General features: G+C 44.9%; 39 protein-coding genes and 1 pseudogene. 19 read left to right on the plus strand and 21 right to left on the minus strand.

Translation table 11 applies throughout. The annotated features are described in order from the left end of the window. Positions 1 to 579: 579 nt before the first annotated feature. Positions 580 to 2,067, minus strand: coding sequence for a GUN4 domain-containing protein (locus tag ACE1CM_RS19875; RefSeq protein WP_374879622.1), 1,488 nt, complete (start codon positions 2,065 to 2,067; stop codon positions 580 to 582). 15 nt (positions 2,068 to 2,082) lie between these two features. Between ACE1CM_RS19875 and ACE1CM_RS19880 the strand changes: the two genes are divergently transcribed. Further along, positions 2,083 to 2,229 carry a hypothetical protein gene (locus tag ACE1CM_RS19880; RefSeq protein WP_374879624.1) on the plus strand — a complete coding sequence of 49 codons (147 nt, stop codon included), beginning with the start codon at positions 2,083 to 2,085 and terminating at the stop codon, positions 2,227 to 2,229. A gap of 184 nt (positions 2,230 to 2,413) precedes the next feature. Beyond that, positions 2,414 to 3,821 (plus strand): annotated as a pseudogene (locus tag ACE1CM_RS19885) (DUF697 domain-containing protein). A 75-nt stretch (positions 3,822 to 3,896) separates the two neighbouring features. Here the strand turns inward: ACE1CM_RS19885 and ACE1CM_RS19890 are convergent. The 3 genes from ACE1CM_RS19890 to ACE1CM_RS19900 are packed head-to-tail and all read right to left on the minus strand — an operon-like array spanning position 3,897 to position 6,420. Then, on the minus strand, positions 3,897 to 4,781 hold the full coding sequence (locus ACE1CM_RS19890; protein WP_374879625.1) for a polysaccharide deacetylase family protein: 885 nt from the start codon (positions 4,779 to 4,781) through the stop codon (positions 3,897 to 3,899). A 24-nt stretch (positions 4,782 to 4,805) separates the two neighbouring features. After that, positions 4,806 to 5,585: a hypothetical protein gene (locus ACE1CM_RS19895; RefSeq protein ID WP_374879627.1), complete on the minus strand. Its 780-nt coding sequence runs from the start codon at positions 5,583 to 5,585 to the stop codon at positions 4,806 to 4,808. A gap of 22 nt (positions 5,586 to 5,607) precedes the next feature. Further along, on the minus strand, positions 5,608 to 6,420 hold the full coding sequence (locus ACE1CM_RS19900) for a TlyA family RNA methyltransferase (RefSeq protein WP_374879629.1): 813 nt from the start codon (positions 6,418 to 6,420) through the stop codon (positions 5,608 to 5,610). Between the two features lie 138 nt (positions 6,421 to 6,558). Here ACE1CM_RS19900 and ACE1CM_RS19905 point away from each other — a divergent pair, with 138 nt between their 5' ends. Then, a complete protein-coding gene (locus ACE1CM_RS19905) occupies positions 6,559 to 7,017 on the plus strand; it encodes a hypothetical protein (protein WP_374879631.1) in 459 nt (152 codons plus the stop codon). Between the two features lie 27 nt (positions 7,018 to 7,044). On the opposite strand, the gene ACE1CM_RS19910 is transcribed toward ACE1CM_RS19905, so the two are convergent. After that, entirely contained in the window at positions 7,045 to 7,479 is a 435-nt protein-coding gene (locus tag ACE1CM_RS19910) for a DUF29 family protein (RefSeq protein WP_374879633.1), read from the minus strand. A 161-nt stretch (positions 7,480 to 7,640) separates the two neighbouring features. Between ACE1CM_RS19910 and ACE1CM_RS19915 the strand changes: the two genes are divergently transcribed. Then, on the plus strand, positions 7,641 to 8,180 hold the full coding sequence (locus tag ACE1CM_RS19915; protein WP_374879635.1) for a Uma2 family endonuclease: 540 nt from the start codon (positions 7,641 to 7,643) through the stop codon (positions 8,178 to 8,180). 46 nt (positions 8,181 to 8,226) lie between these two features. Here the strand turns inward: ACE1CM_RS19915 and ACE1CM_RS19920 are convergent, their stop codons facing one another. The 5 genes from ACE1CM_RS19920 to ACE1CM_RS19940 all read right to left on the minus strand — a co-directional run bounded on the left by ACE1CM_RS19920 (position 8,227) and on the right by ACE1CM_RS19940 (position 18,388). Continuing rightward, positions 8,227 to 8,898, minus strand: coding sequence for a dual specificity protein phosphatase family protein (locus ACE1CM_RS19920; RefSeq protein ID WP_374879637.1), 672 nt, complete (start codon positions 8,896 to 8,898; stop codon positions 8,227 to 8,229). A 5-nt stretch (positions 8,899 to 8,903) separates the two neighbouring features. Further along, a complete protein-coding gene (locus ACE1CM_RS19925) occupies positions 8,904 to 9,329 on the minus strand; it encodes a DUF29 family protein (protein ID WP_374879687.1) in 426 nt (141 codons plus the stop codon). A 325-nt stretch (positions 9,330 to 9,654) separates the two neighbouring features. After that, the gene (locus ACE1CM_RS19930; protein WP_374879639.1) at positions 9,655 to 10,590 is read right to left on the minus strand and encodes a hypothetical protein; all 936 of its coding nucleotides are present in this window, start codon (positions 10,588 to 10,590) and stop codon (positions 9,655 to 9,657) included. A 148-nt stretch (positions 10,591 to 10,738) separates the two neighbouring features. After that, positions 10,739 to 11,593 (minus strand): CAP domain-containing protein, encoded by an 855-nt coding sequence (locus ACE1CM_RS19935; RefSeq protein WP_374879641.1) that lies wholly within the window; start codon positions 11,591 to 11,593, stop codon positions 10,739 to 10,741. Between the two features lie 285 nt (positions 11,594 to 11,878). Further along, positions 11,879 to 18,388 (minus strand): VWD domain-containing protein, encoded by a 6,510-nt coding sequence (locus ACE1CM_RS19940; RefSeq protein ID WP_374879643.1) that lies wholly within the window; start codon positions 18,386 to 18,388, stop codon positions 11,879 to 11,881. Positions 18,389 to 18,595: 207 nt separating this feature from the next. Between ACE1CM_RS19940 and ACE1CM_RS19945 the strand changes: the two genes are divergently transcribed. Further along, entirely contained in the window at positions 18,596 to 20,254 is a 1,659-nt protein-coding gene (locus tag ACE1CM_RS19945; RefSeq protein ID WP_374879645.1) for an NB-ARC domain-containing protein, read from the plus strand. A gap of 243 nt (positions 20,255 to 20,497) precedes the next feature. Beyond that, the gene (locus tag ACE1CM_RS19950) at positions 20,498 to 21,844 is read left to right on the plus strand and encodes a WD40 repeat domain-containing protein (RefSeq protein ID WP_374879646.1); all 1,347 of its coding nucleotides are present in this window, start codon (positions 20,498 to 20,500) and stop codon (positions 21,842 to 21,844) included. A 176-nt stretch (positions 21,845 to 22,020) separates the two neighbouring features. Here ACE1CM_RS19950 and ACE1CM_RS19955 read toward each other — a convergent pair whose 3' ends face one another. The 3 genes from ACE1CM_RS19955 to ACE1CM_RS19965 all read right to left on the minus strand — a co-directional run bounded on the left by ACE1CM_RS19955 (position 22,021) and on the right by ACE1CM_RS19965 (position 23,432). Beyond that, positions 22,021 to 22,254 carry a type II toxin-antitoxin system HicB family antitoxin gene (locus ACE1CM_RS19955; RefSeq protein WP_374879648.1) on the minus strand — a complete coding sequence of 78 codons (234 nt, stop codon included), beginning with the start codon at positions 22,252 to 22,254 and terminating at the stop codon, positions 22,021 to 22,023. Positions 22,255 to 22,389: 135 nt separating this feature from the next. Continuing rightward, entirely contained in the window at positions 22,390 to 22,899 is a 510-nt protein-coding gene (gene apcB, locus ACE1CM_RS19960; protein WP_374879649.1) for an allophycocyanin subunit beta, read from the minus strand. 239 nt (positions 22,900 to 23,138) lie between these two features. After that, the gene (locus tag ACE1CM_RS19965; protein ID WP_374879651.1) at positions 23,139 to 23,432 is read right to left on the minus strand and encodes a hypothetical protein; all 294 of its coding nucleotides are present in this window, start codon (positions 23,430 to 23,432) and stop codon (positions 23,139 to 23,141) included. Positions 23,433 to 23,903: 471 nt separating this feature from the next. Between ACE1CM_RS19965 and glnA the strand changes: the two genes are divergently transcribed. Beyond that, positions 23,904 to 25,322 (plus strand): type I glutamate--ammonia ligase, encoded by a 1,419-nt coding sequence (gene glnA, locus ACE1CM_RS19970; protein WP_374879653.1) that lies wholly within the window; start codon positions 23,904 to 23,906, stop codon positions 25,320 to 25,322. A 194-nt stretch (positions 25,323 to 25,516) separates the two neighbouring features. Further along, on the plus strand, positions 25,517 to 26,425 hold the full coding sequence (locus tag ACE1CM_RS19975) for a ferritin-like domain-containing protein (protein WP_374879654.1): 909 nt from the start codon (positions 25,517 to 25,519) through the stop codon (positions 26,423 to 26,425). A gap of 262 nt (positions 26,426 to 26,687) precedes the next feature. Here ACE1CM_RS19975 and ACE1CM_RS19980 read toward each other — a convergent pair whose 3' ends face one another. Continuing rightward, on the minus strand, positions 26,688 to 26,882 hold the full coding sequence (locus tag ACE1CM_RS19980; protein ID WP_374879656.1) for a hypothetical protein: 195 nt from the start codon (positions 26,880 to 26,882) through the stop codon (positions 26,688 to 26,690). Positions 26,883 to 26,911: 29 nt separating this feature from the next. On the opposite strand from ACE1CM_RS19980, the gene ACE1CM_RS19985 reads away from it, so the two are divergent. Both ACE1CM_RS19985 and ACE1CM_RS19990 read left to right on the plus strand, forming a co-directional pair. Beyond that, positions 26,912 to 27,409 carry a YbjN domain-containing protein gene (locus tag ACE1CM_RS19985; protein ID WP_374879658.1) on the plus strand — a complete coding sequence of 166 codons (498 nt, stop codon included), beginning with the start codon at positions 26,912 to 26,914 and terminating at the stop codon, positions 27,407 to 27,409. Between the two features lie 302 nt (positions 27,410 to 27,711). Further along, complete coding sequence (locus ACE1CM_RS19990) at positions 27,712 to 28,482, plus strand: biotin/lipoate A/B protein ligase family protein (protein WP_374879659.1); 771 nt, start codon at positions 27,712 to 27,714, stop codon at positions 28,480 to 28,482. Here the strand turns inward: ACE1CM_RS19990 and ACE1CM_RS19995 are convergent. From ACE1CM_RS19995 to psaK (ACE1CM_RS20010), 4 genes are all read right to left on the minus strand, one after another. After that, complete coding sequence (locus ACE1CM_RS19995) at positions 28,450 to 28,815, minus strand: hypothetical protein (RefSeq protein WP_374879661.1); 366 nt, start codon at positions 28,813 to 28,815, stop codon at positions 28,450 to 28,452. The two genes, ACE1CM_RS19990 and ACE1CM_RS19995, sit on opposite strands and share 33 nt — an antisense overlap. Before the next feature lie 353 nt (positions 28,816 to 29,168). Further along, positions 29,169 to 30,416, minus strand: a complete 1,248-nt coding sequence (locus ACE1CM_RS20000) for a site-2 protease family protein (protein ID WP_374879663.1) — start codon at positions 30,414 to 30,416, stop codon at positions 29,169 to 29,171. Positions 30,417 to 30,555: 139 nt separating this feature from the next. Beyond that, positions 30,556 to 30,813, minus strand: a complete 258-nt coding sequence (gene psaK / locus ACE1CM_RS20005) for a photosystem I reaction center subunit PsaK (RefSeq protein ID WP_226587707.1) — start codon at positions 30,811 to 30,813, stop codon at positions 30,556 to 30,558. An 89-nt stretch (positions 30,814 to 30,902) separates the two neighbouring features. Then, the gene (gene psaK, locus ACE1CM_RS20010; protein WP_374879665.1) at positions 30,903 to 31,181 is read right to left on the minus strand and encodes a photosystem I reaction center subunit PsaK; all 279 of its coding nucleotides are present in this window, start codon (positions 31,179 to 31,181) and stop codon (positions 30,903 to 30,905) included. Between the two features lie 143 nt (positions 31,182 to 31,324). Here psaK (ACE1CM_RS20010) and ACE1CM_RS20015 point away from each other — a divergent pair, with 143 nt between their 5' ends. After that, positions 31,325 to 31,960 carry a phosphoribosylanthranilate isomerase gene (locus ACE1CM_RS20015; protein WP_374879666.1) on the plus strand — a complete coding sequence of 212 codons (636 nt, stop codon included), beginning with the start codon at positions 31,325 to 31,327 and terminating at the stop codon, positions 31,958 to 31,960. A gap of 122 nt (positions 31,961 to 32,082) precedes the next feature. On the opposite strand, the gene folE is transcribed toward ACE1CM_RS20015, so the two are convergent. The 3 genes from folE to accA all read right to left on the minus strand — a co-directional run bounded on the left by folE (position 32,083) and on the right by accA (position 34,900). After that, positions 32,083 to 32,805: a GTP cyclohydrolase I FolE gene (gene folE, locus ACE1CM_RS20020; RefSeq protein WP_374879689.1), complete on the minus strand. Its 723-nt coding sequence runs from the start codon at positions 32,803 to 32,805 to the stop codon at positions 32,083 to 32,085. 55 nt (positions 32,806 to 32,860) lie between these two features. Continuing rightward, positions 32,861 to 33,586, minus strand: a complete 726-nt coding sequence (locus ACE1CM_RS20025; RefSeq protein ID WP_374879668.1) for an SDR family oxidoreductase — start codon at positions 33,584 to 33,586, stop codon at positions 32,861 to 32,863. Positions 33,587 to 33,919: 333 nt separating this feature from the next. Then, complete coding sequence (gene accA / locus ACE1CM_RS20030) at positions 33,920 to 34,900, minus strand: acetyl-CoA carboxylase carboxyl transferase subunit alpha (RefSeq protein ID WP_374879670.1); 981 nt, start codon at positions 34,898 to 34,900, stop codon at positions 33,920 to 33,922. A gap of 685 nt (positions 34,901 to 35,585) precedes the next feature. Here accA and ACE1CM_RS20035 point away from each other — a divergent pair. The 8 genes from ACE1CM_RS20035 (at position 35,586) to ACE1CM_RS20070 (ending at position 42,045) form a co-directional block, all read left to right on the plus strand. After that, the gene (locus ACE1CM_RS20035) at positions 35,586 to 36,191 is read left to right on the plus strand and encodes a PEP-CTERM sorting domain-containing protein (RefSeq protein ID WP_374879672.1); all 606 of its coding nucleotides are present in this window, start codon (positions 35,586 to 35,588) and stop codon (positions 36,189 to 36,191) included. A gap of 132 nt (positions 36,192 to 36,323) precedes the next feature. Continuing rightward, entirely contained in the window at positions 36,324 to 36,911 is a 588-nt protein-coding gene (locus ACE1CM_RS20040; RefSeq protein WP_374879673.1) for a PEP-CTERM sorting domain-containing protein, read from the plus strand. A gap of 121 nt (positions 36,912 to 37,032) precedes the next feature. Then, positions 37,033 to 37,515, plus strand: a complete 483-nt coding sequence (locus ACE1CM_RS20045) for a hypothetical protein (RefSeq protein WP_374879675.1) — start codon at positions 37,033 to 37,035, stop codon at positions 37,513 to 37,515. A 303-nt stretch (positions 37,516 to 37,818) separates the two neighbouring features. Next, positions 37,819 to 38,472: a PEP-CTERM sorting domain-containing protein gene (locus ACE1CM_RS20050; RefSeq protein WP_374879677.1), complete on the plus strand. Its 654-nt coding sequence runs from the start codon at positions 37,819 to 37,821 to the stop codon at positions 38,470 to 38,472. A 255-nt stretch (positions 38,473 to 38,727) separates the two neighbouring features. Continuing rightward, positions 38,728 to 39,282, plus strand: a complete 555-nt coding sequence (locus ACE1CM_RS20055; protein WP_374879679.1) for a PEP-CTERM sorting domain-containing protein — start codon at positions 38,728 to 38,730, stop codon at positions 39,280 to 39,282. Positions 39,283 to 39,490: 208 nt separating this feature from the next. Next, complete coding sequence (locus ACE1CM_RS20060; RefSeq protein WP_374879681.1) at positions 39,491 to 40,672, plus strand: nucleoside hydrolase; 1,182 nt, start codon at positions 39,491 to 39,493, stop codon at positions 40,670 to 40,672. A gap of 564 nt (positions 40,673 to 41,236) precedes the next feature. Then, a complete protein-coding gene (locus tag ACE1CM_RS20065) occupies positions 41,237 to 41,371 on the plus strand; it encodes a hypothetical protein (RefSeq protein WP_374879683.1) in 135 nt (44 codons plus the stop codon). A 20-nt stretch (positions 41,372 to 41,391) separates the two neighbouring features. Then, complete coding sequence (locus ACE1CM_RS20070; protein WP_374879685.1) at positions 41,392 to 42,045, plus strand: choice-of-anchor tandem repeat NxxGxxAF-containing protein; 654 nt, start codon at positions 41,392 to 41,394, stop codon at positions 42,043 to 42,045. Positions 42,046 to 42,053: the final 8 nt, after the last annotated feature.

Raw genomic sequence — 42,053 nt, forward strand, 5'->3', positions numbered from 1 at the left:
ATTACTTACTACTAACGTGACCGGAGTCTGGGACTCTTTTTACGTGGGGATAGTGAGACAGAATTCACGCTTGAAAGACGGCTTTCCTCTCACTTTGTTGGTTGTTATACCTCCATTCCACTCAACTTTCTACATCGCACAATTCTTGGCTTACCCCGCAGCACGTCGGGGGTGCTGACGATATATTCTCTCCAATTGACTGGCATAGGTTGCGCTCCTTGCTGCGCGCTCGTACATTTATTGTAGAGTGGTCAGATGCGATCGCACCCCCCGTTCGTAGATCGCACCCCCCGTTCGTAGTAGGCACTTCAGTGCCGCAGATTCGTAATATACAGCGTTGCGATATTGTAGAAAATCTGAGATTACAACTTATTTGTTCTGGCTAACTCCTATAACCCGGAAGTCGCTTGTCAAAAGTTTTCTCGCCAGTGCCAGGTATCGGAAAGCTAGAATGTAGATTTTGCGTGGGGAAGTCTTCTGTTTGCAAATCTTTACTAAAAGCTGTGACGCTTATATGTTACAGTTTACAAGTCTCTCGAGAAGAGTCCTCCCCACATCTCCCCCTGAACTTCCCCACCCTCACTGCTTCCAGTTCCAAACTCTCGCTACGGGGAGATGTCCCGCAGGGGCATTAGGGGAGAAGTTTACTTGAGAGTAATCCTCGTTTAGCCATTTGTTATTCACACGCCAACCCACGCACTCGCAGAATTTTTTCCAGACTTTTGCGTCGTAATGACGCGGCTTGCCACCAACTTCCAGCCAAATGCGCTTCTGCACGCTAAAGCCGAAGCGCCCATTGCTGTATTTTACCCAGAGTTGGTCAATCGTGCGTAAATCCTCGCAGGGAACCTTTTCGATGTGTTTGGTATGAAACCAGCGTTCTTTTTCTCGCCCCACCACTTTTAGCATCACATTTGCCGTTTCTTGATCTGCCTCTTTCCATTTTCCTGCTGCTAATAAATCCCGCAATCTTTCATAATCCATTCCCACCGCTGAACGCAAATTATCCGGCTGAGGTGCGGGTGGAGAAACCGGGGAAGGACGAGGTGTGGGTGGAGGAACGGGTGAAGGACGAAGTGGGAGTAATTTCAACCAATCTTGCACCGACTCCGGGCGATTTTCTGGAAAAAATTCCAGCCCTTTAACAATGGCTTCATGCACTCTGTCGCTAATATTGGGATTAATTTGAAAAGGCGGTTTCAAAGGTACATTAAGCGATCTATCAGATGCAACCGTTGGCACAGTACGAGTGAGCAAATAATACAGCGTTGCAGCCAGGGCATAAACATCAGTATATTCTCCCCGCTTTGCCTTTGAAGCATACTGTTCCATCGGTGCAAACCCAGGCGTACAATATTGAGTATGGCTGATAATAAGGTCTTGTGTAAACTCCCGCGCAATACCAAAATCAATCAACACCGCTTGGGAATTACTAGCGCGTAAAATGATGTTGCTAGGTTTCACATCTCGATGCAGCAACCCTTCCCGGTGCATTGCCGTTAAAGCATCCCCAACTTGCTGAATATAGCCCAATGCTTCTGCTTCTGATAAAACACCCCGCTTTTGAACATACTTCTCTAAATTTGTCCCCTCAATATATTCCATCAAAAGGCAGCAAAGTAAATTATTCCTCTGAACTCTTTCTTGCAGCAACTGATAAACTTTAACGATATGAGGATGATTTTTAAACTGCACTAGCCGCAGCGCCTCGTTCATAAAATCTTGCTGCAACTTATCAAAATACTGGCTAGCTTGTGCCTCTTCGTTCAGGGTTTTAATAACGTATTGTCGCCCCTCTAAATCTCGCACCCGATAGGTAATGCCAAAACCGCCTTTTCCTAATACTTCCCGGATGGTGTACTTGCCACCCTGTAAAATATCGCCTCTTTGCCACTGCATTGCACGTAAGTTGGCAACTCTTTGTGTTAATTTTGGCACAGGTAGGAGATTTTGACCCCAAGGAATTTGTCCAACAACCCGTCGCGCAATTTGTTCATCTGGATCGGCGCAGGCATTTGCCTGCATATAGGTGAGAATGCGAGGCGAGAAGTCATGGCGTAGGGGCACGGCAACTGCTATATCTTGGACAAATATATAAACGTTAACGATGTTCCCTACTGGTGCGGCGATATCCGCGCCAAGAAGTCGCGCCGGAAGCGATTATACCCTTCTGGGGGAAGGGATGCGATCGCTCGCTTGTCTTCATCCATCACCATCCCGACTGGGTAATCTGAGATATTAGCTGTGGAGATAAACGAAAATAAAGATGTAACAATTCCTTCCCTATCTAACCTTGAGCAATCCTCAATCTACCCAAACTAATCCAGAAACTGGGCGTCAAACAAAGCAAGAATCCCATTTTAACCGCGCCCGTTCTTCTATTCGCCGCATTCTGTCCGGATATACGCCTAGAATGCGGGCATCTTTGCGTCCGGAAATCGATGTTTTAACCGGAAGTCTGCAAAAATTAGACCAAGGTGTAATTTGTATCGCGGCTTTTGGTTTGGTTAGTCGCGGTAAGTCGGCGGTTTTAAACGCTTTAATCGGACAAAAAATCCTGCAAACTGGTCCCCTCCACGGCGTGACTAAATGGCCTCGTTCTGTTCGCTTTCCGATCCCCCCCCAACCCCCCCCGGCCAAGGGGGGGCTGTCCGATCACCCCCAAACCCCCCAAGCCAAGGGGGGGGGTTCCGCAACCCCCCCCACCCCCCTGTGCCAAGGGGGGGATTCCCTAGCCCCCCATGGCCATGGGGGGGCAGGGGGGGATCGCCTCCATCCAAATAGAATTAATCGATACGCCCGGATTAGATGAAATTGAAGGAGAAGCAAGGGCGCAGATGGCGCGGGATGTGGCGCGTCAAGCAGATTTAATCTTATTTATTGTCGCTGGTGATATCACGCGGACGGAATATCAAGCGTTGTGCGAATTGCGACAAGCACAAAAACCGATTATTTTAGTTTTCAACAAAATTGACTTATATCCAGACCAAGACAGACAAGCAATTTACCGAAATCTGCAACAATTGGGGGCGGGTAGCAGTACCAGCAGGCGTCTGCAAGAGTTATTATCGCCAAATGAAATAGTCATGGTTGCTGCCGAACCTGCACCGATCGAAGTCCGGGTAGAATGGGCTGATGGGAGTGTAACCCACGAGTGGGAGTCGCCACCGCCCCAGATTGATGAGTTAAAGGAAAAGATTGTTAGCATTCTAAACCGGGAAGGGCGATCGCTTCTCGCCCTCAACGCCCTAGTCCAAGCTAGAGACGCGGAAGAAAATATCGCCCGCAAAACTCTAGAATTACGCGACAAGGAAGCGGAAGATTTAATCTGGAAGTTTACGAAATACAAAGCTTTAGCCGTTGCGCTCAATCCTATCGCAGTTTTAGATGTTTTGGGATCAACTGTGGCGGATTTAGCCTTAATTCGCGAGTTGGCGCGGTTGTATAATTTGCCCATGACCAGTTACCAAGCTGGGAAGCTTTTACAGAAGATTTTATTTAGTAGTGGCGGTTTGCTGTTGGGCGAATTGGGCAGTAGTATTCTGTTTGGACTGGGTAAAAGTGCTGCTGCCGTCGCATCTGGGGAGAATCCGATTAATTTTACTGCATATGGGGGGGCTGCGATCGCGCAAGCTGGTATCGCGGGTTATGGTATCTATGCCGTAGGAAAGGCAGCCAAAGTCTACTTAGAACGAGGTTGCACTTGGGGCGAATTAGGGCCAAATACAGTCATCCAAGAAATTCTCAACCAAGTAGAACGCAATACAATTTTATATCGCCTGCGGCAAGAATTAGACCCCCAAACGGATAAATCTAGTTAATTGCAGATTTAAGATTGCAGATTTGAGATTTTAAAACTACATTTAAATCTCAAATCTGCCATCTTAAATCTAAAATTATTTTACCGTTACTTTCAACGCCCGTTCAGCCATTTTAATCAATCTTTCGGACGTTTTTTGTCGATTTACACTCAAACGTGGGATTTGATACGGACTTTTCAACCAACCTAATTTGAAGATTCGACTATTGTATAAATAGCCAGATAAATAGTACTTAGCCGCAGCAGCTTCCACCTGTTTATTCATATTCCCATAGGGGTAAGCTAGATGAATCCCTACTGTTTTATTATCTAAGCCTTCCGTACACTGTCTTAACTGCTTTTGGGCTTCAGAAAGTTCAAAATCTAACTCCTGGGGATTTATCTTGGTTAAATCCTTGTGAGTTAGTCCGTGGGATTGAAGATCGAAAAACCCTTTTCTGAGTCCCTCTCTTAAATCTCCACAGTTGAGATGAGTTGTACTTTTTGTCTGATCCTTAGCCAAAGACCCAGGGTTAAGAAATAAAACAACTTTTACTTTCTTATTGTAAGTTTGTTCTAAAAGTTCTAAAGTCGGAAGTAAATTTGTATAATAGGTTTTATAAGAATCATCAAAAGAAATCATTATTGGCCTTTGGCCTATCCGTTGAGCGGGCAAAGGCTGAGATTTAGCTATAAAATAATCGTAAAGATCTTGAGTTGACAGAAACCAAAAATCCTGGCGGACTAAGTAATCTAAAAATTGCTGCAAATCTTGCTTCGTGTAATCGCTGTCTAACGGTTGTTGCGTCTCCCCATTATTATTAGGTGGTGGACTATCAATTATGCTGTGAAACCCCAGAATAGGAATTCTGGGTGCTGTGAGATTTAAGATCAACCAATTCGTCGCTAAGACAACTATAAATGTCAGACAAAAGCCAAAGATAAAACTCTTAGATTTTTTAAACTTGATAAACTTCTTCATGCGGCACACCTCTTAACGCAGTTTTCAATGGCTCTTAAGCTTACGCCGCGAACCTGTTTGTGGCATTGGTTTATCAATACTATATTTGTAACGAGGCGGTACTGGAGGAAAATTAGGAGCAGTAGGTTTAGTGTTTTTGATAAGTTCCTGACAACCTGCTTTAAAATGATTAATCGTTGTAAACGCTGCTAATGAAAAGTAGAAGGTGCGGATTAGCCACTTGCTGCCCGCTAAAATTACAGTAATAATCTCTGGTTTCATGCCGATTATTTTATTGAGACTCATGAAGTTTGCTTTAACTTTCTCTTCTAACTTTTCTGCTTTCTTAATTTCAGCTTTGTTGGTTGGTAAAACTGGAAATTGGGCTGTATAAACATAAAATCCTAAAAATCCATCCACCCCAACTCTTCTACTTAAAAATGAGTCGGTTAAGCTTTCTGCTTCAGCGTAGGATGTCTTCTCTTGCTCGGCAACATCTTCAATCCAGAGATTGTATCTGACCATAGCACTGGTGCTAAAAATTAGCGGGACTAGAATAATGAGTAAGAGAGCGCTTGTCTTCTGACGATAAATTTTTGGTAAAAACGCGGTTGCCAATCCAAAGCCCATCCCTAAAATGGCAAAGACTAGGACATTGACGAATTCAACCACTTCTAAAGTGGAGAATACATCCCCGATGATGATAATTTTATATAAAAATTGTTCCGCAATCAAACTCGCTCCAACTTTCATCCCGGCTGTTGTCAGGATCAGGAAAACAGCAATAAGAAGATATATCACGGTGCGCGATAGTAGTTTTCGCATTGATTTAAAGTAAAGTGAGAGATTATGGAGTGAGAGCCGCTTTTGCAGATTGAGCGATCGCGAAGATTGTGCTTAAATCGGATGAAACCGTTTGACTATCCATTACGACCCATAAAAGATACTCGATATTACCAGCTGGGCCGGTGACTGGGGACCAGGTTAAGCCGCGATACTGCCATCCCAGTTGTTGAGCAGCTTGCAATACAGACGCGATCGCTCGAACATGGTCGTCAGTATCTCGCACCACGCCCCTTTTGCCAACCCGTTCTCTCCCTACTTCAAACTGCGGTTTGACGAGCAAAACTGCCTCGCGCGGAGGTTGAAGCAGATTCCAGAATGCTGGCAGGATTTTTGCCAGAGAAATGAACGAAACATCCACAACTCCCAAATCTGCTGCTGCGGCATCGCCATACAACTGTGCAGGAGTAAGATAGCGCAGATTGGTACGCTCTTTTAACATCACTCTGGGGTCATTCCGCAGACGCCAGTCCACTTGTCCGTAACCCACATCCACGCCATAAACCAGCTTTGCACCCGCTTGCAGCAGGCAGTCGGTGAAACCGCCCGTAGAAATGCCCCCATCCAAGCATATCCGCCCTTGTACCCGAATTTCAAACAATTCTAAGGCTTTAGCCAGTTTTTCCCCGCCTCTGGAAACGTAGGGCGATCGCTGTTTAATCTGTATCTGTGCTGAAGTGTCCACCTCCGTCCCCGGTTTGTCAATCACCTGCTGGTTCACCATTACTTCCCCAGCGCGAATCAAACGCTGTGCTTGCTGGCGCGAGTCGCACAAGTCGAGTTCTACCAACAATGTATCGAGTCGTTGTTTTGTCATGAGTTCAATAAATTGTAGAGATTTATGCAGTTAATGCACATAAGCCAGACTAAAACTGTCAAATATGTAACAATTATCATAGAGCCAGCAGTATTTTAGGTGCGACTACCGCCGCCTTTCCTTGTGGGAGAGCCAGCTATGCTAGAAACTAAACTGACAACCTGTGCAAGTCTACTGTACCAATGGATTCTGCCGCGAGTGACCGAGGTGGAAAAGCTCAAAGTTGATTTGCAAGACTTTCAAGCATGGACGGGGGAGTATTGCGACAAATCCTATAGCGAGCGCGAGATTTTAGACGCTCTGACGCAGTTAAAGCAACTTCAGCTAGTCAACGTTAGCAAAACCGAAGTCACCCTGGAAGTCAATCAAACATCCCATCCCAACCTATACGCCCAAGTAGCGGAAAATATGGTATCGTCAGAAAGCGATCGCCCCAATCGATACCTGCTGCTAGTGGAGATTCTTGCCAGTTCTATATTTTTAGCATTGACCTCAGTTGGTGTTGGTTTAGTCTTAGCCAAATTACAACCCCAGACTTTAACAACACCCCATCCTTGGAGTGTTTTAGCAGGCGAAAAAATTCACCCAGGTAGGTAAGCAAAGAAAAAGCAAGACCCACTACTGCTAGCGAATTTCCTCTAGCGTTGAAATTAATTGAAAAGCGCGATTCAAAATTTCCTCTTTATTAATTAGTTGTTCTAATTCTACTGGATAGTAACGCCCTTCTTCTACTTCTAGGGAAGCCACGTCAAGGGCGTTGAGGTAAGCTGCTTCTAAAGTCGCAAATAATTCTTCTGGGTTTAGATAATAGCCTCCTGTACGGCGTTTATTTTTTCTTTCGATTTCGCGCACTGAATTGCGGATATAAACTTCCCAGGAACGAGTGGTACGATTTTCAGCTTGCTGTTTAATCAGATGTAGCAACAAAAGCGCAGCCAAGCTGCGAATGCTATCAATAATATTGCTTTTTCCCATTTGTTCGAGTTCTTCAATAATGGCTAATGAACCTTTGATATCGCCGTTTAGCAGCAATTTTTTTAGTTCGAGCAATTCTTCCATAATATTATCTGACAATCGGTTATTTTTATTATGACTGAAGTTGGATGCGATATGCCGCAGCAACGCTAGCGCGAACGCAGTTTTTTCTCTGCTACCCAAAGTCCTAAGCGCTTCGCCGCCTGAGCTAAGATAAAACAATATGCAAAGTAAAGTAAACGGCTATGCTTACCGCTACTGCAATCGAGGAGGTCTTCACCCCAGAAGATTATCTGAAAAATCCCCCCGAACACATGGAATGGGTGGATGGACAACTGGTTGAGAAAAATGGCATGACATTACCCCACGGTGAAATTCAGCTAAATCTTGGATCTTACTGGAGAAGTTACGCAATTTCTAGCGGACAAGGGGGGAAAGTTTATACAGATACACCTTGTCGCACTATTAAGCAGGGACGACGCCCCGATGTAGCTTATCTTACACCTGAATTAGCAGTACAGTATGGTAAAGCTGCTGCGTTACCGATGTGTTTCCCCTTGGTAGCGGAAATCGCTTCACCAACCGATCGTGTGGAAGAGTTTTTTGCTAAGGGTAAAGAGTATTTAGATTCCGGTTGTCAAGACGTTTGGTTAGTATTACCTGAAAGTAAATGGATATTTGTAATTACTCAAACTCAAAGGTTATGGTTTGTCTCTGGAAATGTCGCTATTACGCAGGTAATGTTACCGGGGTTTAGCGTAGCGGTGGATGAATTGTTGGATTGAAAACCCGATTCCAAGACAATCCTTATTATTGTCTTGATCGCAAAGCTTACTGCAAACTAAGTTGAAATTTTTTTAGCATATTTTTTTGGGCTGGACTGAATTTAATTTGAGGACGCGCTGTCAAAAGAAGTTTCTCTGCTTGGTTTAAGTTATCCACTAATCCTTTAGCAAGCAGAACGCCAGCAGCAACGGTAGCAGAACGTCCGTATCCTAAAGCGCAGTGAATATAAACATTTCCATTCCACGAGCAAATTGTATGAATTAGTTTTTGAAATACCCGATCTGGGGGTACAGATGTATCCAGGGTGGGAAGACAAATATAAGTTTTGCCTGAAATTACGTTTGGTGGTTCTGAAAACTCAGCCGTTAGATCGATAATTAAGCTGATATTATTAGGCAATTCATTTACAAATGCTCTTCTTCCCAACCAGATACCAGGAGCTATTTCATTGCAACAATCTTCTTTGCTGATCGAGCGTTGAATATGCCAAATTATCCTGGTTAATAACAAATAAGGCAGCAATAAAAATAAACACCATTTATTTAAAGTACCATTTGATTTTTTTCCAAATACTTTAGATCCAATACCCCCATAGGCCGATCCTACGATAATAAAACTGACACCCGTCCATAAAAATAACCATCTAAAAATTACTAAATTCCAACCAAAGATGATAGAAAGAATACCAAATATTAAAAATGTCAAAGCATACTTCATTATTACTATACTATTGAAATTAGTGACATGGCTTGGTTAAGGATTTCTTCAGGGTTAAGCATTTGTGCTAACTCTTCTGGTTCATACCGCCCTGCTTCTACCTCTAGAGAAGCTTCATCAACGGCATTTAAGTAAGCTTCTTGTAGAGTTTCAAATAATTCTTCACGAGTGAGGTAATAACCCCCTGCTTTCCGACGCTTATTTTCCCTCTGAATTTCCCGAACCGAGTTGCGGATAGAAACTTCCCAAGACTTGGTTGTGCGATTTTCTGCTTGTTGTTTAATCAAATGTAATAGCAGAATTACTGCATAGCTGCGAATTGTCTTGATTATCTCTTTTCGACCGATTTCTTCTAGTTCTTCAACAATGGATAGTGACGCTTTAATATCGCCTTTAAGCAGCAGTTCTTTAAGTTCAAGTATTTCTTCCATAGCGGTATCTTGCTTATAAGGGATATTTTTATTATCACCCAAACCGAAAAGCGATCGCGCCTTTCTCGTGCGGTCGGCATATCGCACTCTCTTCCTTCCTCCTCTGCGTCGGGGCGCGGGGCGTTTCAATACAACAAGCGATCGCATTGTCAGAAGATGCGATTCGCGCCCAAGGGTAGCGATCGCTTCACGCGCTTGGGAAAGCAGGAGCGATATGCCTTGGGCTAGCTACGCGATATGCCTTGGGCACAAGAAAGGCGCGATCGCTCCTATTTGGATAAAAGTAGTAGTTAAGGCAAGTTTCTAGCTGAGATTGCCCAAAACTTTACCTGCTAAACCTAGCCAACAGTTCATCTCTAGATAATTGCAGCAACAATCCGGTAAACTCTTCGGGCGGCAATTCTAGCAATGGTTCGATAATTGACCTCAATTCCTCATCTAAAACCCCAAACCGAACTCTCAGCATATTTTCCACAACAAGGCGTTCCCCTTGCTGAATTCCCCGTTGAATTCCTTGCTGAATTCCTTGTTGAATTCCTTGTTGCAGCCCTTCCTGTAAAGCCGCATCTAACCGTTCTAAATAAAGTGGCGATAATTCCATAATTAACTCCCTCTCTTCTGGGTCTAAATTTTGATTTGCTTCTAAGGTAACGCGCAGGCTATATAGTAACTCTAGCGCATTCGTCCGGAATGGGCTGTCTTCTGGAAGTGCTGCTAGTTCTTTAATCGCTTGTTTTTGCACGCTCCCTTTTCCTAAAATTCTCAGCCAAAGAGTTTCGCTTGTGCGGGGTAATTGGTGGATTGCTACGATTGCTGTTTTGAAACCCTCTGCGATAAAATATATTCCCGGTAGCCAGTTTTCGGCATCTGGGATACCTCTAAAAGTTTCTATTAAAAGGGGTGATGCGGTGGGGGTAAGAATCCATAACTTAGGTAAGTCTGCTTCATTGATGCGCCTGTTTTCCCGTCTCGCTTGACGTTCTATATCAGCATGAATGTCAAATAATTTGCTGATACAACTGCGAATTTCGCTGGATGTTACCGGATTGCGAAATGGTTCAAACACGGCGGGTGTAGTAGCAAATTGAGCTAGGATTCCTAACGCTTGTGGGTTGCTGGTTGTTGTTGGTGCGGGAGTAAACCATACGTCGATTTCTCTGACTTCAGAGGCAACGTTGCGACTGGTTTCTACTTGTCCCAGTGGGGTTAATAATTCTTTCAGGTAGTCTTTGGCAAATTGGTCGTGGGGGAAGCGAGTCATTATTTATATTAATAGTTTGTGTTTTGATTATATTATTATGTTGTGTATTATTAATTTTATAGAGCGCTACTCTTGTTAAAGCAAGATGCGATCGCGTAATCCAGGCAGACAAGGGAGATGCGATCGCAGTTGGTAATTAATTAGTACACTATCGGTTACAAGAGACTGAAGTTAAATGCCAACGACACCAATTACAATATCTAGGGTTATTTGGATTCCCACGATTAAATCTAAATGTACCGCGTTCTATAGTAATTCTTTCGTTTTTTCCAACATCCCAAGAAGTTGCATAGCTATAACCTTGAGATTGACAAAATAAGTTAGCACCTTCTTGGACTGCCGCTTGTTCGCTTTGGGGGATTGTATCGCTTTCCCAAACAGTCGCATCAAAGGGAACTCCTCTGATTGTTGGAAGATTCCAAGTTCTGGCAGAATTTGACGAACTAAAATTTGGCGGAGGTGAAGTAAAACTATTTGGATTACTGGCGCTACGAGGTGTAGCAAAAACTTGTACCATACGATGAAATCTACCATCGTATGAATATCCAAAACCAATTTCGGTAAAGTTAGAGTTGAGGATATTACGGCGATGACCAGGGCTTCTCATCCACCATCCAACCGCATTAGCAGCACTAATATTAGGAGATTCTGCATAAATATTTTCACCAACCAAACTGAATTGATAACCGACGCGGTTAATACGAGTACCGACGTTAGAGCCATCGGAACCTGTATGCAAGTTAAAATTGTTTCTCGCCATATCTTCAGCATGAAGCTGTGCGGAACGTCCCAACTCAGGAGAATATCGTAATGGTGCTAAACCTGCGCGACGGCGTTGAGCGTTTGTGAGTTCTAACAATTCGCCATCGTAGTTACTTTGTGCTAAAAGCAAGCGCGTGTCAGGCGGTAGAGTCTTGTTTTTTGGTTGAAACGGTAAGGAAAATTGTTCTATAGGAATGAAAGCGGTAGTTAGAGCGATCGCCCACAATTTAATTTGACGCATATTTGGCCTCTGAAAATGAAAATTTTTGCAAGTGATTCTCCTGCAACAGATGCGGCGCGATCGCGTTGCAAATAGAAGTGTAATTATCAGAAACCCAGTTTATTGAATAATACCTTCGCCAATTTTCTTTACCGCCCACACGCTAAAGCATGTGGCTACACAAACCAAGCAAGGCGTAGCAGGCTAAAATTCTTACAGCCCGCCTTCGCGGGCTTTGTTTGTATAGCGACACCCTTAAGGGTGTCGGATTTGGAGAAGGTATTGTTGAAGAAACCGGGTTTCTCATCACCCTGCAAGCAAATTCTTATCCGCCGCACTCGGTTTGCGTCCTTCAATTTGTCCCCACTCAATAAAGTGTGCAAACCCGGTGCGGAATTTGCGCTTTTCTACCGCTTTTTTCACATCGGGATTTTCTTGGAGATAATAATCTTCATCGAATTGCAAGCGTTTCGGGCTAGGAGCGATTGCATTGGGTTTGCGTGATTCAAATTGTCCATGTTCGATGAAGTGTCTCAGTCCATTGCGGAACTTTCTTTTTTCCACTGCTGCTTTCACATCAGGATTTTGGGCTAAATAATAGCTTTCATCAAACAACCAAACTCGGAAATCGCGATTTTCTTTTTCTCCATGTCTGACGAAGTGAGAAAAACCATTTTTGAATTTGCGCTTTTCTACTGCTGCTTTAACGTCTGCATGTTGATCGAGATAATAAGCTTCGTCAAAGACTAAACTTAAGCCACCGCCTCCAGCAACGCTATAAATAACTGAGTCTTGATCGTCTTCGTTGGGGTTATTATTATTGGGGATAGAATCGGGGTCAGTTTCTCGCGCTGCTGTCACGGCGGCTGTGTTTGTATTGGGTGCGATCGCATCAACTTTAGCAACTATATTCAAAGTGCGACTAATCGCATCTCTCATATTACCAACATCCCAGATTCCGGTGATACTATCATAAGTCCCTTGTTCGGATGAAACGGATACTAAACTCATTCCTGGCGGCAACAAATCGCTGACTTTAATTTGGCGACTAATTCCCGCGCCATTATTGCTGACAACCAGGCTAAAAGTAACCAAATCTCCTATGTAAGGAGTGGTGCTACTGCTAGTCTTAATTAACTGTAGATCGGCGGGGGTGGAAGTGGGTCGATAAATTGCACCAAAAGCTGTATTGCCAAATACAACAAAACTCTTTCCAGGTGCGTTATTAAATAAGCTGCCAGGACTGCCAATAATGACATCATCGAGTCCATCGCCGTTAATATCGCCTGCACCGCTTACAGAAGTTCCAGATAAGTCATCGGCAGCGACACCGTTGAGGAAAAAGCCGTTGTTTCCATTCAAGTCAGCATAGTTGATATTGGCGGCGAAACCTTGATTTGTGCCAAATAAAATATAGGTTCTGCCTGCGGCGTTGTTACTACCAACCGATGCACCAGAAGCACCAATTGTCAAGTCATCAAAGCCATCGCCGTTGATATCTCCCACAGCGCTAACGGAGATGCCAGAACGTTCGTCTGGTTCGATGCCATTGAGGATAAATCCGTTGTTTCCATTAATTTGGGAAAGGTTGAAAACGGCTGGGAATTGCGTTTTGCTGCCGAAGATAATATAAGTCTTGCCAGCGGCAATATTATTGTTAGCATTGGCTTGGGAAATGCCAACAATTAAGTCATCTGCACCGTCGCCGTTGATATCGCCTGCACCGCTGACGACGGTACTGGTATTAATCTCGATGCCTTCGATGACAAAGCCATTTTTGCCGTTAAGTTCGGCGCGGTTTAATACTGGAGAAAAGCCAGTTCTGGAACCGAAAACGACGTAACTCTTACCAGGTATATTGCTATCGGGATTTGCGCCATCTGTACCGACTATTAAGTCAGCCATGCCATCGCCGTTGATATCGCCGACGCCGCTAACGGAACTGCCAGAATTGCCGTCAGTTTCGTTGATGACAAAGCCGTTTGTGCCGTTAATATCTGAGGCGTTGAGGCTGGCGGGGAAACCGCCTTTGCGACCGTAAATGATATAATTCTTGCCAGCAGAACTATTCAAGGGGCCGGGAGCATTTACTAGCAAGTCATCTAAACTATCGCCGTTGATATCGCCGAGTTTGCTGACGGCTAAGCCTAAGTAATCAAATTCGTTGACGCCGTTGAGGACAAATCCATTGTTGCCGTTTAAGTCGGATAAATTGAAGCGGACGGGGAAGGGAGTTTTACTGCCAAATAGGATGTAAGTTTTGCCTGCATTATTTTTACCGTTTGCAGTTGCGCCGAATGCGCCGATTGCGATGTCATCGAGTCCATCGCCGTTGAGATCTCCGGCACTACTAACGGCACCGCCGCTGAAGCCATTGGCATCAATTCCATTGATAATAAAGCCGTTGTTTCCGTTGAGATTGGCTGGGGTAATGTTGGCGGGGAAACCTGCTTTACTGCCATATAAAACGTAGCTTTCTCCGGCGGCGTTGATGTTGTTGGGATCGGCTCCAAATGCGCCGATAATTAAGTCGTCTAAGCCATCGCCGTTGAAGTCGCCGATGCTGCTGGTGGAGACTCCGGAAAAGTTTCCGGCATTATTGCCATTGATGACAAATCCGTTGTTTCCGTTGAGGTTATTTAAGTTGAAAACGGGGACGGAGATGGTGACTTTGGAAGTGCTGGTTTCTTTGCCGTCGGTGAGGGTGTAATTGAAGCTGTCAATGCCTGTAAAATTGGCGGCTGGGGTGTAAATTAATTGGTCGTCGCTCTGGTTGTCGGGTGTGGCGTTATCATCGAGTTTGATTGTGCCGCCTTTGGTTGTGGTTTGATCGAAGTTGGCGATCGCCAGCGGTACTCCGATTGTCCCTTCATCGTTACCCAGCACGTCAATTTTAACGGGGGTGTTGGCGGATGTGCTGGCAAAGTCTTCAAATGCTCTGGGTGGGATGGCGATAATGAGTACGCTGTCGGGGGTGAGAGAGGCGATCGCTGCTTCCAGAATACTGGGGTCAAAATTAGTCAGTACGAGGTCAATAATGGCAGCTTCGCGGATGGCAGGATTTGTAATAGAATTGCCAATTAGTTCCTCTGCTTTTTGAATATCTGCGGCGCTTAAATCTTTGAGAGTAACTTTCTGACGCGGGAAGTTTTTATTGGTAAAAGTATTGGTGTCTTCACCAGATTTGTAGTCAAACAAAGACTCTCCTTGAGAGATGCGCCAGCTATCAGCATATTCGCCATAAAGTTGTCTGAAAGGAATCGGCGTACTCAGAACAGTGCCATCGCGTTTAGCAAGGTCATCTTTAGGATCTCCGTTGAAATTGCCGAAGAGTCCTTTAATTTGTCCTTGTCGTTCTTTAGTCAGGAAAACGTTGATATTAACGCGACTACCGACTGATGCTACTAATTGATCGCCTGTGCGATAGACAACTGTATAAGTGCTGCCTTCACGGTAGATGCGACCATCTCCGATAATCAGAGAATCATTATTAGCAATATTAGTGGGAACGCCATCGATTAAAAGTCCTCGATCTCTGTAAATAGCGATGCGTTTTCCACCCAGAACAGTAGCGATCGCTGAGTTATCGGACACATTACTAAGTGGGTTATTACCAAGAGCCTGTTGTCGCACCTGAATTTTTAAGTCACCGCTGGTTGATTCAACTAATGTGAATTCCCCGGCTGCTTGGAAGTCGTGATATTGTTTGTCGAGGGTGATAATGCGGGGGTCGTTGTAAGTTTGGCCTTTATCTTTGGGAGATTCAGGTGTCTGATCGTCGTCAATGATTGTGCCTGTTGCATCAATTTCATTCACTCCCTCTACGAGAGGAGTACCATCTTGTTTTGTCAGGACAACGGTGAATTGTTCAGTTTCTTCTTTTTGAGTATCTCCTACTATTGGTACTAAAATAACACCACTGCCTCCAGCAGGAACACTTAAATTACCACTGGTTGAAATGTAGTCACTACCTGCTGTAGCTGTACCATCAGCAGTGTTGAATTTGATTTTAGCTGGTGCATTAGGAGTGCCACTTTGAGTAACATCAAAAACAGCATAACCTTTGGTATCAACTTCTTGTACTTGCTTAGGAACCTGAATTACTTGAGTATTAGCAAAAATTAAGTCAGGATTAGGGATGTTATTTTGAAAAGCAATGAAGTTATAGGCATTAGGAGATGCATTACCAAGTCGGCTAAGGGCAATTTGTGACAGTGTATCACCTGATTGCACTGTGTAAGTTTCCCATTCATAGTATTTACCATCAAATTGAAAGTAGGCTTTGCCAGCACCTGGTGGTGGGTTATTCCCTTCAGTTGCCTGTGTGTCTGCAATTGAAAATGCTAGGTTGTAAGGAATTTTATATTCTTTCTCGATAATCAGGTTCTTTTTAGCATCAGCTTGGGGATTGCGATCGTCCTGTTCAATTCCAGGGATTTCCGAGGTTTTAATTGTCTTGATTTTACGAGAATCAACTGTTGGATCGCTGGATAAAAAAGGTATAGGATCGGGGTCGCTACCTACTAAAGTAAATGGCGGACTTGCAAGACCGTCTTTGGGCAGTTTTACTGATAAAGCAGGCCCAAATGAATTTTCAAAAAATTTTGTTCCTGCCACAGTAATACTGCCACCTATTTGAAGTGCTTTACCATCTATTGAACCCTGAAGTACAAGACCTATATCATTTTTAACTTCACCGACTAGCTCATACTTAACCTTTACTTTCATCACTCCAGATCCCTCAGATGGTGCTGCGATCGCAAAGGAATCTCCTAAAGATTTTACTTGACTCTGTTTCCCTCCATCTACTAATCCTTCGTCCACGGATACTGTCACATTGACTTTTTCAGGTATAAATGAGAAGTCTTGTTGTAGAGCAAATCCTGCATTGGCTTGAATGTCTAAAATATCGCCACTTATAGCAATATTATTTCTATCACTATTAGCGGCTTTTTTCGCCTCTTCAAATTGTTTTTGTGCCTCTTCTGCTTCCTTCCTATCTTGTTCCGCTATTTGTCTTATCCTTTCAGTTTCTTGTAAGGCTAATTGTTGACCTTCTGGAGGTATAGTCTTCAGGAGATCCAACTGTTTTTGGAGATTTTCTTGTGATTTATCAGCTTTATCTTTAGCTGTTTGCGCTTTTCCTTCTTCTTCTCCTGTATTAGGATACTGGATTGAAAAACCAAGACCTTCTAGCTTAATCCCCGTAGGTAGAAGCGCTTTTTGTAATCCCAAATAGACTGGAAACCTAGAAAGAAGAATCTTATCTAAATCTAATCCAAAATTCAATACATTTTCCGATCTGCCTGTAGCAGCAATAGCTGGCAGTTGACCAGAAGTTTCTGGTATTTTTCCAGGGCTTAGAGATTTTATCTCAGGAGGTTTAGCACTAATTTTACCACCTAAAAGATCAAAATTAATTTGACCAGCTAAAAAACTAGCGATGTCCAAATTTAATTCTGTTTTACTTAAAGTACTGCCTACATCTATTCCATTTAATTTGATTGGTTCATCGAAAGGTGTTTTAATTTCAATGTTTTTGAATTTGACATCATCTAAAGTTAGGGCAAACTTAAACCCGGCATTCGGTATTTCAAATCCTGTTGAACCATCATTAATATCGTTAAATAAAGCTCCGTTTACTTGTGGATTGCCTACTTTAAAGGTAGAAGTTTTGTTGTTGCCGAGTTCGTTTGGTAATTCTACGTTGATATTGACTGGATCAGAAAATTTAGCTTCTCCAAAGTTGCCAGGAGTAGCAAATAATTCGCTTTTCAGGCTGGATTGTACGCCAAATTCATATTTCACAAAACCATTGTCAAAGTTTTGTTGAATTGGCTGTTCTGGAATTTTTTCGTCAATTAATGTAATTTTATACTCCTTACCAGGATTATCAGTCCAATTTTTAATACCACCAGCAAAAAAGTTGAGATTATCTGATTGATTTTTTTGCTCGATCGCTACCACTCTCCCATCCAAGAAGAGGACAACAGAATCGTCCTCAGTCTTTAATGTAGATAGTTCTGGCAAAATCAATTGGTTCCCTTGAAGCAGATCGGAAAAAATTTCTCCTTCATCTCCAGCAGCATCAGTAGTATTAATCTGCGAGTCAATATAATGCCCATATTCTTCCAGGAAAACAGATGCAATTGCACCCGCATCCTTCTGACTCACCAACTCTTGGGACAGATAAATAGTGTTCGTCGCAGCAGCAAATGCACCATTAGCGCCATTAATCTCACTTGAATAACGAATCGCGATCGCCGGAAAGCTGCTAAAATCTCCCACAGACCAAGCTTGAGCTAAAGTACTAGCAATATTAGCGTCGAAGCTATTACCAAATGCCACCCCCATCTTTGTACTAAAATCTGGGGAAGTTGCAAAGTTTTTCAGCATATCTTGAGCAGTTTGTACAGCCGCTTGTGCAGTCAGGATATCGCCTGCTACCATTCCGGTGAGGGAGTCGCGATCGCGCAGCGTGCCGTTAGGCGTATCGCCTATTTGAATATCCTCAACATTATTACTTTCGCTCGACAAGCTACCTTGTTGTTGCCCCTGTAGCAACCAATTTTCAGGGGAAGTAGAGACGTTACATGTAACGTCTCTACTTGTCGTAACGTCTCTACTTGCAGATGCGATCGCATCCCCACAACAACCTTGACCTAAATCTTTATAGACTTCAATATTACTTAAACTACCTCCCCGTTCTCTTAACATCAGCGGATTCGGCAACAATCCATAGACATCACTTATGCGATCGTTGTTCTCACTCAGAGTTGAAGAGGCGGTTGTCAGAGGATTTTGATCTTCAAACATGTTCGTAATTAACCAACGCTAATGTTAAGAAAAATGAATAATTTAGCGCGATCGCTCGCAACAGCCCTGAAATTTATTTCAAGGCATTTGTAAGGCCACTTGCGATTATCCGTTCTACAGTAATAAATTTTCTTGCTAAAGTCGCGATCGCTTCAGATCAATGGTAAACTGATCCCAAAAGAGGTTGACAAATAACGAATATAGTGCATGATAGGGTTGAAAGCATCCAAGCAAGGACAAGTAAAAATCAAACAAGCTAGGGAAACAAGAGGATGGACGGTGAGATATGAAGACACCACACCTCTCAAAGAAGCCAGCAAAGTTTTAATTGAACAACATCGGATGGGAAATAACTGGAATCCTAACGATTCAAGATGGCTGCGAGATTGGGAAAAGCTGTTTCGAGTCGAGCAAAATCGAGATATCAATGCCATTAAACTAAAAGTTTTACAATCTCAACAAGGTTCAATCTTAGAACGGATTGAAAACCTGATCGATGCAGGCGAAATTCTTGCTAAAGATATTTCTTATGGAACTTGGAGTCGATTTGCTTGCTTAACTACAAGACACGCGATTAAAGCCAGATCGTTTAAAGCTTACTGTCAGATTTTAGAACTGGATTGGCAAGAAATTGTTGAACAAACAAACCTCTCCCCAACCCCTCTCCTGCAAGGAGAGGGGCTTTCATTACACCCCCCTCGCCTCGCAGGAGAGGGGGGCAGGGGGGGTGAGGTCGATTCGCATCAAGATTGGGCTTCATCACACCCCCCTCGCCTCGCAGGAGAGGGGGGCAGGGGGGGTGAGGTTCCACATCAAGATTGGGCAGATGCGCCGGATGTCCCTACTTTCTTTGGACGAGATGCAGAATTAGTCACACTCAAGCAATGGATACTTGAAGATCGCTGTCGTCTAGTCGCGATTTTGGGCATCCGTGGGATTGGCAAAACAGCGGTGTCGGTAAAATTAGGGAAAGGCGGAATTGGGAAAACCGATCTGTCGCTGAAATTGGCGCGATCGCTTCAAGATGAGTTTGAATATGTCATTTGGCGATCGCTTCTCAACGCCCCACCCGTGACGGAAATTATCGCCGACTTGATTCAGTTTCTTTCCCAGCAACTTTCAACCGATCTACCAGACAGAATAGACAAGCAAATATCGCTCTTACTCCAATATTTAAAACACCATCGCTGTCTGTTAATTTTGGATAATGTAGAAACAATCCTAGAAGCAGGTAATTCCGCCGGAAAATGCAAACCAGGATATGAAGATTACGGGCAACTGTTGGAAAAAATAGGAGAAGTACCCCATCAAAGCTGCTTAATCTTAACCATCCGCGAAAAGATCGATAAAATTGAGCGATTAGAAGGAAAGCATAAACCAGTTCGTTTCTTACAATTAAAAGGTTTGGAGGCTTCTGAAGGACGGCATATCTTTAACGAAATCGGTGATTTTTCTGGTTCAGATGACGAATGGAAACAATTGATTGAATTTTACAATGGCAATCCATTAGCTTTAGAATTTGCCGCCCATCATATCCGAGATGAATTTGCAGGCGATATTTCCGAATTCTTGCGACAAGGTAAACCTATTTTCGCCCATCTGCGGGAATTATTAGATTGGCACTTTGCGCGATTGTCCGATTGCGAAAAAGAAATACTGTACTGGCTAGCCATACATCGGGAGCCAATTTCTGTTGCAAATTTGAAGGACGATATTGTTTCAAGTATCGCCAAAGAAAGAGTGGCGGAGAGTTTGCGATCGCTCCACAACAAACTCCCCCTGGAAAAAAGCGAAAACCGTTTCACCCTTCAACCCGTATTAATCGAGTACATCACCGAGAAACTGATTGAAAAAGTATGCCAATAATTAGAAACAGGCGAACTTGAACTATTTAACAGCCACGCTTTAATTCTCGCTTCTAGCAAAGATTATATCAGAGAAAGTCAAACCAGAAACATTCTCGATCCAGTTAAACAAAGACTCATTGATAGTTTTCACAGTCAAGTCAACCTAGAAAATCATTTTAATTGTATCCTCGCAAAATTACGCGAAGCTTCTCCCCTTAAACCAGGATACACAGGCGGAAACATTCTGAATCTGTTATGTCATTTGAAGGCTAATTTAAAACATTACAATTTTTCCCATCTTACCATCTGGCAAGCTTATCTTCAAGGGATAAACTTACAAGAAGTTAACCTTTCCTACTCTGACCTCAGCAAATCAGTTTTTACGCAATCTTTTGGCGGAATTCATGCCTTAGCATTCAGTCGAGATGGAGACTATTTTGCCGCCGGGGATTCTAACGGTCAAATTCATCTATTGAGAATTGAAGATGAACAACCCATTGCCACATTTCAAAAACACGGATGGTGGACGGTATCAATTGCTTTTAGTCCAGATGGTAAAAAATTGGTCAGTAGCAGTATCGATGGAACTCTCAAACTTTGGGATTTTAAGACAAGGCAATGCCTTCACGATTTAGCAGGACATACTAATTGGATTTGGACGGTTGCGTTTAGTCCGATCCCCCCTAACCCCCCTTACCAAGGGGGGCATGGGGGGATCATAGCCAGTGGTAGTAACGACAACACCATCAAACTTTGGGATGCTGACGCGGGTGAATGTATTAAAACTTTAGACGGGCATAATGGTTGGGTTTTGGCAGTTGCTTTTAGTCCTGACGGTAAAACAATTGCTAGTGGAAGCTATGACAGAACAATCAAGCTGTGGGATGTCGAAACAGGGAAATGTCTTAACACATTTCAAGGGCATGAAGATGCAATTTGGTCTGTTGCTTTTAGTCCGATCCCCCCTAACCCCCCTTACCAAGGGGGGCAGCATGAGGGGATTTTAAACCCCCCTTACCAAGGGGGGCATGGAGGGATCTTAGCCAGTGGCAGCGATGATCGCACGATAAAAATTTGGGATGTTACAACTGGAGAATGCCTCCAGACTTTACAGGGACACAGTAATAACGTCAGATCGCTTGCTTTTAGTCCTGATGGAAATTACTTAGTTAGCGCTAGTGAAGATAGTACTTTAAAGCTTTGGAACATTATTACCGGCGAATGTCTTAAAACTCTTCAAGGACATACAAGTTCAGTTTGGTCTGTAGGATTCAGCTTCAACGGTAAATTTATAGTCAGCGGCAGTCACGATTGTACTTTAAAACTCTGGGATGCCAGCACGGGAGAATGTCTGAATACTTTACAAGGACACGCCGATCAAATCAGAGCAGTTGCTTTGAGTTCCGATAACCAAACTATTATTAGTAGTAGCTCAGATGCGACAATTAAGCTTTGGCACGTCAATTCAGATAAATGTTTGAAAACCCTCAGAGTACCTAGACCTTACGAAGGTACAAACATCGCAGGAATTAAAGGTTTAACCGATGGTCAGAAACAGACACTTCTGACTTTAGGTGCAGTCGAAAATGTGGCAGAATTATATGTTTAATAAAAACTCTTCCTTTCTCTTCTCTCTGCGTCCTCTGCGCCTCTGCGGTTCATAAAATAATAATCTTTTGTACGGTGTGTTAACGCAGCGCAGGGTATCAAAAACTTTGTAGATGGTGCGTTACGCTATCGCTAACGCACCCTACTAAATCTTCAGCACCCGATAATCTCTTGATTCTAGGCATATTCTGGCTGTAATTCAAAAGTTAATATTATTGTCGGCTTTGCCACTAATCCAAATTCTGCCGGATCTTCATCTTCCAAATGGAGAGTAACTGCCTCAACGAGATTATTTGCCACTTCATCTAAAGTCTCTCCCTGGGTCACTAGGGAGATTTCTAAGCACTCGGCTACATAACCTTTTTGTTCGCCCGGACGGATAAACGCATTAATATTCTGTCGTAATTTCATAGTTTATCTTTGGTTGGCTCAAGGTGTTCAATACAACAAGCGATCGCACCCCCTCCCCTCATCAGGAAAAACGCGCGATCGCTCCAATTTCAGAATTCAGATTCAATCTAAAATCCAAAATCCCAAATCTGAAATTTACGTATTTTGTTCGCTAAATTCCCGCGTCATGTGGTCAAAAGGTTGATCTACAAACGAGGTATTGGCAATTCCCGCCTCTGCCGCCAACTCTTTCACGATATCCTTCATAATTTGGATACCGCGAACCGTTGGTCCAATCGGTACGCCCAAGGAATTATAAGTTTCCCGCAATCCTTGCAGCACCCGTTCGTCCAGGACGTTGGTATCGCCTGCTACCAGCGCATAGCTAGCATAGCGCAGGTAATAATCCATATCCCGCAGACAGGCGGCATAACGGCGAGTGGTATAAGCGTTTCCACCAGGACGAATTAATTCTGGCAGTTCATCAAACAATTTCAAGCCTGCTTGCTTGACAATTGTCGCGGCATTGCTATTAATTACAGCAGCGGCGGCAACCCTTGCCGTACCCGTGGCAAAATAATCTTTTAACTTATCCAGGCCATCACGGTCTAAATACCGACCTGTAATGTCGTAATTTCTAATCAGCGTTGTGACTGCATCGCGCATGAAATTGATCTCCGATGTTCTATTGGGGGTTTTGCTATGGCTGAATTACTTTGCTTGCCTGGGAAGGTTTGTTACTATCAGACAGGCTCAAGCTTCCGACAATTGAAGAATCGATACGATCCAGGAACAGCCAGGAAGCACAATTATATTGGCGTTTGATTGCTAGCCGATTGTAGTTTACAACAAAACAGACCCCCAACTTTGAAGCGCCATCGCTTTTGGGCGTGCTTGTTACAAAACTAAAAGATAGCCTTTTCTCTGACGCGACTGCTACTATAACGACTATTTCGGCTTTGAAGCTTGCTTTGCCCAACCTCACCGAACCAGTGGGTAGGCACCTTCGGCATTACGTTTAACTCTTCTGGATATCTCGGCTGCGGGTCATTCACCAACTGGATCGGCGGTACCATCATCGGGTCGTATTCGGCGATCGTATCGACCACACCGGGGCGCTGCTTCAGTTCCACCCGCTGTCCTGGTCTGTACTGGTATGCCTCTTGCCTTTCCCAATCCGCCTGCGTGTTAAATGCCATTGTTATGCCCGCGATAAACTGTAGTTATTGTTACCATATTAATCTTTAATATAGGCCATCCTGCCACATTCTGTTAATTTAGCTACAATTTTTAACCTTTGTGACCCCATTTCACCCCGGAAAACCGAATTTTTGTAACAAAAGCTACATAATTTTGAAAGATCTATCTCTAGCATGATGCAGGTATACTAGATAATCGGCGCGTGAAACACGGGCAATAGACCAAGGACAGATGGCATTTTGTAGTTGGGCAACAGCCCGGTCGAGGGCTTTCTACCTGCCCCACAAATGCCAGACATTGCCATCTACTGTGTAGATTTAGCTGAAAACAGCTAAACTCTTTCGATTGAATCTGACGCAAGTAAGGTAACCAGAAAAATTTCAGGTTTTATTCATTTCGATTTGCCCCTTCATCAGCGACCATATATCAGTATCGAGATTGTAGCCAGCTCAACAACCACGGAGTAATTCATGTTCCAGACCCCGCAAGAGTTATTAAATTACGTCAAAGAAAATAACATCCAAATCATTGACCTCAAGTTCGTTGATATGCCGGGAATCTGGCAGCACCTCTCGCTATACCACGACCAAATCGACGAAAGTAGTTTCGATGCGGGCGTACCTTTCGACGGTTCCAGCATTCGGGGTTGGAAAGCGATCAACGAATCGGACATGACGATGGTGTTAGATCCAAAAACTGCTTGGATCGACCCGTTCATGGCAGAACCAACCCTGAGCGTGATTTGTAGCATCAAAGAACCTCGCACGGGCGAACCTTATAGCCGCTGTCCCCGCAATATTGCCCAAAAAGCGGTAGATTACCTAATTTCCACCGGAATTGGCGATACAGCTTTCATCGGACCAGAAGCAGAATTTTTCATTTTTGATGATGTCCGTTTCGACCAAAGTGAAAACAAAGGTTTCTACTACGTAGACTCGGTGGAAGGTCGTTGGAATTCGGGTAAAGAAGAAGGACCAAACCTGGGCTACAAACCCCGCTATAAAGAAGGTTATTTCCCAGTATCGCCAACCGATACTCAGCAAGATATCCGGACGGAAATGCTGCTGACGATGGCAAAATGCGGCGTTCCGATTGAAAAACACCACCACGAAGTTGCTACCGGCGGTCAAAACGAACTCGGTTTCCGCTTCGCCAAGTTGGTGGAAGCCGCAGATTATCTGATGACTTACAAGTACGTCATCAAGAACGTTGCCAAGAAATACGGCAAAACCGTTACTTTCATGCCCAAACCGCTATTCAACGATAACGGTTCTGGGATGCACACCCACCAGTCGATCTGGAAAGATGGACAACCCCTGTTTGCGGGCGACGGGTACGCTGGTTTGAGCAAAATGGCACTGAATTATATCGGCGGTATCCTCAAACACGCCCCCGCACTGTTAGGGTTGACCAACCCCAGCACTAACTCTTACAAGCGTCTGGTACCTGGATTTGAAGCACCCGTGAACTTGGCATACTCCCAAGGTAACCGTTCCGCTTCCGTCCGCATTCCCCTGTCTGGAACCAATCCCAAAGCCAAGCGGTTAGAATTCCGCTGTCCCGATGCCACTTGTAACCCCTATCTAGCCTTTGCTGCAATGCTTTGCGCTGGAATTGATGGCATCAAGAACGAAATTGAACCGGGCGAACCCCTGGATGTGGATATCTACGAACTCAGCCCTGAAGAGTTGAGCAAAGTTCCTTCTACTCCCGGTTCCCTGGAAGGCGCCCTGGAAGCATTGGAGAACGACCATAGTTTCTTGACCGACACCGGCGTGTTTACCGAAGACTTCATCCAAACTTGGATCGCTTACAAACTCGATAAGGAAGTCAACCCGATGCGGCTGCGTCCCCATCCCTACGAGTTTGCCCTCTACTACGATGTCTAAAAGGCAATTGTTTTTTAAGTAGGACTTACGCGCAACGATCCTAGAAACCCGGTTTCTTTTCAGAGAAACCCGGTTTCTTTGCCTAAGTCCTGTTAAGTAAAAAAAACCACCCTCTCTGGGTGGTTTTTTTCTACCGGGGAAGCTGCGTTAGGATTAAATCTGTCGTTGACAAAACGCAATAAATAGTATTCATCATGACGGTTGCATATCCTCGTAAACTACAAAACAGTCTGGGTGCGCGCGAGATCATGGCGCAAGTGGTACGCGATCGCGAAATCCATTTAATCACCCTCAATCGCTACCGCTACAACGAACAACGCAGCTGCAAAGACCTCACCGACTTGATCGAGAAGCTCAACGGTAAGCCAAAAGAACTGCTAAAAGACTTATCCCATCACATCTCGGACGAAGCCCGTCATGCCATGTGGTTGACCGATTTGTTGGTAGACTTGGGTGCAGATATCGGCACGCCACCCGGTACTTCCTATATCGATGAATTTGAACGGCTGATCGACTGGGAATCCTATGTCACAGAACACCATCGTGAAGATGCAATAATTTCTTCCTTAGCCGCTATCAACGTTACCGAAAAACGGGGTTGCGAATATTTCGCCGCCCACATTCACGCCCTCAAAGAGGCTCCCCAAACCGAAGAAAATATTAAGATTCGGGAAACCATCGAAAAGATTTTCCCCGAAGAAGCCGGACACGTCCGTTGGGGTAACCGAAAGCTGGCAGAAATTGCCAAAAAGAGTCCTGAACATCGCCAAAAGGTTGAAGAAGCTAAGCGGAAATACGTCGCTATCGAACAAGCTGCCTATGAAGCTGGGATGGATATCACCTTCGGTGCCGAATTGCGCCGCTTGGATCACCTATTGGAAATCGCCAATACCATGCCAGTATGGCAACGTCCTCAATACTTAATGGAACGCCTGCCGGAAACGCTTCTGGCACCTCAGTTGCAGTCCACTCGTCTGAATGTGGCGCAGCGGGCTTGGAATCGCGATCCGCAGGCGTTTGTGGAAAAATTCGTGCCGATGTTCCTTAACGGGATAAATAGCGCGATTCCTCAGCAAAAGAAAGCAGCAGAAACTAAGAATTAGGAACCTGCGAACTGGGGAATGATAAATTGCAGATTTTAGATTTCAGATTTAATCGAATCTGCTATTTGCCATTCCCGCTTTCGATGAAAAATCGTGGTTTGGCACACTCCCAGGGGCACGGCAATCATCAAATCTTCCCTTGGAAAGAAGATTTCCGCTGCTGTGCTACTACTGTGAAACCGCGAATAAGGTTTGGCACACTCCCAGGGGCACGGCAATCATCAAATCTTCCCTTGGAAAGAAGATTTCCGCTGCTGTGCTACTACTGTGAAACCGCGAATAAGTTGCGATCAAAAATCCTGGTTTGGCACACTCCCAGGGGCACGGCAATCATCAAATCTTCCCTTGGAAAGAAGATTTCCGCTGCTGTGCTACTACTGTGAAACCGGGAATAAGCCTCGTCGTGGGTAAGTCCTGCCCCATCTTTTCTAGCAGAAGCGTCCCAAAGGCGATACATTGGGTTTGGCATCCTGACGGTAAATTTCTATGACAACCTTCCAACCCGATCCGGAAACCGTTTCCACTCCAACTCTATCTCCCGACGAGCTAGTCAACGAGATATTAGAGGAAGAGATGGAAATCAATTATGTAGAGGTGATTGAAACCGTTATCTCCAGTCTCGACCAGGATAACACCGCAATGGTTAGCCAAACCGATGCGGGTCATCTCTGGAAGTTTAGGTATGGTAGCGTTGAAGTGTTCGTGCAACTGACTGGTTCGACCGATGAAGACACTTTAACCGTTTGGTCTTCAGTATTAAACCTACCTGCCAAAAACGAACCGCAATTAATGCGTAAATTATTAGAAATGAACGGGGCTGAAACTTTTGAAGCGCGTTTCGCCATTATTAACGACCAAGTAGTAGTCCTATCCTCTCGTACCGTTGCCGAGCTTTCACCAGGGGAAATTTCTCGCGCTATTACAATTGTGGCAGCGATCGCAGATAACAATGATGAGGCTTTGCAAGCCGAATTTTCTCAGTAGTTATTGGCTAATTGCTAATTGCTAATTGCTAATTGTTCAGTGGCGATTAGCTATTAGCTATTAGCAAAAAAAACTAATAAATAATGATATCATGTCCGGTTGTATCGGTTGTATATAGTCGATTGTGCGAAAAGCTGTTTTTTTCCCTCCCACCTGCTCACCCTAAGCCTAACGCTACCGCAGCAAGCGGACATGATATGATATGATGTCCGGCAAATAGCGCTTAATTAAAACTCTCCGCGTCCCCGTGTCCCCGTGTCCCCGCGGAGCGTCCGAACTATGGGTATTCAAGCGGACATGATATGACTCATTGGCGTCTCATTCCTTTACTGGAAGCACCTGGTGCGGTGCAAATGGCAATCGATCGTTGGTTGCTAGAACAGCACAGATTGGGTTTGCATCCGCCTACTTTACGCTTTTATACTTGGTCGCCCGTTGCTATTTCTTTAGGCTATCACCAACATAAATGGCCTGAGTTTTGGCAGGATCTAACTTGGCAAGGAAAGCCAATTGAGTTGGTGCGGCGTCCTACGGGTGGACGTGCGGTGCTGCATCAGGGAGATTTGACTTATGCCATTGTCACGTCGGGTCTTTCTGGCAGTCGGATGCAGGTGTATCGCAGATTATGCCAGTTTTTGATTTTGGGGTGGCGATCGCTTGGCGTTGAATTACACTACGGTAACGCTGGACGCGGTTACATTCGCAATCCCAACTGTTTTGGCACTGCTACGGGTGCGGATTTAGTGTTGGCAAATAATGCTAAGTTGATTGGCAGCGCCCAACTTTGTCGGGGTAATACCGTTCTGCAACATGGTTCAATGCGCTTGTATCCAAATCTAGATCTGTTTGAACGGGTATTCGGTGAGGCGGAAATCTCAAAAATAGATATACCGCTTTCAAGGCGGCAAGATCGACTAATTCCAACCGTCATAGATGCTTTAACTGCTAGTGCGTCGCGTTGTTTCGATGTTCAGTTAAAGATGCAACCGCTATCACCAGACGAATGGCAAGCAATTGAGGCTCAACCGATACTAGAGCCTTTAACTCTTAATGCTAACGCCGCGATACTTTAACTCAAAGGTTGGACGGGTTGCAGTCTCAACTAAATCTCGCTGTTTTCCCTCGGTGTTATTTGAGGCGGCTTTTGGGTTGCTCTCGCCATTGCTCAAGCTTACCAGCTTCTTGGTCTGGGAGGGTATCGTGGATTTTTTCTGCCAAGGCTGTCCTTGACTCATCAGTACCAGCACTAAAACCAATAACTTGATCTGCCAAGGTGCTAAAACCAAGCTGGCAATTATACTGACTACTGAAATGGTCGCGCACAGATAAGCCATTTCGTCATTTGAATTGGCGTAGATATAAACCGCAATTAAGGAAACTATCAGCCAGATTGTAAAGCTAAGCATTTATACTACCTCTTTAGCTCAAATTGAAGTATTACAAATTTATAACGAGAATGCGGGGCGCGCTTCCGCATTAATACCTAAAGTATGTCAGTGAATTTTTTATAAGTAGTATCACTTAGACTTATTTTTTAGGTTGGTAAATGAGAATTATTGTAGATATAGATGAAAGTTTATTTCTAAAATGGTTTCTATTTTGATATCGAGTAGCATAGACTCAAATCTTTCACCTGAGATGGGTGAGACGGGCAGGATGCCCATCCCACAAGAGAACAGCCCATCCCACAAGAGAAAAGCCCATCCCACAAGAGAAAAGGGTGGGTTAACGCACCACCAACACTAATCGAGAACTATTCTTATTTGGAAGCGGATGTTAGCTCAGATGGGGTTTGTTGCTGCTGAGCTTCTGCTGCGGCTTTTGCGATCGCCGGAATGGGAAACCCTCCGGGATAGCTGCCTTCTTGTTTGATGCGCTTGATTTGGGCTTCCGGAATGGAAAACTTGAGGGCAGTCGCGATCGCTTTCACTATATCCCCCCGATCGATTATTCCCGCCACCGCTCCTGCTGGAGAAAGTACCGTAATTCTACCCAATTGTTTTGTTTCCAATTTATTGATTGCATCAACGAGGGAGGCTTTCTCCTCAACGGTGTCGATTTGGTCGAGGGGTTTAGCGATGGTGTGAACCGTTTGAGTTTCCCATAAACTGCGTTCGACTGACCGCAAATCCTCGGCTGAGACTAAACCGCGATAGCGACCATCAGAGGCAGCAAAATATACCTGGGGTTCCTTGGCTTCTAAAAGGTAATCATCGGCAAATTGACGCAGGGTCATATTGGCATCGATTACCCGAAACTCCCGCGTCATTGCGTCTGCTGCGGTTAGCTGCAATAAAGTTTCTTGCAAATTGGTCATGCTATCGTAGGCGGTGGCATTTCGCAGCACAAACCAGCCGAGTAAAGCAATCCAGAAGAAACCGAATTCTTCTGTTGTAAAAGCAAAGAACAGACCCGAAATAATTGCCAACCAACCGAGAATTTGTCCAGTTCTAGCCGCCCAATGGACGCCAGAGAAGCGATTGCCGGTAATCTTCCACACGGCGGCTTTTAAAATCTGCCCGCCATCCAAAGGCAAACCGGGTATTAAGTTAAACAATCCCAAAACCAAGTTAATTTGGGCTAAGTTTCCCACTACAACCCCCGCCGGACTCGACTGGGGGATTTGGAAAAATAGAATACTTAGTAGGGCGAATAAGGTTAAACTGACGAGAGGGCCTGCGATCGCGACTTGAAAGGCTTGTCCGGGGGTTTGGGATTCCCGGTCGATGGCAGCAATACCGCCAAACAGAAACAGGGTAATCGAATTTACTTTAATGCCTTGCGATCGCGCTACCAAACTGTGACCCAATTCGTGCAGCAGTACGGAGACAAACAGCAGCAGGGCGATTAAAAAACCAGTCACCCAAGCAACGAAACCCCACTCTGGATTTTCTGAAACTAAATCCAACCCGTTGGCAAAGGTAAAAAACCCTAAAATAATCAACCAAGAAGGGTCAATGTTTAAGGGGATGCCGAATATAGACCCGATACGCCAACCTGTTTGCATAAAAATTTCCTAAAAATAGAGTTTTACACCTATTCTTACGCATCCTGGCGCCGCTGCGGGCGAGTTGCACCAAAAATGAAAATGGAATCGATAGCAGCGCTACCGATTCCGCAGGCGAAGGTAATTTAAATTCGACTACCTAGATCGCGCCAATGTTGGTCAGACCTAAGATAGCACCAGCTCCCAGAATGTGACCGAAGCAAGTACCCGCCAGCAATTGCGGGAAGCCAAATCCAGGTATGGGTGAGGGCGGTTTGGTTCCCCGATCCTGAGTGCCGATGCGGGCGAACACCAGTCCAAGGATGTTGCAAATTACCATCACCAGTGCAATCTTAAAAGACCAAACTGGCGTTGCCGGAACGGTAGCCTGAGCTGCAAGTAAAATCGAGTGAATCAAGATTCTTTCTCCTGCTGTGAGAAACTAAGGCACAAAGGGGATTATAGAACGACAAGGGAAATTAAATACGTTTCACTCACAGGTGACCGTTAAAGCGCACCCGCATTTGATAATCCTAAGATGACCCCAGCGCCCAGGATGTGACCGAAGCTCATGGTCGCCAGCAACTCAGGGATGCCGAATTTCTGGAACAATGCCGGTTTGTCTGCGGGCAGATCTGGTCCTACACCGGGATTTTGAATCGCATAACGACCAATCGCGATCGCTAACAGGTTGCACAAAATCATCACCAGACCTACCGTCGGAGTCCACTCGGTGGTTGTGGGAACGGTAGCCTGTACTGCCAAAAGTAAAGTTGAGTTAAGCAAAATCTTTTTCCTATCTCGCTAAACAACAACAAAAGTTATCAAAATACCGTCCTACAACGCTGCAATTTGTTTTAAGAGTTAACATATGCTTAAAACTTTGATACAAAAATGGGTAATGGGTAATGGGTAATCGGTAATCGGTAATGAGAATTAAAATTTGCGGGATTACTATACCGGAACAGGGAGTTGCGATCGCTCGCATGGGAGCCACCGCTTTAGGCTTTATCTGCGTGCCAACTTCCCCGCGTTACGTCACCTCAGCACAAATTAACGCAGTTGTCAAGGATTTATCAGTCAAAGTTGACCGAATCGGCGTATTTGCCAATGCCACGGTTGAGGAAATCTGCCAAACGGTTGCAGAGGCTGGTTTAAATGGCGTCCAGTTGCACGGGGATGAAACAGAGGAATTTTGCCAACAACTGCGACAAAGACTGGGAGCGGTGGAAATTATCAAAGCATTAAGAGTACGCACAAAAGCAGCGCTAGACCAGGTAGAAAATTATATGCCTTGGGTCGATACCCTATTGCTAGATGCCTACCATCCTCAGATGCTGGGAGGCACCGGCACAACAATAGACTGGAGTAGCTTACAGCAATTTCACCCCAGTTGCCCTTGGTTGCTCGCCGGTGGTCTGACCCCGGATAACGTTTTAGATGCCTTGAGTCAATTGCAACCGGGCGGTATCGATTTATCGAGTGGAGTGGAGCGCTCGCCTGGAGACAAAGACTTAGACAAAGTAGCCAAGCTGTTTGAAAAATTGGGAATTGGTAATAAGTAATGGGTAATTGGTAATTGGTAATTTTAAATTTTAGATTTTAGAAGTGAATTTAAATCTAAAATCTGCAAGCTTGCAAGCTTGCAAGCTTGCAAGCTTGCAAGCTTGCAATTCCCAATTACCCCTTAAAAAAATGCCGGTTGATGGCGAATCAAGTTAAGGAATTCTTCGCGAGTTTTTTGCTCGTCTTGAAACACGCCTACCATAGCGCTGGTAACAGTCCAAGAACCTGGCTTTTGAACGCCTCGCATTACCATACACATGTGAGAAGCTTCCATCACAACGGCAACGCCTTTTGGCTCTAAAATAGTCTGAACTGCTTCAGCCACCTGGCGCGTCAGCCGCTCTTGCACCTGCAAGCGACGGGAATACATTTCTACAATGCGTGCCAACTTACTTAATCCCACAACTTTTTGGTTGGGAATATAGGCGACGTGAGCCCTGCCCATAAACGGTAGCATGTGGTGTTCGCACAAGCTGAAGAAACTAATATCCCGCACGAGAACCATCTCGTTATGGCCTTCATCAAAAATAGCGCCGTTGACTAATTCTTCCAGGGATTGATTGTAACCGCTGGTGAGAAAGCGCATCGCCTCTGCAACGCGCTTGGGCGTTTTTAACAATCCTTCCCGATTGGGGTCTTCACCCACTCCAATGATGATTTCCCGCACGGCATCTATCATCTTTTCGTTTTGGTCTGCCGTAGGGGGTTGCAATTTAGGTTCTGCACCGTTTAACGTATTGCGGTCAGGGCGGGTTGCTACGCGAGAAAGTTCGTCGTTGCCGATTAGAAGCGATCGCGAACCGCCATTGCAGCCATTGGAACCGTTGGAAGGAGCCATAGTTATGATCTGTCTTTGTAGGATTAGTGCAAAAGAATCGGGAAAAAAACGAGACAGCAACCTAGAGTGTGCCAGCGCTAGGCATGAGGGTTAACTCTTCAATTACTGCTTTCTCTGGTAGTAGCACCGTATGTAAAATTGACTGCGCCACAATTTCTGGCGTCAACATTGCCGCGCGGTCAAAGTCAGCATTAACTGTGTCCGTATCCCACATGGGAGTATTGACAGAACCAGGACAGATCGCGGTGACGCGAATTCCGTTCGCGCGTTCTTCTGCTGCTAAGGTTTTAGACAAAGCCATGAGGCCAAACTTGCTAACACAGTATGCTCCCCAGTTTGGAAATACTTGGATACCGGCAATCGAGCTGACATTAATAATTGTCCCTGAGCCGCGAGCCCGCATCATCGGTAAAATTCCCTGGATGCACTGGAAGGCGCTGGTCAAATTTAGGTCGATTACCCGTTGCCAGTCGGATAGGGGAGTATCCATAACCGTGGCGGTGTACCCCATCCCGGCGTTGTTGACCAGGATGTCTATCGCGCCAAAATCAGAGGCGATCGCGCTGATTTTTGGTTTTACCTGGTCGATCTCGCCCAAATCCAGGGGATATGCCTGAGCTTTTACCCCTAACGAGGTCGCCTTTTCAGCCACCGCCTCTAGTTTGTCCTTTGATCGACTCACTAAGGCGACGTGAATTCCAGCTTCAGCAAACGCCAAAGCAACTGCTTTGCCAATGCCGCTGCTGGCTCCTGTAATCAGAGCGTGTCGTTCTTTGGTATAATTCATGCAATCTTCCATTGCTTCAGCAGCGCCAGACTGTGTAAATTCTCATACAGCAATCAGTAACCGCAGCCATTTTCAGTCGTACACAGGGGGTTGGATTGGGTGAAAGCAGTTGTGTTGGGGTATTTTTTATAACTAAACCCGACACTTGAACAGCCACACCCAGGAGGGAGTACCGCCTTGTACGAGGGATGAAAAATGCTGTCTGTAGGTTCTGAACTAGAGCGTGAGAGATATCACGACCAACCCTTGAAGATGATGGGAACGTTAAAAATCTTTACATTCCCCTGATAATTATATCACTAGCAATTGCGTCTTTAGCGCAAGCAAGTACCTCTAGGCAGAGATTTCCGCGAACACGCCGATTTTGCGGAATTTTTGATAGCGCAGTTCGCGACGCTGTTGAGCCGTTAACTGGGACAGTTCCTCCAGGTTCTGCAACAGTGCTTGCTTGAGGGTTGCTGCTGCTTTTAGAGGATCGGCGTGAGCGCCGCCGGAGGGTTCGGGCAATACTTGGTCTAAAATACCCAATTGTTTCAAATCGATGGCGGTGATTTTTAAGGCAGAGGCTGTTTGGGGCGCTTTAGCGGCATCTTTCCAAAGAATGCTGGCACAAGCTTCGGGAGAAGCAACGTAGTAGACGGAATGCTCGAACATGAATAAGCGATCGCCGACTCCAATCCCCAACGCACCCCCCGATCCGCCTTCACCGATGACTGTACAGAGGATGGGGACATTGAGACGGAACATTTCGCGCAGGTTGTATGCGATCGCTTCCCCTTGTCCTAATTCTTCTGCTTCTACCCCCGCCCAAGCGCCTGGGGTATCGATAAATGTGATAATTGGCATCCCAAACCGATCCGCATGTTCCATCAGCCGCATTGCTTTGCGGTATCCACCGGGGGACGCCATGCCGAATTTACGCACGACGTTATCTTTGGTATCTCTTCCTTTTTGGTGTCCCAGAATGACGACGGGACGCCCCGCCAAACGAGCCACGCCGCCGACTAAAGCCGGGTCATCAAACCCGCCGCGATCGCCGTGGAGTTCGAGCCATTCGTCGCTGATGGCTTGAATGTAGTCGAGGGTGCTGGGGCGGCGGGGATGGCGAGCAACTTGCAACCGCTGAGCGGGTGACAAACCGCTGAAGATTTCTTGGCGCAGCTGCACCGCCCGCGTCTCCAACTGGCGGATCTCTTCGGATACGTCCACGCCGTTTTCGGCAGCTAGTTCGCGAATTTGGTCAATGCGTGCCTCTAAATCCGCTAGCGGCTTTTCAAAATCCAACAGAAACGGTTTGCGCTCAGTAGTTGCCACGGCAAGGAACTTGGATAACGTTGAGTAGCTTCTTTACCAGAATAGCGTGGCAGGTGTACTCCCTCTCTCTTGACACCAGGGAGCCAAGCCAGCACTCTGACCTAGGAAAGGTAGGAAAGGTAGGAAAGGTAGGATTTATCAGGCTACAGGACTTACGCACGCCAAGCCAAAAACAAAGGTGATGCGTCAATATAGCGCGTCTAAACCCACGATTTTTCGTATCACCTTAGTTTTTTTTGCGTAATTCCTCGGCTAATTGAAAATGGTGCCAGCTCTGAATCTACCTTAGGACTTACGCCAAGAAACCCGATTTCTGGGAAAGATCCTAGCTTTGTAACCAGAGAGCGCCGCCAGAAACCCGGTTTCTCGGATCTTCTTGCGTCAGTACTGTACTCAAAACTTTACGATAAATTTACATAAATACCCGTTGATATATCTAAAAATTCATGATAACTTCACATAAAAAACACAGTTTATGTTGGAAAATTTATTTAATGGTTTTTCCGGATATAATTTGAATTATTGTCTAGACAATAAAATTTAATAAGTTATATTACGTAGAAACAATTCAAATTGATAGAAAAATTACCGATGGCAAGGGGTGAAGCGCTAATCATCTAAGGGAATCCAACAGGGCGATAGCTTCAAAACGTGTATTGTTCCAATCAAGATAGGAGTAAAAACCATGAACAACCTTTGGAATAAAATTGCGGCGACTGTAAGCGCTAGTGCTGTTCTGGGAATGGCGCTTGCCTTAGAAACAGTCAATCCGGCTCAAGCGATCGAGTTTAAATTTAGCTGGAAAGGTGACGCGGGCTACTCAGCTTTAGGGACGTTCAACTATGACGAAACGACAGCACCATCAAAAATTGAAGAAAGCGGTCCCGGGAAGACCGAAAATTTACAATCCCTGAGTGTCTCTTTCTTCGATCCATTTAATACCCTGCTAGGAACTTATAATACTGTTACTGGTGGAGTATCAGAATCTCCGTTCTTCAAATTCAATTTTGATACTTCCACTCAGAGCTTATTTGGCAATTTTGACGTAGCAGGAGGAAAATTTATAGACGGAGAAAACTTCCTGCAAGGAACAATTGGTAGTAAGTTGGAATTAAAGCAGACCGCCAATCAAGCAACAACAGCGATAACAGTGGATCAAAATTCTGGGGCTATTACAGTTAGCCGAGTTCCCGAACCCGCTTCTGTTTTGGGTTTACTAGCATTCGGCGCGTTGGGTGCAACTTTAAAGCGCAATAAAAAGCTAGTCTCCTGCCAAAAAGCAGAAGCTTAAGGGTTACTAGCTCAGTCAGGACTTACGGAAATGTCACAAGCGATTGCGCTTGAGGGAGCTACTCAATCTGGGTAGCGATCGTACCTCAAATTCGATTACCTAACTCACACCATCAACATAGGGGTTAAAACCATGAAAAACATCTTCACTGCAATTGCAGCTACCGCAGCGACAGCAGCTGCTTTATCTTTAATAATGGCTCAACAAGCCCAAGCGATCTCTTTTAACTTTAACTGGCAAGGGAATGGTGGCTATTCAGCAAAGGGGATGTTCAGCTACGACGAAACCACAGCCGGACCGATCATTTCCGAAAGTGGTGCTGGACCGACTAAGGACCTACAATCCTTAATGGTTTCTTTCTTCGGTCCAGGCGGAACGCCGCTCCAGTCCTTTAATACCGTTACTAACGGAGTATCTGAATCTGATTTCTTCCGATTTAATTTTAATACTTCTACTCAAACCCTGTTTGGTAATTTTAACGTAGGAGGGGGTCAGGGCGTAATCGGAGAACAATTCTTGTCGGGAACAATTGGTAGTTTCTTGCGATTGGGTCAGGATGTGGATCAAAAGGGAACTTCAATCACATTAGATAGCAATTCTGGGGCTATTACAGTTAGCCAAGTTCCTGAACCCGCTTCTGTTTTGGGTTTACTAGCATTCGGCGCGTTGGGTGCAACTTTAAAGCGCAATAAAAAGCTAGTCTCCTCTGAAAAAGCATAAGTTGTAGGGACATGGCAAGATTAACTTTGTTGGCCTAGCCAAAATATCTCTGTTGCCATGTCCCTACTCTCTAAAACTTTATGGCATTGATAAATATTGAGGTAAAAAGATTAAAAACATCTTGACTAAAGTTACAACTGTTGCTGCGACAACGGTTGCTTTATTGGTGGCGATCGCTCTTTGTGCTAACAACCCTGCTCAAGCCATGACATATGACTTTAGCTGGAATGGGAATGGGGGTTATTCAGCTACAGGCTCGTTTAGTTATGATGAAAACACAGCCCCAGCAACGTTTTTAGAAAGTGGATCTGGGCAGACTAAGGTTTTACAATCCCTCAAGATCTCTTTCTTATATTTATCGGCTAATCTAATCGCCACTTACAATAACGTTGTGAATGGAATATCAACGGGTCAATATTTCAAGTTCAACTTCAACACGGTAACAAAAGAAATATTTGGATTAATAGATGTGGGGGGTGAAGTAGCGGGCGAGACCTATTTAAAAGGAACGGTTAATACCGACTTATCACTGTATCAGGTTCCTCAATCAGGTCCTGATGCGATCGGAGATAGCAATTCAGGAAATATAGTCGTCAAACAATAACCTGAATTTACTTCTGTCTTGAGTTTATTCGCTCTTGGGGCATTGAGTGCAACTTCAGCCATCAAGAAAAAGCAATCGTAGTGCAATGAAAGGTAGGCGATAGAAAAATTACCTAATTCAACTTAGCTTGATTCTAGCCTTGACGAACTCTCGTGCGTTCGCGCAGGGTGCGCGCCCTTGCGTATCGCTCCAACGCTAACAAGCACGTGCAGGCGATAGCGCTTGAGGCAGCTACTCAAGTTGAGTAGCGTTTGTACCTCAAGGTTGAATTACCCAACTCACACATTTTAAGAGGTAAAAACCATGAAAACTTTTGCAATCAAAATGGCTGCTACCACAGGGATGATGGCGGCGTTGTCCCTGGCGGCTGCACCAGCCTATAGTGCTTCTATATTCTTCACTCCCAGTTCGCAATTAGATAGCGATCCGATCGAAGATGCGATTGGAACAACTGGGGCAAATGGGTTCAGCCTTAGCATCAAGGTAGACACATCAGGTCTCTCCAGTCCTTTAAAGTCCCTGTTGTTTGAAGGAGTGCGAGATGAAGCTGAACTGGCATCACCGAACCCTGTTCAAACCCCTGAAAGCCTAGCACTATTAGGTCCGGTTGAAATTGTTCGCGACCAGACTGATTTGTCAAAAGTTGTATTTACGGTTAATTTTCCTGGTGGACAAGGAATTGCTCCAGATACAATTTTGGAACTGTTGAACGTCAGTTACTCTGTGCCTCAATTAGTGAATGACGGTAAGACGGATTTTATTGTCTCTAAAGTCATCTCAGCAACTACTGTGGACGGAAGCAATGTAACCAGCAAATTTGCAGTACCTACCAGCGGTATCGACGTTCAGGCTTCGGTTCCTGAACCCGCTTCGGTGTTGGGTTTACTTGCATTCGGTGCGTTGGGTGCAACTTTAAAGCGCCAGAAAAAGCTAGCCGCCCAGAAAGTAGAAGCTTAAGGGTTACTAGCTCAGTCGTAAAAATTCAACTGACTTTATTTTAACCTCGATAAACACTTGTGCGATCGCCAAATCTGGGGAAGGCTTCGCCAACACCAGAGACTAGAGCGATCGCAATTTCCCAAAACGCTTAGCGCCAATAAATCTGATCCCTAAAACATCAGCGAAAGTGCTGGAGGGATCTACACAAATTGAGTAGCGTTTGTACCTCAAGGTTCGATTTTCCAGTTCAAACAATTGAAAAGGAGATCCTCAATGAAACTAAAACAATCTCTACTTCTGGCTGGAGTAAGTCAAGCAGTTGCTGCTGGAATGCTGATGGCATCTTCTCCAGTTTCTGCCGCACAATTGTATAACTTTTCCTATAGCGGAACAGGAATCAATGCCACGGGAACGTTAACCCTTGGCGATCCAGGAACAGATCCAGGATCTTTTCTGATAACAGGGATGACTGGTGAAAGGAATGGAGTTGCCATTAGCAGCTTGCTTCCAGTCGGTTCATATCCAACAGGACCTGATACCGTTCCCAATGATAATTTGTTCTTCCCAAACCAGGATATTAAGTTAACTTTTGCAGGCTTGAGCTTCCAAACGGTTGACGGTAACAAATACAACCCTTACTACGATTCAGCAGTGTCAAGCTACAGAGAATGCAACACTCCGACTTGTGCAGCAGAAGACCCTAAATTAACCTTCTCTAGTACCGCCGTTCCCGAACCGGCTTCGGTTTTGGGTTTACTTGCCTTCGGTGCGTTAGGGGCAACTTTAAAGGGCAAAAAAAAGCTAGCCGCCCAGAAAGCAGAAGCTTAAGGGTTACTAGCTCGGTCGTAAAAATTCAACTGACTTTATTTTAGTCTCGATGAACACTCGTGCGATCGCTTCTTAATTCTGTCGTCAATGAAGAGGCGATCGCACCTCAAACACCTTGGGTTGCAGCAATCGGCAGGCGAGATCAACAGTCAGTTTCAATGCTGACGCTTCTACCAAGAGTCATCCCAATCACATAGAGGTAAAAACTGTGAAAAACATCTTGACTAAAGTTGCAACTGCTGCTGCCACAACGGCTGCTTTATCGGTAGCGATCGCTGTTGATTTTGGCTTTCACAGTCAATCTGCTTTGAGTGCAACTTTGACCTCAAAACCCACTCCTTTGATTGTTGATGATGACGGTAGCCAAGATGGGATGACAGCACTAGCATATATGCTGGCAAATCCTAAGTTTGATATTAAAGCCATCACGATTGCCCAAGGAATTGCCCGTCCGCCAATTTTTGTCAATAATTTGGAGCGAATGCTAGGGCGGCTGAATGTGAGTGACATCCCGCTTGGTGTTGGTAGACCCAATCCTTTGGCAGGAAACAATGCCTTTCCAAACTTCATTCGAGATGCCTCGGATACGTTTTGGTCGCCCTTTGTCACCCTGCCACCCACAGCCCCATCCTTTCAAACCAAACCAGCGGCAGAACTGATTGTGGAGACGATAAAACAGTCCCCAGATCCCGTGGCAATATTGGCAACTGGTCCCTTGACAAATATTGCAGAGGCACTGCGGCTAGACCCTTCTATTATCAACAACATCTCGATAGTAGAAATCATGGGCGGCGCAGTTTTCGTTCCAGGGAATCTCAAAGTGCTTCCAGAGCCACCCTTTGGAACAAATGCGGTTGCAGAGTTTAATATTTGGCTCGATCCGGTGGCGGCGCAGGAAGTATTTGAAGCGGGAAATAAAGGATTAAAAATCCAGTTGACTCCCCTTGATGCGACGAGCAAGATCAGTTTTTCTCGTGCCGATCAAGCAGCATGGTTGGCTACCGGAACTCCTGAAAGTATCATTGCTTCCGAATTTTTAGATTTTGCTTTGACTGTGATTCAAAGTAACAACGATCCTAACCCGGTTTGGGACTTGGTTGCAGCAATTAATCTCAGCGAGCCAGATTTTTCTCCTGAAACACCTTTACACCTGAAAGTGGATACAGAGTCAAATCCTGGAACAACTCAAGGGCAAACATTTGCTGTTGACGGGTTACCTCCTAATGTTCTGGTATCTCTAAACCCTAGCTTTAATAACCTGTCATTCAGCACCAGCGAAGTCTTCTCAGCACTGCCGTCGAAATCAGTTCCCGAACCTGCTTCTGTTTTGGGATTATTAGGTCTTGGTGTATGGGGCGCTGGTTCTGTTCTCAAGAAAAAGCGAGCGTAATGCAATGAAATAAAGGCGCTGGCGTAGCGTCTGGGTCGGAGAATCGCTGCCATCCAAAATTATCATGGGGGAGGAGCGATACGCAAGGGCGCGCACGCTGCGCGAACGCGCTTCTAGAAAGGTTTATTGAGACTTCTATTGGGGTAGATAATCAGAGTTAAGCTCATAGCGCCAGCTCAAAGTCAGCATTTTTCCTGATTTCGCCATTAGTAGGGGCGCAGCATTTGCGCTGTTATCTTGTCGGTAAACAAGAAATATTTCTACGCGGCGCGGGTCCTTACAAGCCATTAGCCATTAGCCATTAGCGATTAGCAGCCATAACGAGATAACTAGCAACTTGAGTTACTACTCTTCGAGTGCAGCCTGACGGCATGTACAGAAGTCTAGTAACTCTCTGTTGATGCGTAGTCTGCGTTCAGAAAGTAACGCCCCGCAAAGTAAAACTATTTATTTTATCATAAGATAATGAATTAATCGGCAAATTTTCCAATAAAAATTTAAATTTTATATTTTTTTTACTAATTCAATTATATTATATTTTTTTAGTAAAAAAACGGGTGAAGTATGACTATAAACAATGAAATTATCCTTAAAATTAATCTGGTAATTTCCGATGCCTGCCCTGGGGTTGTTTTGTGTTACGCACATCCGGGGGAGGCAATGAAATCAGCCGAACAAGAATTAACAGTCAATCCCTAATTTTGACAGGTTCAATAGTTATGATTCCAGCTACCAAATTATCAGTGGCAGCATTGATCGCCATGGGCATGAGCTTGCTTAATATAAGCTCGGCAGATGCCTTCACCCTCACCAAGATTGCCGACAACAGTGGCATCTTGAGTGGCTTCCCCACCGGGGAACCTGGAATCAACGACAGCGGTGTTGTTGCCTTCGACGCTAGTCTGAGAGCAGGGGGCGAAGGCATTTTTATCGGCAATGGTGGGGCATTGACCCGCATTGTCGATACCAGTGGTATATTTAGCAGTTTTGTGAACAGCGACTTAGGTACCAGAAGCGTCGTGGACATCAACAACAGCGGCACCGTTGCCTTCCACGCTAATTTGGATGCAGGGGGTAAAGGTATTTTCACCAGTAAAGATGGGAATCTGACCACCATCGTCGATACCAGTGGCAAATTTAGCGGCTTGAGAAACCAGACAATCAACAACAATGGCACTGTTGTTTTTACAGGTATAATCGATGGGGGGAATAATAGTGGCGTCTTCACTGGCAGCGGCGGCACACCTAAAAATTACGGGAGCGTGGTAGCCCCGTCAATTCATTGCGGGGCCCAAACGCGACACGAGCAGATTTATCTGCCGTCAATATTAGTTAAGATTAATCAATATTATCATCTAGGTCAAAGCCAGTAGATTATAAT

Source organism: Microseira sp. BLCC-F43, from assembly GCF_041929235.1.
Taxonomy (GTDB): domain Bacteria; phylum Cyanobacteriota; class Cyanobacteriia; order Cyanobacteriales; family Aerosakkonemataceae; genus Microseira.

Excerpts from the sequence above, each read along its gene's own strand:
- ACE1CM_RS19890 (WP_374879625.1), bottom strand. The coding sequence starts at position 4,781 with ATGAAGAAGTTTATCAAGTTTAAAAAATCTAAGAGTTTTATCTTTGGC.
- ACE1CM_RS19895 (WP_374879627.1), bottom strand. The coding sequence starts at position 5,585 with ATGCGAAAACTACTATCGCGCACCGTGATATATCTTCTTATTGCTGTT.
- ACE1CM_RS19900 (WP_374879629.1), bottom strand. The coding sequence starts at position 6,420 with ATGACAAAACAACGACTCGATACATTGTTGGTAGAACTCGACTTGTGC.
- ACE1CM_RS19905 (WP_374879631.1), top strand. The coding sequence starts at position 6,559 with ATGCTAGAAACTAAACTGACAACCTGTGCAAGTCTACTGTACCAATGG.
- ACE1CM_RS19910 (WP_374879633.1), bottom strand. The coding sequence starts at position 7,479 with ATGGAAGAATTGCTCGAACTAAAAAAATTGCTGCTAAACGGCGATATC.
- ACE1CM_RS19915 (WP_374879635.1), top strand. The coding sequence starts at position 7,641 with ATGCTTACCGCTACTGCAATCGAGGAGGTCTTCACCCCAGAAGATTAT.
- ACE1CM_RS19920 (WP_374879637.1), bottom strand. The coding sequence starts at position 8,898 with ATGAAGTATGCTTTGACATTTTTAATATTTGGTATTCTTTCTATCATC.
- ACE1CM_RS19925 (WP_374879687.1), bottom strand. The coding sequence starts at position 9,329 with ATGGAAGAAATACTTGAACTTAAAGAACTGCTGCTTAAAGGCGATATT.
- ACE1CM_RS19930 (WP_374879639.1), bottom strand. The coding sequence starts at position 10,590 with ATGACTCGCTTCCCCCACGACCAATTTGCCAAAGACTACCTGAAAGAA.
- ACE1CM_RS19935 (WP_374879641.1), bottom strand. The coding sequence starts at position 11,593 with ATGCGTCAAATTAAATTGTGGGCGATCGCTCTAACTACCGCTTTCATT.
- ACE1CM_RS19940 (WP_374879643.1), bottom strand. The coding sequence starts at position 18,388 with ATGTTTGAAGATCAAAATCCTCTGACAACCGCCTCTTCAACTCTGAGT.
- ACE1CM_RS19945 (WP_374879645.1), top strand. The coding sequence starts at position 18,596 with ATGATAGGGTTGAAAGCATCCAAGCAAGGACAAGTAAAAATCAAACAA.
- ACE1CM_RS19955 (WP_374879648.1), bottom strand. The coding sequence starts at position 22,254 with ATGAAATTACGACAGAATATTAATGCGTTTATCCGTCCGGGCGAACAA.
- apcB (WP_374879649.1), bottom strand. The coding sequence starts at position 22,899 with ATGCGCGATGCAGTCACAACGCTGATTAGAAATTACGACATTACAGGT.
- ACE1CM_RS19965 (WP_374879651.1), bottom strand. The coding sequence starts at position 23,432 with ATGGCATTTAACACGCAGGCGGATTGGGAAAGGCAAGAGGCATACCAG.
- glnA (WP_374879653.1), top strand. The coding sequence starts at position 23,904 with ATGTTCCAGACCCCGCAAGAGTTATTAAATTACGTCAAAGAAAATAAC.
- ACE1CM_RS19975 (WP_374879654.1), top strand. The coding sequence starts at position 25,517 with ATGACGGTTGCATATCCTCGTAAACTACAAAACAGTCTGGGTGCGCGC.
- ACE1CM_RS19980 (WP_374879656.1), bottom strand. The coding sequence starts at position 26,882 with ATGTATCGCCTTTGGGACGCTTCTGCTAGAAAAGATGGGGCAGGACTT.
- ACE1CM_RS19985 (WP_374879658.1), top strand. The coding sequence starts at position 26,912 with ATGACAACCTTCCAACCCGATCCGGAAACCGTTTCCACTCCAACTCTA.
- ACE1CM_RS19990 (WP_374879659.1), top strand. The coding sequence starts at position 27,712 with ATGACTCATTGGCGTCTCATTCCTTTACTGGAAGCACCTGGTGCGGTG.
- ACE1CM_RS19995 (WP_374879661.1), bottom strand. The coding sequence starts at position 28,815 with ATGCTTAGCTTTACAATCTGGCTGATAGTTTCCTTAATTGCGGTTTAT.
- ACE1CM_RS20000 (WP_374879663.1), bottom strand. The coding sequence starts at position 30,416 with ATGCAAACAGGTTGGCGTATCGGGTCTATATTCGGCATCCCCTTAAAC.
- ACE1CM_RS20015 (WP_374879666.1), top strand. The coding sequence starts at position 31,325 with ATGAGAATTAAAATTTGCGGGATTACTATACCGGAACAGGGAGTTGCG.
- ACE1CM_RS20025 (WP_374879668.1), bottom strand. The coding sequence starts at position 33,586 with ATGAATTATACCAAAGAACGACACGCTCTGATTACAGGAGCCAGCAGC.
- ACE1CM_RS20035 (WP_374879672.1), top strand. The coding sequence starts at position 35,586 with ATGAACAACCTTTGGAATAAAATTGCGGCGACTGTAAGCGCTAGTGCT.
- ACE1CM_RS20040 (WP_374879673.1), top strand. The coding sequence starts at position 36,324 with ATGAAAAACATCTTCACTGCAATTGCAGCTACCGCAGCGACAGCAGCT.
- ACE1CM_RS20050 (WP_374879677.1), top strand. The coding sequence starts at position 37,819 with ATGAAAACTTTTGCAATCAAAATGGCTGCTACCACAGGGATGATGGCG.
- ACE1CM_RS20055 (WP_374879679.1), top strand. The coding sequence starts at position 38,728 with ATGAAACTAAAACAATCTCTACTTCTGGCTGGAGTAAGTCAAGCAGTT.
- ACE1CM_RS20065 (WP_374879683.1), top strand. The coding sequence starts at position 41,237 with ATGACTATAAACAATGAAATTATCCTTAAAATTAATCTGGTAATTTCC.
- ACE1CM_RS20070 (WP_374879685.1), top strand. The coding sequence starts at position 41,392 with ATGATTCCAGCTACCAAATTATCAGTGGCAGCATTGATCGCCATGGGC.